This is a genomic window from Streptomyces sp. NPDC058864 (assembly GCF_042742985.1).
Classification (GTDB): domain Bacteria; phylum Actinomycetota; class Actinomycetes; order Streptomycetales; family Streptomycetaceae; genus Actinacidiphila.
The window spans coordinates 1-54,326 of sequence record NZ_JBHYMQ010000035.1 but is presented as its reverse complement, the minus strand read 5'-3'; the positions used below and the strand labels follow the sequence as shown (position 1 = coordinate 54,326).

Sequence of the window (54,326 nt, the reverse complement as noted above, 5' to 3'; positions counted from 1 at the left end):
CTCCGGGCGGCCTGCCACTCCCCGCTGCGCGCCCTGGTGTCCGGGATGGTGCTGGACTCCCCGGTGCTGGACTGGCAGAACACGGTCCGCGCCGCCGCCGCCGCACGGGGCGCGCCCCGCGCACTGCTGCCGCTGGGCGTGCGCGCCACCGAGGGCCGCACCGGGCTGCACGCGGAGCGGATAGCCGAGGCCGCCCACCCGGAACGGCTGGACGTCCCCGCGCTCGTCTTCCACGGGCCCGACGACACGCTCGCCCCCTGGGGGCCGTCCCGCCAACTGGCCCGGCAGCGCCCGGACCTGGTCACGCTGCACGCCGTCAGCGGCGCCGCGCACGCGGCCATGTGGAACGCCAACCCCTCAACATACGAGGAGGCGCTCCGGCGCTTCCTCACACCCCTCCTCTGAGGCCTTCCCTACGTGGTCTTTATGTCCCAACAAAGGCGGATCTCTCCCTTCAATTCGGGCACGGTCCGTCACGGTAAGGGGACGCTCGTTTGGGTTTCCGGGTGCTCACCCGCAAGACTGCTCCCGTGACGTCCCGTATCCCGCGAGACACTCCGCTGCGTCTTGTCCCGCGCAGGCCACTCGCCACCGCGCGCCGTGCCGCCACAACAGCGCGGCGAAGCCGCCCGCCGCGGCCGCCGGAGGGAATCCCGGCGCTGCCCGAGCTCGCCCGCAGGGCGCGCACCGAACTCTCGGACGCCGTACGGCTGGCCCGCTGGGCCGACGCGGAGACCGGCGCCGCCGCCCCCGGGACCGCCGGGATACTGCGGGACCCCGATGTGCTGCGAGCCGTCGCCACCCTGGCACTGACGGAGCGGCAGGTGCGCACCGCCTGGGACCGGGCCCGGCTCACCGGCCTGATCGAGCTGCACAAAGGAGGCGCCGCCCGGCCCGGCTGGCGACTGCGCGCCTGGGACCGCGACGACACGGCCGTACTGCGCGGCTGGGTCGCCCTCTTCGACGCGTGGTCGCTGGCGCATCCCGCGGCGCTCGAGCCGGAGTGCGCCGACGCCGACCCCTCGCTCGTCGCCGAGGTCGTGGAGGCCGCTCCGCAACTGCTCTCCCTGCTCCACCTCTCCTCCGGTCCGGTCGCCGTGGCCGTACTGCTGGACCTGTTGCGGCAGCGTGTGGCCGAGCTACGCGCGGAGCGCCACGAGCCCCCGGCCGGCGCCGCCCGCGACGAACTGCCCGCGCTGCTGGACTGGACGCTCGACGCGCTCGCCCGCGTCGGCGCCCTCAGACCCCGCGACCCGGCCCGCCCCGGCGAGGTCACCATCACCGCGCTCGGCAGCTGGGCGGTGTGGGTGAAGCTCGAGCAGATCTGCGTGGCCGCGCAGGGCTCCGCCGGGCACTTCGAGCACTCCGCCGAGGAGATGCTCAAGGCCTGCATCGGGATGCCGCCCGGTGCCGCCCGCGACGAGTACAAGGCCTGGCTGGCGGCCCGCCCGGTGGCCCAGGCGGTGGGCGAGTTCCTGGACGTGGCGCGCGGCGACGACGCACTGCTGCGCGCCCTGGCCTTCGAGGCGCTGCGCGTCGTCGGCGGCCCCGCGGAGCCGTCCGTCCGCGACGTGGTCGACGAGGCCGGTCTGCGGCCCTACGCGCTGCTGTGGCTCGCCGAGCACGAGGGAGGGGACCCGGAGGACGTCGCCGCGCTGCTCACCCGCGAGGAGTCCACCTGGCTGTGGGTGGACACCGCCGCGGCCGTCGCCGACCACGGGGAGAGCCACCTGCTGGTGAGCCACCTGGAGACGGCCGTCCAGGGCTCGGTCACCCGCCTGCTGGAGGAACTGCGCCACGCCGGTCACCCCCGCACCGTCCAGGTGCTGGTCGCCCTCGCCGCCGCGCACCCGGACCCGGCGCTGTCCAAGATGATCCGCCGGGCCGCCTTCCAGGTGCACACCGGGGGAGAGTGAAGGGCCCTACTCCGGTATCCGCGGCACATAGGTGCCGAAGGACCAGAGGTTGCCCTCGGGGTCGCGGGCCGTGTAGTCCCGCGACCCGTAGTCCTGGTCGGTGAGCGGCAGCACGACCTCGGCCCCGGCGGCGACGGCGCGCTCGTGATGGGCGTCGGTGTCCTCCACGGCCACGTACACCGACGCGGCACCCAGGTTCGCGGCGATCCGGCTGAACGCGGTGCCCGAGCGCTCGCTGCCGAGCATCACCACGCCGTTGCCGTACGCCAGTTCCGCGTGCTCCACCAGGCCGTCCTCGCCCTCGTGCACCGCGACCTCGGTGAAGCCGAAGGCGTTCTTGAGGAACGCGACGGCGGCCTTCGCGTCCTTGTAGCGCAGCGCCGGGCAGACGGTGGGCGGGCTTGCCTCGCGGGCCATGACGATCACTCTCCCCTTCCGGGACCTGACGTCCTGTGCGACGTGGGTCCCAGTCTGGCAGGGGGGTCCGACAATGACCCCGCACACGGACATTCCACCCGGTCAGCGCCCGAAGGTGTCGCAGTGGCCGGGGTCACCGGAGTCCAGTCCGGTGGTGAACCACTGCTGCCGCTGGGCGGACGAGCCGTGCGTCCACGACTCCGGCGTCACCCGGCCCTGCACCCGGGACTGGATCGCGTCGTCGCCGACCGCCGCGGCCGCGTCCAGGCCCCGGCGGATGTCCTCCTCGTCGAGCGCGCTGATCATCGGGCTGCCCGTGTCCTCGTCCAGGGTCCGTGTGGCGTTGTGCGCCCACACGCCCGCGTAGCAGTCGGCCTGCAGCTCCACGCGCACCGAGTTGCTGCTCGGGCCGGTGAGCCGGTCCTGCGCCTTGCCCAGCGTCCCCACCAGGTCCTGCACGTGGTGCCCGTACTCGTGGGCGACGACGTAGCTCTCGGCGAACGCCCCGCCCTGCGCGCCGAAACGGCTGCTCAGGGTCGAGAAGAAGTCCAGGTCCAGGTAGACCTTGCGGTCCACGGGGCAGTAGAAGGGTCCCGAAGCCGGGTCGGCGACCCCGCACCCGGTGCGGATGGGCTGGTCGAAGAAGACGGTCGGCGCGGGTTCGTAGGTCATGCCGCGCTTGCGGAACTCGGACGCCCAGTACGCCTGCACGTTGTTGATCACCGCCACCATGCGGCAGTCCTGGCGGGCGTTGGCGTCCGCGCCGGTACGGCAGCCGGCGGCGAGGTCCGAGCCCGAGGTGGTGCCCGGGGCCTGGACCGGAGGTTCCGAGGAGAGCCCCAGCTGGTCGGGGCTGATGCCGAAGATCAGCCCGATCACCAGGACGATCAGCCCGGCGAGACCGCCGCCCACCACCTTGCCCCGCGGCCTGCCGCCGAACCGTCCGCCGCTTCGCTGGTCCTCCACCTGGGACGTGTCGAGCGATGCGTCGTCGTCGAACTGCATACCTCCGATTATCGGCCGTTCCGTCCCACCCGGCCCGTCGCGCCCGCCGGGGCGCCCGCCGCCCGGGCCCGCCCTCGCCCACCGCCCGAAAACCGCTTGCCGGGCACCCGTGCCGCCCCCGGTAGACTGGAGACATGGCAGTGATCCTCACGCATTAGACGGCGTCCGACCGCGACCACCGCGAACCCACGTCCGACTGCCGTCCGACACGCCCAGGAGCTTCTTCCCGTGATTACTGCCACCGGCATCGAGCTGCGCGCCGGAGCCCGCGTCCTCATCGAGTCCGCCTCCTTCCGCATCGCCCGCGGCGACCGCGTCGGCCTGGTCGGCCGCAACGGCGCCGGCAAGACCACCCTCACGAAGGTGCTCGCGGGCGAGGGCCTGCCCGCCGCCGGCACCGTGACGCGTTCCGGTGAGGTCGGTTATCTGCCCCAGGATCCGCGCACCGGCGACCTCGACGTCCTGGCCCGCGACCGCATCCTGTCCGCCCGCGGCCTGGACACCGTCCTGCGCAAGATGCGCGAGAACGAGGACCGGATGGCCAACGGCAAGGGCGCCACCCGCGACAACGCGATGAAGAAGTACGCCCGCCTGGAGACCGAGTTCCTCACCAAGGGCGGTTACGCCGCCGAGGCCGAGGCCGCCACCATCGCCGCCGCCCTGGGCCTGCCCGACCGGGTCCTCGCCCAGCCGCTGCACACCCTGTCCGGTGGTCAGCGCCGCCGCGTCGAACTGGCCCGCATCCTCTTCTCGGACGCCGACACCCTGCTGCTCGACGAGCCGACCAACCACCTCGACGCCGACTCCGTCCTGTGGCTGCGGGACTTCCTCAAGACCTACCGCGGCGGCTTCATCGTCATCTCGCACGACATCAACCTGGTCGAGACGGTCGTCAACAAGGTCTTCTACCTGGACGCCAACCGCTCCCAGATCGACGTCTACAACATGGGCTGGAAGCAGTACCTCACCCAGCGCGAGGCCGACGAGAAGCGCCGCAAGCGCGAGCGCGCCAACGCCGAGAAGAAGGCCGCGACCCTCAACGCCCAGGCCGACAAGATGCGCGCCAAGGCCACCAAGACCGTCGCCGCCCAGAACATGGCACGCCGCGCCGACAAGCTGCTGTCCGGGCTGGAGGCGGTGCGGCAGTCCGACAAGGTCGCCAAGCTGCGCTTCCCGGACCCCGCGCCCTGCGGCAAGACCCCGCTCACGGCCGAGGGGCTGTCCAAGTCGTACGGCTCGCTGGAGATCTTCACCGACGTCGACCTGGCCATCGACAGGGGCTCCCGGGTCGTCATCCTGGGCCTCAACGGCGCCGGCAAGACCACCCTGCTCCGGCTGCTGGCGGGCGTGGAGCAGCCGGACACCGGCGAGGTCGTCCCCGGCCACGGCCTCAAGCTCGGCTACTACGCCCAGGAGCACGAGACCCTCGACGCCGACCGGACGGTCCTGGAGAACATGCGCTCGGCCGCACCGGACATGGACCTGGTCGCCGTCCGCAAGATCCTCGGCTCGTTCCTCTTCTCCGGCGACGACGTGGACAAGCCCGCCGGCGTACTGTCCGGCGGCGAGAAGACCCGGCTCGCCCTGGCCACCCTCGTCGTCTCCAGCGCCAACGTGCTGCTGCTCGACGAGCCCACCAACAACCTCGACCCGGCCAGCCGCGAGGAGATCCTCGGCGCGCTGCGCACCTTCACGGGCGCGGTCGTCCTCGTCACCCACGACGAGGGCGCGGTGGAGGCCCTGCAGCCCGAGCGGATCATCCTCCTGCCCGACGGCGTCGAGGACCTGTGGGGCCAGGACTACGCGGACCTCGTCGCGCTCGCCTGATCCTTCCGGGGCCCGCGGCGGATCATCCGTGTGGATCACTCCACTGGATCATTCAGCCGACGGGTGATCCTTCATCTGTGTGAGACCGGCTCGTACTCCGGCGCGGGAACGTGCGAAATACCGGACGTACGGATGGATCAGCCGCGTCACAAGGGGAAACTCCTTACCGGCCCGGATGACCTGCCCTTTCTCCGCCGCGCTCCGGAGGGAGCCCGGGGAGGCCGTGCGGAATGCCGGATTCCACCCCTCCGGCGCCGCGTGTCCGCGTCAACACGGCGCCAAATGTTGTCGCACGGACCTTGCCGAATGGGTGGCCAGGAAGTCTCCTAGGGGTGATCATGAGAGTCACAGAGCGCACTTCCCTAGAGGAGGCACGGGTGGCCGAGACTCTGAAGAAGGGCAGCCGGGTGACCGGCCCCGCGCGCGAAAAGCTCGCGGCAGACCTCAAGAAGAAGTACGACGGTGGAGCAAGCATCCGGGCACTGGCCGAGGAGACCGGCCGCTCGTACGGCTTCGTCCACCGGATGCTCAGCGAGTCCGGTGTGACCCTGCGCGGTCGCGGCGGAGCGACGCGGGGCAAGAAGGTTTCCACGGCCTGACACGGCCGGGCGCCTTGCGCAGCGGATCGGAGTCGTGGCAAGGCCACCCGGTCGCGGAAACGGCCGACCGGGTGGTTACTCTTCGGTAATCCAGACTGCGGATCGCCAGGAGGTGCCCGATGTCCGACCCCACTGTGCTGCTTGAACGTGACGGCGTACGACTCGTGACGGAGGAGTCCGTCGCCACCGTCACGCTGTGCAACGCGGCCAAGCGCAACGCCCAGTCGCCCGCCCTGTGGCGGGCGCTGGTCGAGGCCGGCCGGCTGCTCCCGGGCAGCGTACGGGTCGTCGTGCTGCGGGCTGAGGGCGTGTCCTTCTCCGCGGGGCTGGACCGGCAGGCCTTCACTCCCGAGGGCTTCGACGGCGAGCCGTCGTTCATCGACCTCGCACGTGCTCCCGAGGGCGAACTCGACGCCACGATCGCCGAGTACCAGTCGGCCTTCACCTGGTGGCGGCGGAACGACCTCGTCAGCATCGCCGCCGTGCAGGGGCACGCCATCGGCGCGGGCTTCCAGCTGGCCCTCGCCTGCGACCTGCGCGTCGTCGCCGACGACGTGCAGTTCGCCATGCGCGAGACCAGCCTGGGCCTGGTCCCCGACCTCGCCGGCACCAAGCCGCTGACCGAACTGGTCGGCTACGCCCGAGCGCTGGAGATCTGCGCCACGGGCCGCTTCGTCGGCGCCGAGGAGGCCTGCGCCAGCGGCCTGGCCAACGTCGCCGTCCCGGCCGCCGAGCTGGACGCCGCCGTCAAGGACCTGGCGGGCGCCCTGCTGGCCGCGCCGCGCGACGCGGTGATCGAGACGAAGGCCCTGCTGCGCGAGGCCTCCGGCCGTACGTACGAGGAGCAGCGCGTGGCCGAGCGCGCCGCGCAGGGCCGCCGGCTGCGGGACCTGGCGGGCGCGGGGGAGTAGCGGCCCGGCCGGGTCCGTGCATCGCACATCGCCGCAGAACGTCCACGCGCGGGGCCGGCGCACGCAGGGAACCGGGTGCGCGGGCACCGTGCCGTAGGCCCGGGCCCGCACATCGGGCGCTCCGGCGTCGTGGGCCCGCAGGTCGTCGGCGGCGGTGTCGGCACGCCGCCGGCCAAGCACCGCACAGATCCTGACAGCCGGCTGTCGCTCCGGGCTGAAGCGTGCTCAGTCTGCGGCGATCTCGGTGACCACGACGGTCGTGACGTCCTGGGTCACGGCCGTCACCGCCAGGGCCACGGCCCGTGCGACGTCCAGGGCGCGGTGCCCCGCGGCCACCGCGATCTGCACCTGCGACGGATGGTGCCGCCCCCCGAGCCGCGAGGTCAGCCCGGCCATCCCGGGCACCCGGGCCGCCGCGCGGCCCGCGGCGGTGCCGGTCCGCCCGCCCTCCGGCGGGTCGGCGGCCTCCGCGGGGAGCGCCGCCCGGGGGCCGCCCTCCTCCAGCAGCCCGGTGACCGTCAGGTCGATCGCCTCCGGCTCCAGTCCGACGCCCTCGGCCGCCGCCTGCCACAGTGCGTCGCGCAGCCGTGCGGCCGACTCGGGCAGCGGGCGCTCCGGGGTGGCCTCGAAGTAAGCCTCCACGCGCAGCGGCCGCCTCGGCAGGGCCCCGGACGGCGCCGACTCCGGCAGCGCACCGGCCACGTCGTCGAGTCCCCCGCCCGGACCGTCCGGACCGTCCGGACCGCCCGGGCCGAACGCCGTGCCCAGGCGCAGCGTGCCCAGGCGGATCCCGGGCACGGCGTCCGCGGCTGCGCGCAGCACCCCGGCCGCCGCTCGCTCGGTGACCCACACCGTGTCCGCGGGCCCGCCGAGGGGGAGCACCCGGCCGAGCCCGAGTTGCCGGCGCACCGCACGAGCCAGCCGGTCCGCGGTCATCGGCCGTCGCCTCCCTCCGCCGCGCGCGTCCGCGCGGCCCGCCATCCCGTCCCTGATCGCTGCATCCTCACAGCGCGACGGGGCATGCCCACATAGTGTGGTGCACGGAGCAGCCCGTACCGCTCCCGCCGTCGGAAAGCCGAAGGGAAGAGGTGCGATGACCGAGACCGCTCAGCAGGCGGAGGGCGGCCGGACCCTGGAGAAGGGGACCGGCCCGGCCGGAAACGGCACGTCAGGGCGACGGGCGCCGCTGGGCGATCCCGCGACGCGCGGGCGGACGACGATCGCGGACGGCGTGGTCGAGAAGATCGCCGGGCTCGCGGCGCGCGACGTGGAGGGCGTGCACGCCCTCGGCTCCGGGGTCTCCCGCGGCTTCGGCGCCGTCCGCGACAGGGTGCCCGGCGGCAGGTCCGTGACCCGGGGGGTGCGGGCCGAGGTGGGCGAGGTGCAGGCCGCCCTCGACCTGGACATCGTCGTCGACTACGGGGTCTCGATCGTGGCGGTCGCGCACGGGGTGCGCGAGAACGTCATCGCGGCCGTGGAGCGGATGACCGGCCTGGAGGTCATCGAGGTCAACATCGCGGTGGGCGACGTCAAGCTCCCCGAGGACACGGACGACGACGACCAGGAGCAGCGGGTCCAGTGACGGGCCCCGGGAGGGAAACAGGGAGCGGACGATGAGCATGGCCGTGCTCGGCTTGGTCGTCGGGATGGCGCTCGGATTCGCCGGTTACTTCGGCGGGTTCGCGGCCTTCCTGCTGGTGGCGGCGCTCGGCGCCGTCGGGTTCGTCGTCGGCCGGTTCCTCGACGGCGACCTGGAGCCCGGGGAGTTCTTCCGCAGCCGTGACCGGAGGCGGTGAGCCACGCAGATGACGGCCGTGGTGCCGACGCCGACGTCCCCCGCAGCGCCCCTCGTCCCCGCTGAGCGCGGCTCGCTGCGCCTCGCCGACCGCGTGCTGGCCAAGATCGCCTCCCAGGCGGCCCGCGAGGCCCTCGCCGATGCCCCCGGCAGGGAGTATGTGCCACGCGGCGCGCGCCCCCAGGCCGGTGTCTCCGTCCACCGCGAGCAGGTGTACGTACGGCTCTCGGTCGAACTCGGCTACCCCGTGGACATCGCCGCGGTGTGCCGGTCGGTCCGCCGCCGTGTAGCCGCTCGCGTCGAGGAGTTGACCGGCGTGGCGGTCCTCGGGGTGACCGTGGAGGTCGAACGCATGCACTCGCGGGCCGTCCACGCCGCGCAGGAGGCGAGGGTCCGGTGAACGAACCCGACAGGGCCCTCCCCCCGCCCGCACCGCCGCGGCCCCGTCGCGGCCCGCGGCGCTTCTGGTCCCCGCGCCGCATCCCGGCCGCGGTCACCGCCGCCCTCCTGGCCGTCGTGGCCGGGCTGTTGCTCTACGACGTCGCCGCGGTACGCGCCGGACGGCCCGGGATGGCCTGGCGCCGGATCCTCGCCGACGAACTGGCCACCCGCCCGCTGGACGACCCGTGGATCCTCGCCGGGGCGTGCGTGACGGTCCTGCTCGGACTGTGGCTGCTCGTCCTCGCCGCCACCCCGGGGCTCCGCGACGTACTCGCCATGCGCACCGGAACGGCGCCCGTACGGGCCGGACTCGACCGTCACGCCGCCGAACTCACCCTGCGCGACCGTGCGGTGGAGGTCTCCGGGGTGCGCTCGGCGCGCGTCACGGTCACCCGCCGCACCGCGACGGTGCGCGCCGTGATCGCGTTCCGGGAGACGGAGGCGGTCCGCGCAGACCTGGCGGCCGCCCTGGCCGAGGCCACGGAACAGCTGGGCCTTGCCCGGCCGCTGGACCTCTCGCTGCACGTCCGCCGTATGGGAGAGGGGTGAGGCGCGGTGCGCGCCCTCGTCAACCGTTTCGTCCTCGCCCTCACCGGGCTGGTCCTGGTGCTGGTCGGCGCCGTCGTGCTGTGCTCCGCCACGGGTCTGCTGCACCGGCCGTACACCGGGCGGGACGACGTGCTGCTCAGCGAGGGCGACCGGACCCGTTACGAGGACTCCTCCTGGTGGTGGCCCGTGGTGATCGGCGTGCTCGCCCTGCTCGTGCTGTGCGCCCTGTGGTGGCTGCTCGCCCAGGTGCGCGACCGCAGGCTCCGCCGGCTGGCGGTGGACGCCGACGACGACGGCGTGGCCCTGCTGCGCGGCCGCGCCCTGGAGGAGGTCATCGCCGCCGACGCGGAGCAGCTCCACGGAGTCGACCACGCCACGACGGCGCTCACCGGCACGCCCACCGCGCCCCGCGCCCGGCTGCAGCTCGCCCTGTCCCCGGACGCCGTCCCCGGCGACGTCCTGGACGGACTCGACTCCGCCGTCCTGGACCGCGCCCGGGTCAGCGCCGGCCTGCCCCTGCTCCCCGCCGAGGCCCGCCTGCGTGCCGTCAGCCATCGCGCGGCCCGAGTCAGCTGACCCCGCGGCGGCGGGACACGGCCTAGAAGCCGCCGCGGGCGCCGCCGTCCACCGGGAGCATGATCCCCGTCAGGTAGGACGCCGCGGGCGACAGCAGGAACGCGGCCGCACGGCCGAACTCCTCCGGGGCGCCGTAGCGGCGCAGCGGGATGCGCTCGCTGAGGCGGGCGCGGGCGGCTTCCGCGTCGCCGGTGAGGGCGTCGAGCTCGCGGACGCGGTCGGTGTCGATCCGGGCGGGCAGCAGCCCCACCACGCGGATGCCGCGCGGCCCCAGCTCGTTGGCCAGGCTCTTGGCGTAGCCCGCCAGGCCCGGCCGCAGGCCGTTGGAGACGACGAGCCCGGGGATCGGCTCGTGCACCGAACCGGAGAGCACGAAGCCGATGACGCCGCCCTCGCCGAGTTCGTCGGCGGCCGCCCGGGACAGCCGTACGGCACCGAGGAAGACGGACTCGAACGCATCCCGCCACTGGTCGTCCCCGATGACGTCGGAGGCGCCCGCCGGCGGCCCGCCCACGCTGATGAGGAAGCCGTCGAGCCTGCCGAACGCCCGGCGGGCGGCGGCGACCAGGCGTTCCGGCGCCTGCGGTTCGGCGTTGTCCGCGACGACGCCGGTCGCCCGTTCCGCACCGCCCAGCGCCGCGACGGCGGCGGCCACCGACTCCTCACGGCGGCCGCCGACGACCACCCGCGCGCCGTCGGCCACCAGTTCCCGCGCGGCGGCGAAGCCCAGCCCGCGGGTCGCGCCCGTGACGACGTACACCCTGTCCTTCAGCCCGAGGTCCATGGCGTCATCGTGCCCCATCGCCGCCGGAGAGCGTGAGCGCGGTGTTGACCAGGCCGATGTGGCTGAACGCCTGCGGGAAGTTGCCCAGCTGGCGGCGGTCGGCCGGGTCCCACTCCTCCGCCAGCAGGCCGACGTCGTTGCGCAGGCCCAGCAGCCGCTGGAACAGCTCGCGCGCCTCGTCGGTGCGGCCGATGCGGTGCAGGGCGTCGGCGAGCCAGAACGAGCAGGCCAGGAAGGCGCCTTCGCCGCCGGGCAGCCCGTCCACGCTGCTGTCCTCCAGGGTGTAGCGGCGGACGAAGCCGCCGTGGTCCAGTTCGCGGCGCACCGCCTCCACCGTGCCGACCACCCGGCTGTCGGTGACGGGCAGGAAACCCACCTGCGGGATGAGCAGGGTCGCCGCGTCCAGCTCCTTGGAGCCGTAGTACTGCGTGAAGGTGTTGCGCTCCCGGTCGAAGCCCTTGCGGCACACCTCGCGGTGCACCTCGCTGCGCATCGCCCGCCAGGAGTCCGCGTCGCCGGACAGGTGCGGCTGGTTCTCCAGGGTGCGCGCCGCCCGGTCGGCGGCCACCCAGGCCATCACCTTGGAGTGCACGAAGTGCTGCCGGTCGCCGCGGACCTCCCACAGTCCCTCGTCGGGCTCGTGCCACTTGCTCTCCAGGAAGTCCATCAGCGTCCGCTGCACCGCCCAGGCGTGCGGTTCGTCGCGCAGCCCGAAGCTGCGGGCGAGGAAGAGCGAGTCGAGGACTTCGCCGTAGACGTCGAGCTGGAGCTGCTTGGCGGCGGCGTTGCCGGTCCGCACCGGAAGGGACGCCTCGTACCCCGCGAGCCAGTCCAGTTCCTCCTCGGGCAGCCGGCGCTCGCCCGCGAGCCCGTACATGATCTGCAGGTCGGCGGGGTCCCCTGCGACGGCGCGCAGCAGCCAGTCGCGCCAGTGGGAGGCCTCCTTGAGGTAGCCGGTCTCGACCAGCACGTTGAGGGTGAGCGTCGCGTCACGAAGCCAGCAGAAGCGGTAGTCCCAGTTCCGCACCCCGCGGATCTCCTCGGGCAGCGAGGAGGTCGCCGCGGCGACGATGCCGCCGCTGGGCGCGTACGTGAGGGCCTTGAGGGTGATCAGCGAGCGCAGCACCGCGTCCCGCCAGGGACCGTCGTAGCGGCACTTGGCCGACCAGGACTCCCAGTCCGCGCAGCTTTGCTCCAGCGCCCGGAAGGGGTCGACCAGGCGTGGCCGGCTCTCGTGGGAGGGGTGCCAGGTCAGGGCGAAGGCCACCTGCTCGCCCTCGGCGACGGTGAAGTCGGCGCGGGTCGCGAAGCCCCTGCCGTACATCGGCACCTGGGGTTCGGTGCGCAGCCACACCGAGTCCGGCCCGGCGATCGCGACGCGGTGGCCGTCGGTGCGGCGCATCCAGGGGACGACCCGCCCGTAGTCGAAGCGCAGCCGCAGCTCGCTGGTCATCGCGACGCGCCCGCGCACGCCCTCGATGATGCGCATGACGTCCGGCGCGCGATCGCGCTGCGGCATGAAGTCGATCACCTTGGCGGTGCCGTCGCGCGTCTCCCACACGCTCTCCAGCACCAGGGTGCCCTCGCGGTACGAGCGGCGGGTGCAGGGCTCCTCGCCCCAGGCCGAGGCCGGGGCGATCCGCCAGTTGCCGTTGTCCTCGTCGCCCAGCAGCGCGGCGAAGCAGGCGGGGGAGTCGAAGCGCGGCAGGCACAGCCAGTCGACGGAGCCGCTCCTGGAGACCAGCGCGACGGTCTGCAGGTCGCCGATGACCGCGTAGTCCTCGATCAGTGCCGCCACGGTCGGCCTCCGTCTCTCCCTCTCCCGAGGGTCCCCGCTCTACGAGGGTGCCCCCGGCGCTAGGGCGACGCGACCGCAGCGGCGGCCGGCTCGGCCGTACCGCCGTCCTCGGCCGCCGCCGCGTCGCGGGCGGCGAGCCGCTCCCGCCGCTCCCGGCGGACGAGGATGACCCAGCCGACCGGCACCATGGCGGTGAACAGCCACCACTGGATCGCGTACCCCATGTGCATGCCGATGCTGCTGTGGTCGGGGTCGGGGATCAGCTCGGGCTGCCGCCCGGCGGGCTTGGGGGAGGTCGTCACCAGCTCGAGGTAGCCGCCGACCGGCCGCTCCGCCGCGGGCAGGTCCTCCGCCACCAGCGTGCTGTTGATCAGCATGATCATGCGGTCGGGCAGTCCGCCCTTGTTCCGGATGCCGGTGGCCGCCGTGGTCTCGTCCGGGCGCAGCCGGCCGGTGACGGTGACCTCGCCCGACGGGGCCGCGGGGACCTTCGGGAACTTCGTCAGGTCGGTGCCGGCCGGGATCCAGCCCCGGTTGACCAGCACGGACCGGCCGTCGGCCAGGACCAGCGGGGTGATCACGTGGTAGCCGATGCTGTCCCCGTCGGCGGCGGTGCGCTGGCGGGCGACGACCTCGTGGGCGGTGTCGTAGCGCCCGGTCGCGGTGACCGTGCGGTAGATCTCCCGCTTCGGTACGGCCGCGCCGGGGGCGGTCAGCGACTCCACGGGGAGGGGCTTCGCCGCGAGGTTGTCCGCGATCAGGTGGTTGCTGGCCACCCGGCGCTCGTGCCGGTGCAGCTGCCAGTAACCCAGCTTGACCATGACGGGCATGAGGAGCAGTGCGATGAGGGTGAGGATCACCCACTGCCGGGACAACAGGAAGCGGTACACCCCATGACCGTACAACTCGGTCGCGGGGCGCCCTCCGGAGGGGTCGGACGGCGCCGCGGCGCGGCCGCCGGGTCCAGCCGCCGCCCGGTCGGCGGCCGTCGGTGGCCGCCGCGATCAGCCGCCGCCGTTCACCGAGCCGACCCGGTCGACGATGCCGCTGCGGCCCTCCGCCTTCGAGCAGTGACCGCCGCAGTACCAGTGGCCGTCGACCTCGACCCCGTGGCCGACGATCCGCACCCGGCAGTGCTCGCAGATGGGCGCCATACGGTGGATGGCGCACTCGAAGCTGTCGAAGACGTGCACGGCCCCCTGGGCGTGCACTTCGAAGCTCATCACGTAGTCGTTTCCGCATACTTCGCATCGGGCCATGAGGCCCAGGGTGCGGGCCGGGCCCTGGTGCGGCAATCGGTGACCGGGTGCGTCGCGGGCGCACCACTCGAACGGCGGTGTCAGCCGTGCACGTCCGGCGCGGGGGCGACGTCCCCCAGGAGTTCGGCGAAGCGGCGCTCGTCGACGACCGGGGTGCCGAGCTGCCGGGCCCGCACGGCCTTCGTGGTGAGCGAGTCCGGGTCGTTGGTGACCAGGAGGCTGGTCAGCCGGCTCACCGAGGACGACACGTGCAGACCCGCCTCGGTGGCGCGGTCCTCCAGCAGTTCGCGGTCGATTCCCGTGTCCCCCGAAAAGGCGACCCGCATCCCCTGGACCAGCGGTCCCCCGGACTCCAGCCGCCCCGGGTTGGGGTAGGGGCAGGCCGGCCGCTTCCGCGAGGGCCGCCAGCTCATCGGGCGGTACGTGCTGCGGTAGCCCGCGGAGGCGGACTGCGGGGGGACGGCCGTGTCGATCCACTCCGTCAGCGGGCGGCAGGCGTGCAGCGGCAGCGGGAGGCCGCCCGCCGCGGCCTGCCGCAGGCTGGGGCGGAACACCTCCGCCAGCACGCGCGCGTCGTCCAGGGCGTGGTGGGCGCGTTGCTGGACGACACCGAAGTGCGCGGCCAGCGACTCCAGCTTGTGGTTGGCCAGCGGCAGCGCCAGGGCCTTGGAGAGCACGATGGTGCACAGCCGGTGCTGCACGGGCGCCACGGTGCCGGCCCGCGCGAACTCCCGGGCGAGCATGGACCAGTCGAAGACCGCGTTGTGGGCGACGAAGACCCGGCCCGACAGCCGCTGCGCCAGCTCGGCGGCGACCTCGCCGAAGAGCGGGGCGTCGGCCAGCATGTCCGAGGTGAGGCCGTGGATCCACACCGGGCCCGGGTCCCGCTGCGGGTTGACGGGGGTGTACCAGTGGTCCTGCACCTCGCCCTGCGCGTCCAGCCGGTAGACGGCCGCGGACACTATCCGGTCGTCGCGGCCGAGGCCGGTGGTCTCGACGTCCACGACGGCGTATCCGTCGGGGTAGGCCTCTGGCCACGACGGTTGCGGAAGCTGGGGCGCGTGCATGGAGGAACACAATACGGGCGGCCACCGACAGTGCCCGCCGCCACCCGCCCCTGGCGCACCGTCGGATGCCCCCGTGCGCGGGCCGTCCGGGGCCGCGCGCCGCAGGCGTGAGGTCTCCGTCCGACCGGTCAACCACCCGGTCCCGGGCCCCCGTTGGGCGCCCGCCCCGGCAGGGCGGCCGACCACGCGGATCCGCGCCGGTACCCCCGGGTAGAACCGATCGGTAACGACCTCTAGCCGGGGCCGCCACGCGCCCTTAAGGTGCGCGCATGCCGCAACTCCCCGATGCCGTGATGTGGTCCATACCCGCGTTCGTGCTGCTCACCGTCCTGGAGCTGATCAGCTACCGGACCCATCCGGACGAGGACGCCGCCGGGTACGCCGCCAAGGACACCGCGACCAGCCTGTCGATGGGGCTCGGCAGCCTGTTCTTCGACTTCCTGTGGAAGATCCCGATCGTCGCGGTCTACACCGCCGTGTACGAGTTCACCCCGCTCCGGGTGCCCGTGGAGTGGTGGACGATCCCGCTGATGCTGCTGGCGCAGGACTTCTTCTACTACTGGCAGCACCGCGGCCATCACGTGATCCGCATCCTGTGGGCGAGCCACGTGGTGCACCACTCCAGCCGCAAGTTCAACCTCTCCACCGCGCTGCGCCAGCCGTGGACCGGCATGACGTCGTGGGTGTTCTACCTGCCGGTGATCGCCTGCGGGGTGCACCCGGCGGCACTGGCGTTCTGCTCCTCGCTCAACCTCGTGTACCAGTTCTGGATCCACACCGAGCGCGTCGACAGGCTGCCCCGCCCCGCCGAGTTCGTCCTCAACACCCCCTCGCACCACCGCGTCCACCACGCCTCGCAGGGCGGCTACCTGGACCGCAACTTCGGCGGAATCCTGATCGTCTGGGACCGGCTGTTCGGTTCCTTCGCGGCGGAGGGGGAGCGTCCGGTCTTCGGGCTCACCAAGAACATCACCACGTTCAACCCGCTGCGGGTGGCCACCCACGAGTACGCCGCCATCGCCCGTGACGTCGCCGCCGCCGGGTCCTGGCGCGACCGCGCCGGCCACGTCCTGCGCGGTCCCGGCTGGCGTCCACGGGGCGAGGAGCCGGCGGCGTGACGCGGGAGCGCGCCGCCCGCGCGGCACTGGCCGCCTTCGCGGTGGTGGCCGTGGCGCACCTGACCGCGCAGCTCGCGGGGTCCGTGACGGCCGACCACCTCACCAAGCCCGCCCTGGTGCCGCTGCTCGCGGTCTGCGCGGCGCTGCGCGGCGGCCCGCGGCTGCTGGTCGGCGCGCTGCTGTGCGGCTGGGCCGGGGACGTGCTGCTGCAGCTCGACGGTGACACTTCCTTCCTCGCCGGGATGGGCGCGTTCGCCGCCGGGCACGTCTGTTACCTCACACTTTTCACCGCCCGCGGGGCCTTCGCCGACCGGCGGCGCGCGGCCGCGACGGCGGCCGGCTACGCGCTCGTCTGGCTCGCCGCGCTCCTCGTGGTGTGGCCGGGCCTGCCCTCCGGGCTGCGGATCCCGGTCGCCGCGTACAGCCTGCTGCTGACGGCGATGGCGGCCGGCGCGGCCGGGCTCGGCCCGCGGGCGACGGCGGTGGGCGGGGCGCTCTTCCTGCTCTCCGACACCCTGCTCGCGACCCGGCTGGCCGACCTCCCGCAGCTCCCGGCGGCCGATTTCTGGATCATGCTCAGCTACCTCGGCGCGCAGTTCCTGCTCGCCACCGGCCGGTACGGTGGTACGACCCCATTCGTACCACCAGCGAGGACGACCTCCGTATGCGCGCCACCGTGATCCACGCCCCCCACGACATCCGGGTGGAGGAGGTGCCGGACCCGGTGGTCCGGCAGCCCACCGACGCGGTGGTGCGCGTGGTGCTGGCCTGCATCTGCGGCAGCGACCTGTGGGCGTACCGCGGTGAGTCGGCCCGGCAGCCGGGGCAGCGCATCGGGCACGAGTTCCTCGGAGTCGTCGAGGAGACCGGCTCCGAGGTGTCCGGACTGAAGCCCGGCGACCTGGTCGTCTCGCCCTTCGTGTGGTCCGACGGCACGTGCGCCTACTGTGCGGAGGGCCTGACGACCTCCTGCACGGCCGGCGGCTTCTGGGGCCAGGTGGGCTCCGACGGCGGCCAGGGCGAGGCCGTGCGCGTGCCGTTCGCGGACGCCACCCTCGTACGGCTGCCCGCCGGGGCGCTCTCCGACGACCGTCTGCCGGCGGCTCTGCTCACCCTCTCCGACGTGCTGGGCACCGGCCACCACGCCGCTGTCGGCGCCGGCGTGCGGCCCGGCGCCACGGTGGCGGTCGTCGGGGACGGCGCGGTCGGACTGTGCGGTGTGCTGGCCGCCCGGCGGCTCGGCGCGGAGCGGATCATCGCGCTCGGCCGCCACGAGGCCCGCACCGACATCGCCCGCGCCTTCGGAGCCACCGACGTCGTCGCCGAGCGCGGCGAGGCGGCCGTCGAGGCGGTCCGCGAACTGACCGGCGGCCACGGCGCCCACGCGGTCATTGAGGCCGTCGGCACCGAGCAGTCGATGCGCACCGCGGTCGCCGTCACCCGCGACGGCGGCGCCGTCGGCTACGTCGGCGTGCCGCACGGCAGCGGCACCGGCCTCGACCTGAGCGACATGTTCGACCGCAACGTCTCCCTGCGCGGCGGTGTCGCGCCCGTCCGCACCTACATCCCCGAACTGCTCCCCGACATCCTCGACGGGACGATCGACCCGTCCCCGGTCTTCGACCTCACCGTCGGCCTGGACGGAGTCCCGGGCGGCTACAAGGCGATGGACGAGCGCATCGCGCTGAAGGTCCTCGTCAGGCCCTGACCCGGGCCGGGACGGCGGAGCGCCCGGCGGGGATCCCGCCGGGCGCTCCTGGTGTCACGCGGGGCGCGTCACTTGGTGACGGCGTCCAGTGCGTCGACGAGGCCGTGGCCGTAGAAGCTGGTCACGTGCCGGCCGGTGGTGCAGGTGGCGTCCTGCACACCGTTGCCGTCCGGGTCGTACAGACCCGTCGGGCAACCCGGGTCGTCGGCCTGGGCCTTGAGCATCCACTGCAGCTGCTCCGGGGAGGCGTGCGGGTGGCGGCTCTTGATCAGCGCGGCGACGCCGGCCACGTGCGGGCTGGCCATCGACGTGCCCTGCAGGTAGCCGTAGGTGTTGCCGGGCAGCGTGGACAGGATGCGCCCGTTCGCCGAGGGGGTGGCGGGGATCTGGTAGCGGTCGCCGCCCGGGCCCGCGACGTCGACGACGCCCAGCCCGTAGCTGGAGTAGTACGACTTCAGCTTCTGCACGCCGGTCGCGGAGACGGTGACGACGCCCGGCAGCTGGGTCGGGATGTCCCAGCAGACGTGCGGGTCGATGGTCCGGGTGACCGGGGTGGTGTCGTCGGGACTCGTCGAGTCCACGATCGCGTCCGAGTCGAGGTCGTGGTTGGAGTTGCCCGCGGAGGCGACGTTCAGCACGCCCTTCTTGTGGGAGTACTGCGCGGCCCGGTTGACGGCGTCGACGATGGCCCGCTGGTCGGGGTCGCCGAAGCAGTTGTAGAGCCACGGGTCGATGTAGTAGCTGTTGTTGGTGATCTCGACGCCGTGGTCGGCGGCGAAGACGAAGGCGCAGACCACGCTCTCCGGGAAGAAGAGCTGGGTGTCGGGGTCGGCCACCTTGATGGAGGCGACCTTCACGCCCGGGGCGACACCGGCCACGCCGATCCCGTTGCGCGCCGCCGCGATCTCACCGGCGACGTGCGTGCCGTGGTAGGCGTCCGGCGCGTACGGACGCCAGGCGCCGGGGCTCGTGTCCGCCTTGCCGCCAACGCAGTTGGCGGACTGCGAGGCCGAGAAGTTGGCGGTGAGGTCCGGGTGCGTGTCGTCGACGCCGGTGTCGATGACGGCGACGGTGACCTTGCGGCTGCCCGGGTTGATCCGGGCGGCCTTGTCGGCCCGGATGGCCGGCAGGTCCCACTGGTCGGGCTCCATCGGCTCCTGCCCGGCGGTGGCCGCGGCCTTCGCCCGGGCGGCGTCGGCGGCGGTGATCTCCTGCACCGCGCCCAGATCCGTCGTCGACGCCGTGGACAGCGCGGCCGTACGGGTCGCCCCGGCCGTCTGCACACCGCGGACCTTGCGCATCTCGGCGGCGAACGCGGGGTTCGCGGAGTGGACGACGACCACGCCGATCCGGTCGTAGGTGGTGACGACGTCACCGCCGTTGCGGGCCACGGCCCGCTCGACGGACTTGATGGTGCCCCGGTCGGTCCTGGTGTTGACCACGTACGACAGCGTCGGGCCGTCGTACGCGGCACCGCTGCCGCCCGAGGCGGATCCGGTGGTGGCGGCCGAGGCGGCGTTCGGCAGGAAGGCGAGGGCACTCGCCACCGCGAATCCGAGAGGTATCGCGAAGGCGCGGCGCCGTCCGGGCAGTGGAGCCATGGGATCTCCAATCGTCCAAACACCCGTCCGGGCGGGCAGGGTTGCCCTTGGACGGGTACATGACGCTGGAAGCTATCGCCGCCGTCCACGCGCTATCAATGGATTGGTAAAGAAAGCTCAAGTTCCGGTTGCCGAACAAGAATCAGTTTTCAACTACCGCCCCCTGTCGAAGGCCGTGGTCGCGCCTCTACCATGCGCGGGTCCGATCTTTACGTGACGTAGCTCACGTCGGCGCCCCATGCGCCCACGCGGGTCGCGTCGCCTGCTCGTGCCCTCTCAAGCTCCGCCCCACAGGAGGCATCGTGGACCCCGCACGACCTTCGGCAAGCTCCGGTCCGCCGTCTGCCGACTCGTACGCCGAGGTGCAGGCGAGCGCGGAGTTCGCCCAACTGCGCCGCTCATACCGCTCGTTCGCGTTCCCGCTCACGGTCGCGTTCATCACCTGGTACCTGCTGTACGTCCTGCTGTCGAACTACGCAGGCGGCTTCATGGACACCAAGGTCGTGGGCCACATCAACATCGCGCTCGTCTTCGGGCTCGCGCAGTTCGCCACCACCTTCGGCATCGCCGTCTGGTACTCCCGGCACGCGAACGCCAAGCTCGACTCCCGCGCGGACGCCATCAAGGCGCGCCTGGAGGGCTCCGGTCCCCGGGGCGCCGACGACACCGACGACACCCAGAGCACGGAGGCCACCGCATGACCGCGCTGCACACCACGGGAGTCCAGGTGGTCGCGGTCGGCGCGAGCGAACACCGGCCGCTGATCATCACCTTGTTCTCGGTCTTCGTCGTGGCGACCCTCGGCATCACCGTCTGGGCGGGCCGCCAGACCAAGGACGCCACCGACTTCTACGCCGGCGGCCGCTCCTTCAGCGGCTTCCAGAACGGCCTGGCGATCTCCGGCGACTACATGTCGGCCGCTTCCTTCCTGGGCATCGCCGGCTCCATCGCCCTCGTCGGCTACGACGGCTTCCTCTACTCGATCGGCTTCCTCGTCGCCTGGCTGGTGGCGCTGCTGCTGGTCGCCGAACCGCTGCGCAACTCCGGCCGGTTCACCATGGCCGACGCCCTGGCCTTCCGGCTGCGGCAGCGCCCCGTGCGCACGGCCGCGGGCATCTCGACCATCGTTGTCAGCATCTTCTACCTGCTGGCCCAGATGGTCGGCGCGGGCGCCCTGGTCGCGCTGCTGCTCGGCATCACCGGTGAGGGGCCGCGCCGCCTGATCGTCATCCTTGTCGGCGTCGTCATGGTGCTGTACGTGACCATCGGCGGCATGAAGGGCACCACCTGGGTCCAGATGGTCAAGGCGGTGCTGCTGATCGGCGGGACCCTGCTGATCACGTTCCTGGTCTTCGCCAAGTTCAACTGGAACCTGTCCTCGCTGCTGGGCGCGGCCGCGGAGAAGAGCGGCAAGGGAGCGGCGTTCCTGGAGCCGGGTCTGAAGTACGGCGTCACCGCGACCTCGAAGATCGACTTCATCTCGCTGGGCCTGGCCCTCGTCCTCGGCACGGCCGGACTGCCGCACATCCTGATCCGCTTCTACACCGTGCCCACCGCCCGGGCCGCCCGTACCTCGGTGAACTGGGCGATCGGCATCATCGGCTGCTTCTACCTGATGACGATCGCGCTGGGCTTCGGGGCCGCCGCCCTCCTCACCCCGGAGACCATCACCACCTCCAACGCGGCCGGCAACACCGCGGCCCCGCTGCTCGCCCAGGAGATCGGCGGTGGCGCGGACTCCACGGGCGGCGCGATCCTGCTCGCGGTGATCTCCGCGGTCGCCTTCGCCACCATCCTGGCGGTGGTCGCGGGCCTCACCCTGGCCTCCTCGTCGTCGTTCGCGCACGACCTGTACGCCAACGTCATCCGCAAGGGCACGGCGAGCGAGAAGGAGGAGGTCGCGGCGGCGAAGATAGCGGCGGTCGCCATCGGGGCCGTGGCGATCCTGCTCGGCATCTTCGCGGGCAAGCTCAACATCGCCTTCCTGGTCGCCCTGGCCTTCGCCGTCGCGGCCTCCGCGAACCTGCCGACGCTGCTCTACAGCCTGTTCTGGAAGCGCTTCAACACCACCGGGGCGCTGTGGAGCATCTACGGCGGTCTGATCACCTCCGTCTTCCTGGTGGTGTTCTCGCCCGTGGTCTCGGGCAAGGAGACCGCGATGTTCCCCGGTGTGGACTTCCACTGGTTCCCGCTGGAGAACCCCGGGATCGTCTCCATCCCCGTCGGTTTCCTGCTCGGTGTGGTGGGCACGCTCCTGTCCAAGCCGGAAGATGACGCCGACCGCAAGTACGCGGAGCTGGAGGTCCGGTCCCTCACCGGAGCCGGAGCGCATTAAACAGACTGTTGAACGTCAGTGCCGTCCCGTAGGCTGCGAAGTAACGGGACGGCACTGCCGTCCCACCGACCGGACCCTCAAAGGGAGGCGCGCCGTGCTGATCGACACCTACGGCCGGATCGCGACCGACCTGCGGGTCTCGCTGACCGACCGGTGCAATCTGCGGTGCACCTACTGCATGCCCGAGGAGGGCCTGCAGTGGCTCGGCAAGCCCGACCTGCTCACCGACGACGAGATCGTCCGGCTGGTGCGGATCGCCGTCACCCTGCTCGGCGTCAAGGACGTCCGCTTCACCGGCGGCGAGCCCCTGCTCCGGCCCGGCCTCGTCGGCATCGTCGAGCGCTGCGCGGAGCTGGAGCCCCGACCGAAGCTCTCCCTCACCACCAACGGCATAGGCCTCGCCCGGACCGCGGCCGCGCTGCGCGGCGCCGGCCTGGACCGGGTGAACGTCTCCCTGGACACCCTGCGTCCCGACGTCTTCCAGGCCCTCACCCGCCGCAAGCGGCACGAGGACGTCGTCCGCGGCCTGGAGGCCGCCCACGCCGCGGGCCTGACCCCGGTCAAGGTCAACACCGTGCTGATGCGCGGCGTTAACGACGACGAGGCCCCCGAACTGCTGGCCTGGGCCCTGGAGCACGACTACGAGCTGCGCTTCATCGAGCAGATGCCGCTCGACGCCCAGCACGGCTGGCAGCGCAGCGACATGGTCACCGCCCAGGAGATCCTGGAGAGCCTGCGGACCCGCTTCGCCCTGACCCCCGAGCCCGACGAGGCCCGTGGCCACGCCCCGGCCGAACGCTGGCTGGTGGACGGCGGCCCCGCCCGGGTCGGTGTGATCGCCTCCGTCACTCGGCCCTTCTGCCGGGCCTGCGACCGCACCCGGCTCACCGCCGACGGTCAGGTGCGCAACTGCCTCTTCGCCCGCGAGGAGACCGATCTGCGCGCCGCGCTGCGCTCCGACGGCTCCGACGAGGAGGTCGCCGAACTCTGGCGGACCGCGATGTGGGGCAAGAAGGCCGGCTCCGGCCTCGACGACCCCACGTTCCTGCAGCCCGAGCGGCCCATGTCAGCCATCGGCGGCTGAGCTCGTCTCCCACTCCGCGAACGGCACGACGTCCTTCAGGAAGCCGCGGACGCCCAGGAACGAGGACAGGTGCTCGCGGTGTTCCTCGCACGCCAGCCAGGTCTTGCGGCGCTCGGGCGTGTGGATCTTCGGGTTGTTCCAGGCGAGCACCCACACGGCGGGGGCGCGGCAACCCTTGGCGGAGCAGATCGGCGATTCGTCGTTCACGAACCCCATCCAAACATGGCGACGCCGGGCAGCCACGGGGGGAGCCGCCCGGCGTCGGTCCGTCGCTCCGACGGGGGATGCGGAGCGCGTACGCAGTATGTCACGCGGAAAGGCCCGCAGTGCAGTGGATCCCCATGATTGATCTGAGGTTTTCTTGAGCTTCGGAGGGGGGCAGGAAGGGGCGAAAGGTTCAGACCTGACCGGAACGAGGTCGTCCGTCCTCTTCCGGGGTCCGCTCCGCCGGCAGCAGTGGCTCACCGGGGCCGAGCGCCCGCCGCACAGGCGGTGAGATCCGCGCCGACGGCAGCCCGGGGGCGTTCTCCCGGCCGGCGTTGGCGATGACGACCGCGATGTACGGCAGCACCAGACCGAGGACCAGCGCGATCCAGGCCAGGGGCGTCGAGACGTTCCACAGGACGACCGCCAGGATGAACGACAGGGTGCGGACGGACATCGAGATGATGTAGCGCCGCTGCCTTCCGCGGACGTCCTCGGTGAGCCCTGCCGCGGTCCCGGTGATCCGGAAGACCTCGGTACCGCTCCGCTTCCGCATCACGTTCCACCACCTGCTCGAAACGCCGGAAGCCACCCGGTCCCGGCACGGTCCACGTTACGCCGCGGCTCCGTCGCAGTGGAGACCGGGGAGACCGTCGGGGTGTGACAGCACCCGCCGTACGGCGTATGGCCGCCCTCCGCATGCGTCGTACCCGGGCCACGCCGAGACTGGCCGCATGAACTGGTTCTGGGCGATCATCGTCGGCATCGTGCTCGGCTTCCTGGCGAAGCTGCTCCTGCCGGGGAAGCAGGACATCCCGTGGTGGCTCACCATCATCTGCGGCATCCTCGGCGCCTTCCTGGGCAACGCGGTCGCCGGATGGGTCGGCGTACGGCACACCGGCGGCGTCGACTGGATCCGCCACGTGCTGCAGATCCTGGGCGCGATCCTCGTGGTCGCCGTGATCACCCCGCTGTGGGCCTCGGTCCGCGGCCGGCGGCGCCGGACGGCCACCTGAGCGGGCGTCCGGGCCCCGGCAGGGGCGCGCCGCTCTAGCTGACGTGCTGTCGCAGATGCGTCGGCGGAACCAGGTCGGTGAGCCACACGCCGTTGGCGCTCACCCGGAACACATGGCCCGTGGCGGCCAGCCCCGCCGCGTCGACCGCGAGCACCACCGGACGGCCGTGCCGCGCACCGACGCGCACGGCCGTCTCCACGTCCGCGGAGAGGTGCACGTCCTGCCGGGACATCGGCTTGAGCCCCTCGCGCAGCACGATCGGCAGGGTGGTGCTCGCCGTGCCGTGGAAGAGGACGGCCGGCGGCTGCGCCGGGGACAGCCCGAGGTCGACCTCGACCGAGTGCCCCTGGCTGGCCCTGATCCGCCGCCCGTCCTCCGAAAAGGCGTACCGCTTCTTGTTGTTGTTGGCCACGACGTGGTCGAGATCGGCGCGCGAGAAGCGCCGGCCGGCCCGGCGGGACGCGGCGATCAGCTCGTCGACGTCCACCCAGCCGGCCTCGTCGAGGGTGATCCCGATCGAGGCCGGGTCGTGCCGCAGCACCCGAGCCAGGAACTTCGAGACCCTGACCGTCTGCTTCTCGTCCATCGCCCCACCCATCGTCCTGGTCAGACCCCCTGGCTGACCGAGCTCATGTTGAAGTCCGGGACCCGCATCGCCGGGAAGGCGGCCCGGGTGAACCAGTCGCTCCACTCGCGCGGCAGCGTCCGCTCGGTGCGGCCCACCTCGGTGGCCCGGCCCAGCAGGTCCACCGGCGACTCGTTGAACCGGAAGTTGTTCACCACGCCGGTCACCTCGCCGCCCTCCACCAGGTAGACCCCGTCCCGGGTCAGCCCGGTCAGCAGCAGGGTGGCCGGATCCACCTCGCGGATGTACCAGAGGCAGGTCAGCAGCAGGCCGCGCTCGGTGTCCGCCACCATCTCCTCCAGCGACCGCTTGCCGCCGCCGTCCAGGATCAGATTGCCCCCGGACGGTGCGAACGGCAGTCCGGTCAGACCGGCGCTGTGCCGGGTGGTGGACAGCCGGTTGAGCACGCCTTCGCGCACCCAGTCGGTGGCCCCGACGGGCAGCCCGTTGTCGAAGACCGACGCGACGTCACCAGAGGCGTGCGCGATCACGAACGGCGCCGACTCCAGCCCCGGTTCGGCCGGGTCGCTGCGCAGCGTCAGCGGCAGCTCCGAGAGCTTCTCGCCGACCCGGGTGCCCCCGCCCGGCCGGCTGAAGACCGTACGGCCCTCCGCCGCGTCCCGGGCCGCGGCGCTCCACTGCTGGTAGATCACCAGGTCCGCCACGGCGGACGGCGGCAGCAGCGTCTCGTACCGCCCGGCGGGCAGGTCGATCCGGCGTTCGGCCCAGGCCAGGCGCTGTGCCAGGTCGGCGTCCAGGGCGGCCGGGTCGACGTCGGTGAAGTCGCGGGTGGCGGCACCGGCCCACGCCGAGCGGGACATGTCCTCGGACTTGGCGTTGAGTTCCAGGGTGCCGCTGGGCTGGTCGTGGCGGAGCCGCAGCCCCGAGGACGTGCCCAGGTAGGTGGAGGTGACGGAGTGGTACGCGAAGCCGTACAGCCGCCGGCCGCCGGCCCGCGCCGCGGCGAAGGACTCGCCCAGGGCGGGCGCGAAGGCGGCGAACACCTCGGAGGAGGTCTCGGCCGGCGGCTCGGTGAAGGAGGTGCTCGCGGGCACCCCCTCGACCAGCGGCTGGGCGTCCTCGGCGGGACCGGCGGCGCGCGCGGCCGCCTCGGCGGCCCGTACCAGCGGCTCCAGTTCGTCCGCGGTGACCGCGGCGCGGGACACCACGCCCGAGGCGGTGCCCTGGGAACCGTCCACCGTGGCCACCACGGTCAGGGTCCGGCCCCGCGTCACGCCGTTGGTCGTCAGGGCGTTGCCCGCCCAGCGCAGGTTGGCCGAGGAGCCCTCGTCGGCGATGACGACGCAGCCGTCCGCCCGGGACAGCTCCAGGGCGCGCTCGACGATCTCGTGGGGCTTCGAAACGGAGCTCATCGACCGGCCTCCTGCGTGGTGTTGAGGATGTTGACGCCGCGGAAGAGCGCGGAGGGGCAGCCGTGCGAGACGGCGGCGACCTGGCCCGGCTGCGCCTTGCCGCAGTTGAAGGCACCGCCCAGGACGTAGGTCTGCGGTCCGCCGACGGCCTCCATGGAGCCCCAGAAGTCGGTGGTGGTGGCCTGGTAGGCGACGTCGCGCAGCTGCCCGGCCAGCCGGCCGTTCTCGATCCTGAAGAAGCGCTGGCCGGTGAACTGGAAGTTGTAGCGCTGCATGTCGATCGACCACGAGCGGTCGCCCACGACGTAGATGCCGCGCTCCACGCCGCCGATCAGCTCCTGCGTCGACGGCCCGTCGGGCGCGGGCCGCAGCGACACGTTCGCCATGCGCTGCACCGGCACGTGGCCGGGGGAGTCCGCGTAGGCGCAGCCGTTGGAGCGCTCGAACCCGGTCAGCCGGGCGATCCTGCGGTCGAGCTGGTAGCCGACCAGGACGCCGTCCTTGACCAGGTCCCAGGACTGCCCGGCGACGCCCTCGTCGTCGTAGCCGACGGTCGCCAGGCCGTGCTCGGCGGTGCGGTCACCGGTGACGTTCATGTGCGGGGAGCCGTACTGCAGCTTGCCCAGCTGGTCGAAGGTGGCGAACGAGGTGCCCGCGTAGGCGGCCTCGTAACCCAGCGCGCGGTCCAGCTCGGTGGCGTGGCCGATGGACTCGTGGATGGTCAGCCACAGGTTCGACGGGTCGACCACGAGGTCGTACGAGCCCGCCTCCACCGACGGCGCCGCCATCTTCTCGGCGAGCAGCCCGGGGATCTCGGCGAGCTCCGCGTCCCAGTCCCAGCCGGTGCCGGTCAGGTACTCCCAGCCGCGGCCGGCCGGCGGCGCGAGGGTCCGCATCGAGTCGAACTCCCCGGACCGGGGGTCCACCGCGACGGCGGTCAGCTCGGGGTGGACCCGCACCCGCTGCTGGGTCGTGGTCGTCCCCGAGGTGTCCGCGTAGAACTTGTTCTCGTGGACGGTCATCAGGGAGGCGTCGACGTGCGACACGCCGTCGGCGGCCAGCAGCCGCCCGCTCCACTCGGACAGCAGACCCGTCTTGTCGGCATCGGGCACCCCGAAGGGGTCGACCTCGTACGAGGAGACCCACACCCGGTCGGAGTGGACCGGCTCGGCGGCCAGCTCCACCCGCTCGTCGGAGCCCGCGGCCGCGATCACCTTGGCCGACAGCCTCGCCATCGCCACGGCCTGCCCGGCCACGCGCGCCGCGGCGTCCATCGTCAGATCGACCCCGGAGGCGAAGCCCCACGCCCCGCCGTGCACCACGCGCACCGCGTAGCCGACGTCCGTGGTGTCCGACGAGCCGGAGGCCCTGCCGTCACGCAACCGCCACGCGGCGCTGCGCACCCGCTCGAAGCGGAAGTCGGCGTGCTCGGCGCCCAGCGCGCGGGCGCGTGCCAGCGCCGCGTCGGCCAGCGCCCTGAGCGGCAGCGCCAGGAATGACTGATCGACCTCATGGGGCACGACGGCCTCCCCTTCTGTCCAATCGTCAATGTCTCCGCAGTGAATCATGCCGCTCCGACAATCCGTCCGCCTGCGGTTTTCTGTAGGGACTCGACAGCGACTCGCACATGCCCCTGTCGGGGGTCGATTCCTCGTACCGCGACGTAGGCAGATAGTTTTCTGGAGTACCAGACCTCTAGGGAAAGGGTGATCCGTTGAGCCGCTCGGTTCTCGTCACCGGAGGAAACCGGGGCATCGGCCTCGCCATCGCCCGAGCGTTCGCCGACGCGGGCGACAAGGTCGCCGTCACCTACCGCTCGGGCGAGCCCCCGGAGGGGTTCTTCGCCGTCAAGTGCGACATCACCGACGGTGAGCAGGTCGAGCAGGCGTTCAAGGACATCGAGGCCCAGCAGGGCGCGGTCGAGGTGCTGGTGGCCAACGCCGGCGTCACCCGCGACCAGCTGCTGCTCCGGATGTCCGACGACGACTTCACGTCCGTCCTGGACACCAACCTCACCGGCACCTTCCGCGTGGTCAAGGGCGCGGTGAGGAAGATGCTGCGCGCCCGCAAGGGCCGCGTCGTGCTGATCTCCTCCGTGGTGGGCCTGACGGGCCAGGCGGGGCAGGCGAACTACGCCGCGTCCAAGGCCGGCCTGGTCGGCTTCGCACGCTCCCTGGCCCGTGAGCTCGGCTCGCGCAACATCACGGTCAACGTGGTCGCCCCCGGCTTCGTCGACACCGACATGACCCGTGTGCTCACCGACGAGCAGCGGGAGAGCATCGTTGGCCAGGTCCCGCTGGCCCGTTACGCGCAGCCCGAGGAGATCGCCGCCTCGGTCCGCTTCCTCGCCTCCGACGAGGCCGCATACATCACTGGAGCCGTCATTCCCGTAGACGGCGGATTGGGCATGGGTCACTGAGCACCATGAGTGGAATCCTCGCTGGAAAGCGCGTCCTCATCACCGGCGTGCTGATGGAGTCCTCCATCGCCTTCCACACCGCGAAGCTCGCGCAGGAGCAGGGCGCCGAGATCATCCTCACGGCGTTCCCGCGGCCCACGCTGACCGAGCGCATCGCCAAGAAGCTGCCCAAGCCGGTCAAGGTCATCGAGCTCGACGTGACCAACGACGAGCAGCTGGCCACGCTCGCCGACGTGGTCCGCGAGGAGCTGGGCGGCCTCGACGGCGTCGTGCACTCCATCGGCTTCGCGCCGCAGGACGCCCTCGGCGGCAACTTCCTCAACACGCCGTTCGAGTCCGTCGCCACCGCGATGCACGTCTCCGCGTACTCGCTGAAGTCGCTCACCATGGCCTGCCTGCCGCTGATGCAGGACGGCGGCTCGGTGGTCGGCCTCACCTTCGACGCGCAGTTCGCCTGGCCCCAGTACGACTGGATGGGCCCGGCCAAGGCGGCGCTGGAGGCCACCTCCCGCTACATGGCCCGGGACCTGGGCAAGCAGAACATCCGCTGCAACCTGATCTCGGCCGGCCCGATCGGCTCCATGGCCGCCAAGTCCATCCCGGGCTTCAGCGAGCTGGCCGACGTCTGGAACCACCGCTCCCCGCTCGAGTGGAACCTCGCCGACCCCGAGCCGGCCGGCCGCGGTGTCGTCGCGCTGCTGAGCGACTGGTTCCCGAAGACCACGGGCGAGATCATCCACGTCGACGGCGGTCTCCACGCGGTGGGCGCGTAGCGGCTCGGGCCGCTTGGACCGGTGGATGCACCGCCGCTGACGGCGGTGCGCCGCCGCCGGACGGTGTCCGGCGCAGCCGTCCCGAAGCCGGCGAGGCCCTCCGGGGCCGGGTCGTGCGGGGGCGGCGGGGCAGCACCGGGTCCACGGGCGGGATCATCCACGTCGACGGCGGTCTCCACGCGGTGGGCGCCTGATCGTACGGGCCGTTCCGGCCCCTTGGCATACGGCCCCGGTGCCGCCTTCGGGCGGCGCCGGGGCCGTACGCGTGTTCGCCGCCCTGTCCCCCGTTCGGCCCAGCAGACCGGGTGGCCGGACGCCCGGGGCCGCGAGGATGGCTGTGCGGGGGAGAGCCGGGGGCGAGCGGAGGGAGGGTGTGCATCGTGCGTGCCTATGTGTGCGCCGCCGCGGCCGTCGTGGCGCTCGTCGTTGCCGTGGGCCCGGCGGCCGTGACGGCGGCGGCCGTGGAACGGCTGCCCGACGTCGCGGAGTGCCGGACGTCGGTGCAGGGCAGCGAGGGCGTCGCCGTGTGCTTCAACCCCGACCCCGACCTGGACCGCGTCCAGCTGCACATCGAGTGCCTCCAGTGGTGGGACCCGGACGTCGACGGAGTCCTCGTCCCGGTCGGTCCCGCCCAGACCGTCACCCTCAGCGACCGCTGCTGGAGGGAGATCCAGGAGGTCTGGGTCACCGGGACGCTGGGCTGAAGCGGCAGCTGAAGGCGTGTGCCGAGGCCTCGGCTGAGGCCGCCTCGGGATCGCCGGCCCGGATCGCCTCGACCAGCCTGGCGTGGTCCACGTACTGCTCGGGGCGCAGCTCCTCGCCGACGTCCGCGCGCAGGAAGGCGCGCAGCACCTCGCCGAGGTCGGCGTAGAGCTCGACGACGACGTCGTTGTGCGAGGCCGCCACGACGGACAGGTGCAGCGCCGCGTCGGCATCGACGAAGGCCTCGGCGCGACCCGACTCCCAGGCGCGTTCCCGCCGGGCCAGGGCCGCGTCCAGCTGCTTGAGGTCGCGCTCTGTGCGCCGCCGCGCGGCGAGCGCGGCCGCGGACGCCTCCAGTGCGCTGCGCAGCTCGGCCACGTGCTGCGGGTCGGAGTCGGCGAAGCGGCGGTGCATCACCCCGGCCAGCTCGCTGGTGGCCAGCACATAGGTGCCGGAGCCCTGCCGGATGTCGAGCAGTCCGTTGTGCGCGAGTGCCCGGACCGCCTCGCGGACGGTGTTGCGGGCCACCCCGAGCTGCTCGACCAGCTGGGTCTCGGTGGGGATCCGCGACCCCACCGGCCACTCACCGGAGGTGATCTGGGCGCGCAGCTGCGCGATCACCTGGTCGGCCAGGGCGGAGCGCCGGGGGGAGGTCAGGGGCATGGGCTCTCCTCAACATTCATCCCATCATTCTATGATGGTCGGCATGCGTGACGACGAAGCGACGCTCGACCCTGCCACGGAACGGGCCACCATGCCCGCACACCTTCCCCCTGCCGCGCAAGGCGAACGGCGCACCCGGATCCTGGTGGCGGTAGCGCTGGTGCTCGCCGCACTCAATCTGCGGCCCGCCATTACCAGCCTCGGCGCGCTCCTGGAGGAGGTCCGCGACGGCCTCGGCATGAGCGGCACCGTCGCGGGCCTGCTCACCTCCGTCCCCGCGCTGTGCTTCGCCGTGTTCGGGGTGACCGCGCCCCGGCTGGCGCGGCGACGCGGCCCCGGCGCCGTGGTCTGCGCGGGCCTGGTCGCGATCACCCTCGGGCTCTTCCTGCGGCCGTTCGCCGGCGGCACGGCGCTCTTCCTCGCCGCCAGCGCCCTCGCGCTGGGCGGCATAGCCGTCGGCAACGTCCTGATGCCGGTCGTCGTCAAGCGCTGGTTCCCGGACCGCGTGGGCACCATGACGGGGCTCTACTCGATGGCCCTGTCCCTGGGCACCGCCCTCGCCGCCGCGGCGACCGTCCCGGCGACCCGTGCCTTCGGCGGCGACTGGAGGCTCGGCCTCGCCGCCTGGGGCGTGATCGCCGCCGTCGCCGTACTGCCCTGGCTCGCACTCGTCCGCGACCGGGGGCACGCCCCCGCCACTCCCGCCGCGGCGCCCGCCGCCGGGCCGGCGCAGGCCGGCAGCATCGCCCGCAGCCGTACCGCCTGGGCACTCGCCGTCTACTTCGGACTCCAGGCCACGGGCGCGTACATCACCATGGGGTGGCTCCCGCAGATCTTCCGCGACGCCGGGGTCTCCGCCTCCGCCGCGGGCGTGCTGCTCGCCGTCACCATGGTGATGGGCGTACCGCTCTCCTTCGTGCTGCCCGCGCTCGCCGGCCGGATGCGGCACCAGGGCGGACTCGCCGTCGGCCTCGGCCTGTTCGGGATCGTCGGCTACGGCGGCCTGTGGGCGGCCCCGGCCGCCGCGCCCTGGGTGTGGGCCCTGCTGCTGGGCATCTCGAACTGCTCGTTCCCGCTCGCCCTCACCATGATCGGGATGCGCTCGCGCACCGGCGGCGGGGTCGTGCGGCTGTCCGCCTTCGCGCAGTGCACCGGCTACCTGCTCTCCATCCCCGGTCCGATCCTCGTCGGGGCCCTCTACCAGCACACCGGCGGCTGGGACCTGCCGGTGGCCTTCATGCTCGCCCTGCTGGTGCCGCAGATCGCCGCGGGCGTGGTCGCCGGCCGCGACCGCTCGGTGGAGGACGAGCTCTGACCACCGGCGTGCCCACCCGCGTGCACGGGTGCCGCCGGCGGATGCGAGACTGGGCGCCATGCCCGTGCTCGAGCCGAACCCCCCGCAGCCGCAGAAGAAGCTCCTGATCATCTTCGGCCTCATGATGGCCGTGCCCGCCCTCGTCGCGGTGATCGCCGTCATCGGCGCCAAGTTCGGCTGAGCCGCCACCCCGAGACCCGGGGTAGGGACAACCCCACCTCCCCTAGGGGGCCAGGGTCAGGGTCAAGTGGGTGGGCCACCCGATGGGACCGGCGGCCGCCTTTCCGTAGCGTCGTGGTGCAAGGCCGGACAGCGCTCCGGCACCCCGGCGGACCCACGGAGGCGTCCCGTGTCCATGCAGGCTGTTCCCTCGCGTACCCCGCGAGCCCGCGCCGCCCGCCCGGCGGTCGGGGGCGGCACGCAGACGCGCCTGCCGTGGTGGGCGCTCGCCCTGCCCGCGCTCGCCTTCGCGGCGCTGCTCGCCCTGGTCGCGGGCCCGGGGGCCGCGGAGGCATCCGCCGCGGAGCCCGTCGGACAGCTCCTGCACGCGGTCGGCGAAGGGCTCCCGGGGCTCCTGCAGCACCTGCTGTGACCCTCCCGCGGCGAACCGTGATCCGTCCCGCAGCCCGCGCCTGGCGGCCGGATTTCTGGAAAGCTGAGGGTCATGAGCGCAGCTGCATCGCCCCGCCGGATCGTCCTGCTCCGGCATGCCAAAGCCGACTGGCCCGACGTCCCCGACCACGAGCGACCGCTGGCGGAACGGGGACGCAAGGAGGCCCCCGTCGCCGGCCGCAGGCTCGCCGAACTGGGGATCCCGTTCGACCTCACCCTCTGCTCCTCGGCCACGCGCACCCGCGAGACGTGGAAGCTGGCCGCCCACGAACTCCCGCACCGCCCCCGCACCGTCTACGAGGAGCGCGTCTACGACGCCACCCTCGGTGACCTGATCGCCCTGCTCAACGAGACCCCCGAGGACGTCGACGACGTGCTGCTGGTCGGCCACAACCCGGCCGTCCACGCGCTGGCCGACGCCCTCGCGGGGGAGAGCGACGGGGACGCCCGGGCGCGGATGAACCGCACCGGCTTCCCTACGGCCGCGATCGCGGTGATCGCCTTCTCCGGTCCGTGGAAGACGGTCGAGCACGGCGTCGGCCGCCTCGTCGACTTCTGGTCGCCGCACGACTGAGCCGTGCGCGGCCGTGGTCCGGCGAGCCGCGGTGACCGGACGGCGAGGGCCCCGGCGCACGCGCTCGGGGCCCTCGCCGTGTCCGTGGGTCCGCAGCGGTCAGGCCCCGGCGTCCGCGCCGTCCCGGGCGTCGGCCGCCTCGACCTCCTCGCGCGTGATGCCCAGCAGGTAGAGCACGGTGTCCAGGAACGGCACGTTGACGGCGGCGTCCGCGGCCCGCCGCACCACCGGCTTGGCGTTGAAGGCCACCCCGAGGCCCGCCGCGTTGAGCATGTCCAGGTCGTTGGCACCGTCACCGATGGCGACGGTCTGGCTCAGCGGCACCCCGGCCTCCGTCGCGAAGCGCCGCAGCAGCCGGGCCTTGCCCGCCCGGTCCACGATCTCGCCGGTCACCCGGCCGGTGAGCTTGCCGTCCACGATCTCCAGGGTGTTGGCGGCGGCGAAGTCCAGCCCCAGCCGTTCCTTGAGGTCGTCGGTGACCTGCGTGAAGCCCCCGGAGACCACACCCACCTGGTAACCCATGCGCTTGAGCGTGCGGATCAGCGTGCGCGCCCCGGCCGTCAGGCGTACCTCCTGGCGGACCTTGTCCACCACGGACTCGTCCAGCCCCTTGAGCAGCGCGACCCGGGCGTGCAGGGACTGCTCGAAGTCCAGCTCGCCGCGCATCGCCGCGGCCGTGACCTCGGCGACCTGGTCCTCACAGCCCGCGTGGGCCGCGAAGAGCTCGATCACCTCGTCCTGGATGACGGTGGAGTCCACGTCCATGACCACCAGGCGCTGCGCCCTGCGGTGCAGCCCCGCCGAGACCACGGCCACGTCGACCCCGCGCTCGTGGGCCTCCAGGGCCAGCGCCGGGCGCAGCGTGTCGGTGGCGACGCCGGAGACGGCGAACTCCACCGCCGTCACCGGGTACTTCGCGAGCCGGAAGATACGGTCGATGTTGCCGCCCGCGCCGGTGATCCTGGCCGCTATGGCCGCCGTGGACTCCGCCGTCAGCGGGTGTCCCAGCACCGTCACATGGGAGCGGCCCTCGCCGCGCGGCCGGTTGTCGCCGATGCCGGAGATGATCTCGGCCTGCAACCGCATCGACTCCGCCCACGCGTGCACTGTCGCGCGCAGCTCGCCCTCCACCGAACGGCCCGCGGGGGCGGGCACCAGGGCGCAGAGCACGATGCGTCCCCGGGTGACGACCTGCTCGATGTCGATGACGTTCACCTGGAAGCGGGCCAGCGTCTCGAAGAGCCCGGCGGTGATCCCCGGCCGGTCCTTGCCGAAGATCTTGACCAGCAGCGTCGGCACATTGGCGGCGGTGGCAGCGGTCGCCTGCGATGCGTCGTTCATGGTGTCTCCACCGTATCGGGCACCGTGCCCGGGACGGACATGTGTTCCGCCTGGCGGACACCGTCCGTGGTCAGCGGCGGCCCCCGGGCGCGCCGGGCGGTGGCGGGCCCTCGCGCGACGGGCCGGGCGGCCCCGGGGGAGGTCCGGGCGGCGGGGGCAGCGGCGCCCCGGTGACGGTCCGCGCGGAATGCGGCGCCCGGCCCTGCGGCGGTGAGCCCTGCGCCCCTCCCTGCGGCGGCTGGCCCTGCGGGGGTTGCCGGTAGGGGTTGGGCCCGGCGTCCGGCGGTCCGTAGCCGGGGCTCGGGACGTACGGTCCGGGCTGGTACGCGATGCCCGGGTAGGTGCGCGAACTGCTCTCCCCGGCCGCCGCCTCCGCCGCCCGGCGCAGCGCGTACGGCGACACCCGTCGCCCGGCCGTACCCGTCAGCAGGGCCAGCAGCGCCCCCGTGCCGCCCGCGAACGCCCCCCAGGCGGCGCCCAGCAGGAAGGCCAGGGGAAGGCTGCCGTGCAGGTCCACACCGGCGCCCACCGCGTCGAAGCCGAAGACCGAGACGCCCGCGTTCACCGAGACGCCGGTCACCCACACCAGCAGCGGGAAGGCGACCGCCGTGACCAGGCCGAGCCGCACCGCGCAGCGCCCCGCGTACCCGGCCCGTGTCGCCCCCCACAGCGGGGTGCGGGCCGCCGCCAGCGCCCCCGCGGCCAGCATCATCAGCGCCGCGGCCACGGTCAGCAGCCACACCCGCTGGTCGTACTCGGCCAGCCGGGCGGGCGTCACCGGCTCCTGCACGCTGGTCGACAGCAGCCGGTCCAGCGGATCCGGCAGCACCTTCGCCAGCTCCCCGGTCGCCGTGCCGCGCCAGGACACGAACAGCCCGAGCGGCACCGCCAGCCACACCCCGTTGGGCGCCCCCAGCAGGGCCGCCCCGGCGATCCGGCCCGGTTCGTCACCCGTCACCGCCGCGTACCCGGCGGCGGCGACGCCCGCGAGGACGGCCAGCAGCAGCACCCAGCGCAGCGCCGACGCCGCGGGCCGGACGAAGCGGTGCAGCCCCTCCAGGGCGGGCGGCAGGGGCGTACGGCGCGAGGTGAGCAGCGCCAGCAGCAGCACGACCAGCACCCACAGCAGACCGCCCAGCAGGGTGCGGCCGGTGGCGACGTGGAAGCTCACCGAGGCCTTGGCGTCGATCAGGTCCTGCAGCCCGTCCCCGAGGCCGCCGCCGATGTCGCCGATGTCGCCGATGCCCGGCAGCCCGTCCGTCAGCCCGCCGCCCCCGTCCCCGCCCAGCGCGGCGCCGTCGAGGGCGATGGTGTCCTCGCCGGACCACGCCAGCGCGCCCAGCAGCGCCACGAAGAGGACCACCACCGCCCCGGCCCGCGCGGCGAGTTCGCCTCCGGGGACGGTCAGCCCCGCCCCGCGCAGCGACCGCAGGAACACCCAGGCCAGCAGCAGGGCGCCCACCAGACCGACGCCCAGCGGCATGAGGTCCAGCCGGCCCTCGCCGCCCGCACCGCCCAGCCCGAACACCGCGATGTCACCGGAGGGGACGACCTTGCCGCCCACCGCCATGGCGACCACGGCCGCCGTCATCGGCCCCAGCGAGCCCGCGGTGTCGGCGCCGAGGAGGTGCAGGCCCAGCGCGGCGGCCCCCACCATCCCCAGGTACGCCCAGCTCACCGCGGCGACCGCGGAGAGCAGCACGCCGCCCCACGGGACCGGGCGCGCGGGCGCGTTCGTAGGTGTGGAGGTGTACGCGGTCATGCCCGCCCCCGAGGTCTCGCGTCCGAACCGCCTGCGCTGCATGGTGCCCCGATCCGTCATGATCCGCACGGTTCATGGGCGGTTACCACTCTCCGGTGGTGTTTCGGTGCCGTCAACGGCTTCTCGGAAGAGGGTTCACATCACCTCTTCGGCATGACTTCCTGACGAGTGGGCGTGCCTGGAATAGTTCCTCCCGGTGTTCGCAATCCCTAGACTCCCCCCATGGGGAACTCGGGGGACAACTTTGTGGGGCTTGGGGTGCCTGGACTCGTACTCGAACTGAACGGACGGACCTGGGCGCTCGATCCGGCCAGGTCCTACAGCCTCGGCCGGGATCCGCAGTCGGACGTCGTCCTCGACGACGCCCGGGTCTCCTGGCGGCACGCCACCATCCGCCGCGGCGAACGCGGTTGGGTCATCGAGGACCTTGGCAGCACCAACGGGACCTACGTCCAGGGCCAGCGCGTCCACGCCTACGACGTCGCCGCCGGGGCCACCGTGAACCTCGGCAACGCCGCCGACGGCCCGCGTCTGAGCTTCAGCGGCGGCGCCGCGGCCGGCGGCGACCTCTACAGCGCCGAGACCGCGCTGGCGAACCCGCAGCAGGCCCACCGGCCCGGGCCCGCGGCCCAGGGGACGCCGAACAAATCGGTGGCCCCGCCCCGCCAGGGCGGCTGGGGGAACGGGTCGTCCGCCGCCCACGTGCCGCAGCCCTCGCCGTCCCCGCAGCCCGACCGGCGGGGGCCGCAGGCGCACATCCCGTCCCCGCACGGGCCGTCGGGCGGCGCCGGGGCACCGCCCGTCTACGGCGACCGCAGCCCGACCACGTTCCACCACCTGGTGCTCGGCCGGGTCATGAAGATCGGCCGCGCCCTGGAGAACGACCTGGTCGTCTCCGACCTGCAGGTCTCCCGCTTCCACGCGGAGTTCCGGGCGCACCCGGACGGCCGCTACGAGATCGTCGACCTCGGCAGCCACAACGGCACGTACGTCAACGGCCAGCCGATACAGCGTCATCTGCTGGGGCCCAACGACATCGTGGGCGTCGGCCACTCCACCTTCCGGCTCGTCGGCGACCAGCTCGAGGAGTTCGTCGACACCGGCGAGATCTCCTTCTCGGCCCGCCGGCTCACCGTCCGCGTGCCCCAGGGCAGCACCACCAAGACGATCCTCAACGACGTCTCCTTCGGCGTCCCCGAGAAGTCGCTGATCGCCGTCATCGGCCCCTCCGGCTCCGGCAAGTCGACGCTGCTGCGCGCCCTGACCGGCTACCGCCCGGCCGAAGAGGGCGAGGTGCTGTACGACAGCCGCAACCTCTACAAGCAGTTCGCGGAGCTGCGGCAGCGCATCGGCCTCGTCCCGCAGGACGACATCCTGCACAAGGAGCTGACGATCCGCAGAGCCCTGCGCTACGCGGCCAAGCTCCGCTTCCCCGGTGACACCAAGGCCGCCGAGCGCGAGGCCCGCATCGACGAGGTGCTGCGCGAGCTCAAGCTGGACGTCCACGCGGACAAGCGCGTCACCTCGCTCTCCGGCGGCCAGCGCAAGCGCGTCTCCGTCGCCCTGGAACTGCTCACCAAGCCCTCGCTGATCTTCCTGGACGAGCCCACCTCCGGCCTCGACCCGGGCATGGACCGCGACGTCATGAAGCTGCTGCGCGGCCTCGCCGACGACGGCCGCACCGTGCTCGTCGTCACCCACTCGGTGGCCGAACTCGCCCTGTGCGACAAGCTGCTGGTGATGGCGCCGGGCGGCGCCGTGGCCTACTTCGGCCCGCCGGAGGAGGCGCTGAACTTCTTCGGCTACGAAACCTGGGCCGACGTCTTCTCCGCCTTCGAGAACTACCGCGACTACGACTGGTCCGGTCGCTGGCGCGGCTCCCAGCACTACCAGATCTACGCCGCTGACCTGGACGCGGTCGCCCCGCAGTCCGTAGGCGCCGCCCCGCAGCGGGCCAAGCCGCCCAAGCCGCAGAGCTGGCCCGCCCAGTTCGTCACCCTCGTCCGCCGCTACCTGTCGGTGATCGCCTCCGACAAGGGCTTCATGGCGCTGATGGTCATCCTCCCGGCCGTCCTCGGCCTGGTGAGCGTGGTCATCCCGGCGAAGTCCGGCCTGGCGCCGCCCGCCGAGGCGGGCAAGTTCAACCCCGACGCGGGCACCATCATGCTGATCATCGCGGTGGGCGCCTGCTTCTCGGGCGCCGCCAACTCGGTGCGCGAGCTGATCAAGGAACGGGTGATCTACGAACGGGAACGCGCCACCGGCCTGTCCCGCTCCGCGTACCTGCTCTCCAAGGTCTTCGTGCTCGGCCTGATCAGCGCCCTGCAGGGCGTCATCATCTGTGCCATCGGGCTGTCGGTGCGCAAGCTCCCGGAAGAGGGCCTGATCGTCAAGGGCTTCCCGGCAGCGGAGATCACCCTGGTGGTGATCGCGCTGGGCTTCACCTCGATGATGTTCGGCCTGGTGATCTCCTCCCTGGTGAAGACCGCCGAGAAGACCATGCCCCTGCTGGTGATGTTCGCGATCGTCCAGGTCGTCTTCACCGGCGTCCTGTTCCAGATCTTCGGCACCGTCGGCCTGGAGCAGGTCGCCTGGCTGATGCCGTCCCGCTGGGCCGTCGGCGCCGCCGGTGCCACCCTCGACCTCGGCCGTCTCATGCCGCCGTGGGACCAGGCCAAGCCCGACAACCTCGACCCGCTGTGGGAGCACACGGCGGGCCAGTGGGGCTTCGACATGGCCATCCTGCTCGGCATCGCTCTCGTCTGCGGCATCCTCGTGCTGAGGCTGCTGCGCCGCCACGAGCCGGAGGTCATGCGCAAGTAGCGGCCGGCACGTACGCCGACGGAAGGCGGCGGCTCCCCGAGGAGGGGAACCGCCGCCTTCCGCATGTCCGCGAGATCCGCGCGGGCCGGCTCAGTACCAGTGGTTGGCCTGCCAGAACGACCAGGCGCCGCAGGGACTGCCGTAGCGCCCGTTCATGTAGTCCAGCCCCCACCTGATCTGCGTGGCCGGGTTCGTGCGCCAGTCGGCGCCCGCGGAGGCCATCTTGGAGCCGGGCAGCGCCTGGACCAGGCCGTACGCGCCGGAGGAGGGGTTGACCGCGTACGGGTTCCAGGTGCTCTCGTGCATCACGATGTTGGCGAAGCACTGGAACTGGGCCGCGTCGCCGATGATCTGCTGAGCCATCTGCTGAGGGGTGCCGGACGGGGCGGCCGGCGCCTTGGGAGCGGCCGCGCGCGGTGCCGGGGCCGAGGTCTCGTGCCGCTGCCCGGGGACGAGGGCCTTGCGCTCGTGGCTGCGGTTGGCAGCCTGCCGCTCCCGCGCCTCGTGCGCGGCCTTGCGCGCACGCTCCCGCGCCTCGCGCTTGCGCTCCACGGCCAGGTGCGCGACATGGGCCGCGTGCTGCTTGGCGAGCACCTTGCGGTGCGCGACGTGGGCGGCGTGCGCGGCGTGCCGTTCGGCAGCGGCGGCGGACCGCGCCTGTCCGGCGACCGGCTCCGGCGTCTTGCCGGTGGCCTGAGCCGTCCCGCTGGTCCCGGTCAACCCGGTGATGGCCAGGACGCCCACACCGGCCGCGGCGAGGCCGGCGGCGGAGTACTTGTGGGTCTTGGTCAGACGGTCGGACTTCGGGATCGTCGGGAGCTGCATGGGGGAGTGACCTCTTCCATTCGGCTGTGCCCCACTCCGCCCTCGGGCAAGGAGAAGCGCCGCGTGTCGAACGCGGCGCGGAGCGACCCGAGCATTCTTAGCCCCCGGAAATTCCCCGACCAAACCCGCCCATTACTACCCGAAGTCGTAGTGGCCGGACCGGCCCGGTACGGCACACGCCGTACCTCAGGCCGATCCGGCCGCCCCGCCGCCTACTACGCGCCTTCGTACGTGATGTACGTCCTATGTGCCGCCTCACAGGCGCGTCGCGCACCGCGACCGGGCCGCGACGCCATGTGCCCCGGCCGGGCCGGGTCAGGGCAGCAGCAGGTTCACGTCCCCGAACTCGTGCCAGAGGTAACCCGCCCCCACCGCGGCGTCGTAGACCCGTTGCAGCAGCTCCCGCCCGGCCACCGCCTCCAGCATCAGCACATGTGACGCCGCCGGGTCGTGCAGCCCGGTGAGGAGGCCGTCGACCACCCGTACGCCCCGCTCCGGCGTCACCACCAGATCCGTCCACCCGCCGGCCGCCGTGACCCGCCCCCGCCCGTCGGCCGCCGTCTCCAGGGCGCGCACCGCGGTGGTGCCCACCGCCACCACCCGGCCGCCCCCCGCCCGGGCGGCGTTCACCAGCCACGCGGTGCTCTCCGGCACCGAGAAGCGCTCCGGGTAGGGCGGTTCGTGCGCCTCGCCCGAGGACACCCCGGTGTGCAGCACCACCGGAGCGATCTGCACACCCCTGCTCACCAGCGCCGTGACCAGCCCCGTGGTGAAGGGGCGGCCCGCGCTCGGCATCTCCGCCGAGCCGAGGCCGTCGGCCGACGGCACCGAGAACACCGTTTGGTACGCCGCCGCCGGCTGGTCCCGCTCGGTGTACGCGTACCGGATCGGCCGCCCGTGCCGCTCCAGGAACGCCGCCGGGTCCGCCGCCGACGCCCGGGCCACCCACAGGCGCTCACCGCAGGGGCTCAGCGGCTCCTGCAGCACCAGCCGCTCACCACCGGGCAGCGCCACCGCCACCCCCGCCGGACCGCCCCTGCGCTGCCGGGTCGTGCCCCGCCCGTCGGGCGTCCGCAGCTCCACCACCCAGCGCCCGTCGTCCAGCAGCCCGGAGAAGTGCACCACCACCGGGGACTCCCCGAGCGAGGCGTCCACCGCCGCCGGCAGGGTCCGGGAGGTGTTCACCACCAGCACGTCGCCGGCCCGCAGCAGCCCCGGCAGGTCACCGAAGGCGTGGTGCGCGACCTCGCCCCGGGCCCGCCGCCCCACCAGCATCCGCACCCCGTCACGCCCCGACGCCCCGCCCGCACGCTGCTCCACCGGCACCCGCGCCGCCAGCTCCGCCGGCACCCTCAGCGCCCCCAGCGCGGTCACCGACCGGCCTCCGGCGGCGCCGGGGCCACGTGGCGGCCACTCGCGGCGCCGCCGTCGAGCAGCCCCAGCACGGCCGGCACCACGGACTCGGGAGCCGGGCGCCGGTCCGCGTCGGGATCGTCGGGCACCGCCGCCGCGTACAACGCGGTCCTCATGTCGCCCGGGTCCAGCCACCACACGCGCAGCTCCGGCTCCTCCACCGCCAGCACCGCCGACAACCGCTCCAGCGCCGCCTTGCTCGCGCCGTACCCTCCCCACGTGGGGTACGCCTCGACGGCGGCGTCCGAGCTGATGTTGAGCACCGCCCCCCGCCGCCGGCGCAGCAGCGGCAGCGCCTCCTGCACCAGGCCGAGCGCGGCCACCACATTGGTCTCCAGCGCGGTCCGCAGCCCTTCCAGCGGATGCCCGGACAGCCGCCGCAGCGGCTCGGCGCCCAGCGCGCTCGCGTTGTTCACCAGCAGGTCCAGCCCGCCGAAGTCCCAGGCCGCCGAGACCAGTTCCACCCGGTGCCGCGGATCAACGACGTCACCCGGCAGCGCGGCAACCCGCGTGCGGACCGCCAGCTCCCCCTCCGCCCGCTTCAGTTCCTCGGCCGACCGCGCGTCGACCACCAGGTCCCAGCCCCGCTCCGCGAGCGCCCCGGCGAGGGCCCGTCCCAGTCCCCGCGACGCTCCCGTGATGATTGCCACCGGCATGACGTGTCCTCCCGCCGGCCGCCGGGCCCGTCGCCCCGCGGCTGCCCCCCACCGTAGGAACGCACCCGTCCCGGACACCTCGGCCGCCCGCAGCACCGGCGGAAGGAACTTCGCCCTAGGTCCACGGACCGGGGGAGCTCGGCCACCAGGCCGATCCCGCCGGCCCCGGCCCGCCGGTACGGTGAACCCATGTCCAGCCGATCGTCCCGACGCGGCATCGAGGCGGTGAGCGCGGCCGTCCTCGCGATGAGCCGGCACCTGGAAGTGCGCGAGGTCCTGCAGACGATCGTCTCGTCCGCCCGCGAACTGCTCGAGGCCGAGTACGCGGCCCTCGGCGTACCCGACGACCACGGCGGCTTCGCCCAGTTCGTCGTCGACGGCATCAGCGACGAGCAGTGGAAGGCCATCGGCCCGCTGCCCCGGCAGCACGGCATCCTCGCCGCGATGCTCCACGAGGCCACCCCCCAGCGCCTGCCCGACGTGAAGGGCGACCCCCGCTTCGGCGGCTGGCCGTCCGCCCACCCCGACATGGCCGACTTCCTCGGTATGCCGGTGGTCGACGGCGACGAGATCCTGGGCGCCCTCTTCCTCGCCAACAAGCGCTGCGCCACCAGCCCGCCGGAGGACGGCCGCGGCTTCACCGAGGAGGACGAGGAACTGCTGCGCACCCTGGCCGCGCACGCCGCCATCGCCCTCACCAACGCCCGGCTGTACGAGCGGAGCCGCGAGCTGACCCTCGCCGGGGAACGGGCCCGCATCGCCCACGAACTGCACGACGCCGTCTCGCAGAAGCTGTTCTCGCTGCGGCTGACCGCCCAGGCGGCCTCCGCCCTGGTGGCCCGCGATCCGGAACGCGCCCGCCAGGAGTTGCGGCAGGTCGCCGCGCTCGCCGCCGAGGCCGCCGACGAACTGCGCGCGGTCGTGGTGGAGCTGCGGCCCGCCGCGCTCGACGAGGACGGCCTGCTGGCCACCCTGCGCACCCAGGTCGGCGTTCTGGACCGGGCGCACTCGGCGCGGATCTCCTTCGGCCACCGCCACGTCCGCGCCCTGCCCGCCGCCCAGGAGGAGGCGTTGCTGCGGGTCGCCCAGGAAGCCCTGCACAACGCGCTGCGCCATGCGGACGCCACCTCGGTGACGGTGCGCCTGGAGGGCCGGGGTAGGGGAGCGGTGCTCACGGTGCGCGACGACGGGCGGGGCTTCGACCCGTCCGCGGTGCGCCGAGCCGGCCGCCACCTGGGACTGGTCTCCATGCGGGACCGGGCCGACGGGGTGGGCGGCGGACTGACGGTGGATTCGGCGCCCGGCAAGGGCACCGTGATCGAGATGGAGGTGCCCGGTGGCTGACGGCCCCATTCGCGTCCTGCTGGTCGACGACCACCAGGTGGTCCGGCGCGGGCTGCGGACCTTTCTGGAGGTGCAGCCCGACATCGAGGTGGTGGGCGAGGCCGGGGACGGCGAGGAGGGCGTGGAGCGCGCCGGCGAACTCGACCCCGACGTGATCCTCATGGACGTCCGCATGCCCGGCGTCGACGGCATCGAGGCCCTGCGCCGGCTGCGCGACGAGGGCTGCAAGGCCCGCGTGCTGATCGTCACCAGCTTCACCGAGCAGCGCACCGTCGTACCGGCGCTGCGCGCCGGCGCGGCCGGCTACGTCTACAAGGACGTGGACCCGGACGCGCTGGCCGGCGCGATCCGTTCGGTGCACGCCGGTCACGTGCTGCTGCAGCCGGAGGTCGCCGACGCCCTGCTCTCCCAGGAGGACACCACTCCCGGCCAGGGGCGCGGGGGCACCCTCACCGACCGGGAGCGCGAGGTGCTGTCGCTGATCGCCGAGGGCCGTTCGAACCGGGAGATCGCCCGTGCCCTGGTGCTGTCGGAGAAGACGGTGAAGACCCACGTGTCGAACATCCTGATGAAGCTGGACCTCTCCGACCGCACCCAGGCGGCCCTGTGGGCGGTGCGGCACGGCATTGGCGGCTGAGCCGGGACCGGCCGACCCCGCGAAAGCCGGGGCGCTTAGCGGTAGGACAAGCGGATCGTCTCGGTCCGGAGTGAGATTCATACCGTCGGGTGTATGTCGCCCGGATGGCGCAACCTGGGCGGGCGTGGGCCGTTCTCCATGGCGTGCTGCGGCGACTGCCGCGGTACCCATGCAAGGAGGGTCAAGAACGTGAAGAACCTGCACAAGGCCGCCGCCGTCGCCATGGTCGCCGGGAGCCTCGCCATGGTCGGCGCGGGTGCCGCCTCCGCCCACACCGGTGGTGCCCAGGCCCACGGTGGCGCGAAGAACAGCCCCGGTGTGGTCTCGGGCAACGTGATCCAGGTGCCGGTGCACGTCCCGGTGAACGTGTGCGGCAACACCATCAGCGTCATCGGCCTGCTGAACCCGGCCATCGGGAACGTCTGCGTCAACCGCTGACCCAGGACGTCACCCCCACGGCACGGCCGTGACCACCGGCCCCGGAGCGTTCCGCCGCCCCGGGGCCGGTCCGTTCGTGCGGCTCAGGGCGTCCGCGGGCCGGCACGCGGCGCACGCCGGTGCGACACGCGGATTCCGCCGTACGGAGGTTTCCGGCGCCCTCCCCGTGTCAACGCCCCGGGCTCCGCGTTCCTCACAGTGCGGCTCCTCGAACCGGGCCGTGTCATCACAGGAGGAACAGTTTCATGAACAGCGCCAAGAAGGCCGCCCTGATCATCGCCGCCGCCGGTGCGGCCGCCGCCGGTTCGGCCGGTACCGCGCTCGCCGACTCCCACGCGGGTGCCGTGGCCGCCGGCTCGCCCGGTGTGCTCTCCGGCAACGTGATCCAGGTTCCGGTGAACATCCCGATCAACCTGTGCGGCAACACCATCGACGCGATCGGCATCCTGAACCCGGCCATCGGGAACGTCTGCTTCAACCACTGACGTGCGCGGAAGGCCCCGCGGACAGCGTCGTCCGCGGGGCCTTCCCCGTTCCCGGCCGCTCTCAGCCCCGGCGCCGCTCGGCCTCCTCGACGTACGCGTTGTACGCCGCCACCTGCGCCCGCCGTGCGGTGCGCTCCACCGGCCGCAGCAACTCCGTCCGGGCGGCGATCTCCGAGGCGCTGACCGCCGCCCCGTGCCCGGCCCGGGCGCCGGTCGCGATCCCGATCAGCGCGCCCACCCGCTGGGCCAGCTCCAGCACCCGCACCGCCCGCGGCGGATAACCCGGCGCCAGCACCTCACGCCCGCGCGCCGCCCGTGCCCGGTACGCCTCCAGAGCCGCCTGCACGGCCGGCCCCGCGCCGGCCACGTCCAGCCGCGCCAGCGCCTCCGTGGCGTCCCGCAACGCCTCCGCGAGCTCCCGCTCCGCCTCACCCAGCGAGGGCACGTCCGCCGGCGGGGCGTCCCGCACCGCCAGGCACTGCCACTCCACCGACACGTGCACGTCCCCCTGCGGCCCGGCCTCCGTGACCTCCGGCACCAGGCCGAGCGCCGGTCCGCCCACCGCGATGACCGCCTCGCCCGCCGCCAGCGCCCGCGCGTTGAACTCCGGCGGCCCGCTGAGTCCGAGCGGGTGCCCCGGCACCGGGAGCGCGATCCGCAGCCCGGACACACCGAGCGCGCGCAACCGTCCCAGCCCCAGGGTCAGCCCCACCGGGCCGTCCTCCCCGGGGAGTCCGGAGATCCGGTGCACCGAATCGTCGGCGATCACTTCCTGAGCGGCGTCATCCGGCGCGGCAAGTCCGGCAATCAGGGCATTTCCCCAGGCGGCCAGTCGTCCTGAGCGAGGTTCGTCGAGCATCCCCCCAGCCTAAGGACTGGGGCGGCCCGGGCGTGGCGTAGATTTCCTGGGGGCAGCGCCTACAGGTGCTCGCGACGGCAGACGTGCGATCGGGAAGTGGGAGACAACACGCTCATGAGCGATGTTCTGGAGCTGGTGGACGTATCCGTGGTCCGAGACGGCCGGGCTCTGGTGGACCAGGTCTCCTGGTCGGTCGCCGAGGGCGAGCGCTGGGTGATCCTCGGTCCCAACGGCGCCGGCAAGACGACCTTGCTGAACATCGCCTCGAGCTACCTCTTCCCGACCTCCGGCACCGTCCAGATCCTCGGCGAGAAGATGGGCGGCGTCGACGTCTTCGAGCTGCGCCCCCGCATCGGCATCGCGGGCGTCGCGCTGGCCGAGAAGCTGCCGCGCAGCCAGACCGTCCTGGAGACCGTGCTCACCGCCGCGTACGGCATGACCGCGCACTGGCGGGAGAGCTACGAGCAGGTCGACGAGGACCGCGCCCGCGCCTTCCTCGACCGCCTCGGAATGAGCGACTACCTCGACCGCAGGTTCGGCACCCTCTCCGAGGGCGAGCGCAAGCGCACCCTCATCGCGCGCGCCATGATGACCGACCCCGAGCTGCTCCTGCTCGACGAGCCCGCCGCCGGCCTCGACCTGGGCGGCCGCGAGGACCTCGTCCGCCGCCTCGGCCGGCTCGCCCGCGACCCGATCGCCCCCTCCATGGTGATGGTCACCCACCACGTCGAGGAGATCGCCCCCGGGTTCACCCACGTCCTGATGATCCGTCAGGGCAAGGTGGTCGCCGCCGGCCCCATGGAGACCGAGCTCAGCTCCCGCAACCTCTCCCTCTGCTTCGGCCTCCCGCTCGTCGTCGAGCGCCGCGGCGACCGCTGGACCGCCAACGGACTGCCCCTGAAGTGACCCGCTGAAGCGACCCGCTGACGACACCCGCGCACACGGCCCCGGCCGAAAGCGTCGGGCAGAGCCGTCGCACCCTGTCACAGATCGACTGCGGGCCCCTACGATGGGCCTGTGGACGACTGGTTGTGGTGGCTGATCGCCGCCGTGGGGCTGGGTATTCCGCTTGTGGTGACCGCGATGCCCGAATTCGGGATGTTCGCGGTCGGAGCCGTCGCCGCCGCCGTCGCGGCGGGCCTCGGCCTCGGCATCACTCCGCAGGTGCTGATCTTCGTCATCGTCTCGGTCGCGGGCATCGCCGTCGTACGCCCGCTGGCCAATCGGAACCGCGCGCAGCGCCCCGAGCTGCGCAGCGGCATCGACGCGCTCAAGGGCCGCCAGGCCGTCGTCCTCGAACGGGTCGACGGGCACGGCGGACGGATCAAGCTCAACGGCGAGGTCTGGTCGGCCCGCGCCCTCGACTCGGGACGGGCCTTCGAACCCGGCGAGAGCGTCGACGTCGTCGAGATCGAGGGCGCCACGGCCGTCGTGATGTGATCCTGCGCGCCCCCGCATCCGGAGACGGCACGGGAATTCGCCGAACCCGGCCCGTCTCCCCGCGGGGTCTGCCAGACTTGATCATGTCTTCGTACAGGTAGCCACAGGCAATCGGCGTGGGAGTGGACGTGCAGCCGATCATCATCGTCCTGATCATCCTGGTGGTGCTCGTCTTCATCGCGCTCATCAAGACGGTCCAGGTCATCCCGCAGGCCAGCGCGGCGATCGTCGAGCGCTTCGGCCGCTACACCAGGACCCTCAGCGCGGGCCTCAACATCGTGGTGCCGTTCATCGACACCATCCGCAACCGCATCGACCTGCGCGAGCAGGTCGTGCCGTTCCCGCCGCAGCCGGTGATCACCCAGGACAACCTGGTCGTCAACATCGACACGGTCATCTACTACCAGGTCACCGACGCGCGGGCCGCCACCTACGAGGTCGCCAGCTACATCCAGGCGATCGAGCAGCTCACCGTCACCACGCTCCGCAACATCATCGGCGGCATGGACCTGGAGCGGACCCTGACCTCCCGCGAGGAGATCAACGCGGCCCTGCGCGGCGTCCTCGACGAGGCCACCGGCAAGTGGGGCATCCGCGTCAACCGCGTCGAGCTCAAGGCCATCGAGCCGCCCACCTCCATCCAGGACTCGATGGAGAAGCAGATGCGCGCCGACCGCGACAAGCGCGCCGCCATCCTCACCGCGGAGGGCATCCGGCAGTCCCAGATCCTCACCGCGGAGGGCGAGAAGCAGTCCGCGATCCTGCGCGCCGAGGGCGAGGCCAAGGCCGCCGCCCTCAAGGCCGAGGGCGAGGCCCAGGCCATCCGCACCGTCTTCGAGTCCATCCACGCGGGCGACCCCGACCAGAAGCTGCTCGCCTACCAGTACCTGCAGATGCTCCCCAAGATCGCCGAGGGCGACTCCAACAAGCTCTGGATCATCCCCAGCGAACTCAACGACGCCCTCAAGGGCCTCGGCGGCATCGTCAACCTCCCCGGCGCCCCCGGCGCCGGCCCGGGCAACGGCGAGGGCGGCACCCGCCGCGAGACCCCCCGGCTCGACAAGGACTGAGCGGCGCGGCTGCCGCCGCCGACGCGTATGACATGATCCGTGCGCTCCGGCTCCCCCCGGTCCCGTCGGGGGGAGCGAGCCGCACCGACCATGGAGACGCCTATGACCTACTGGGAAGCCCTGGCCGTGTTCGCGGCCGGAATCGGGGCCGGCACCATCAACACCGTGGTCGGCTCCGGCACGCTCATCACCTTTCCGGTCCTGCTCGCCGTGGGGCTGCCGCCCGTCACCGCCAACGTGTCCAACACCCTCGGCCTCGTCCCCGGCTCCGTGAGCGGCGCCATCGGCTACCGGCGCGAACTCGCCGGACAGGGCCCCCGCCTGCTGCGGCTGGGCGGCGCCGCCCTCGTCGGCGGACTCATCGGGGCCGTCCTGCTGCTGACGCTGCCCTCCCAGGCCTTCGACACGATCGTGCCGGTCCTCATCGGACTCGCCCTCGTCCTCGTCGTCGTCCAGCCCCGGCTCTCCCGTGCCCTCCAGGCCCGCCGCTCCGGCAACGGCACCCGCGTCCCCGAGCACGGCGGCCCGTTCCTGTTCGGCGGACTCCTCCTCGCCAGCATGTACGGCGGCTACTTCGGCGCCGCCCAGGGGGTCATCTACCTCTCCCTGATGGGCGTCCTCCTGGACGAGACCTGGCAGCGGATCAACGCCGCCAAGAACGTCCTCGCACTGACGGTGAACGGCGTCGCCGCGGTGTTCTTCCTCTTCGTCGCCCGCTTCGACTGGACCGCCGTCGCGCTCATCGCCGTCGGGGCCGCGCTCGGCGGTGTCCTCGGCGCCCGCATCGGCCGCCGCCTGCCGCCCGTCGCCCTGCGCGGCGTCATCGTCGTCGTGGGCCTCGTGGCGATCACCCAGCTCCTGCTGAAGTAGCCGGGCGACCGCCTCGGGGCTCAGGGCTCAGGCCGGCAGGGCGAGCCAGTCCGGAACGCCCTCACGGTCCTTCAGACCCAGGTGCAGCAGCAGCGCGTCCGCCGGCGTCGGCTCGAACGGCTGCGTCAGCAGCCGCATCCCCGCCTGCTCCGGCGTACGGTCCGCCTTGCGGTGGTTGTCCTCCGCGCACGACGCCACCGTGTTCAGCCACGTGTCCCCGCCACCGCGCGACCGCGGCAGCACGTGGTCCACGGTCGTCGCCCTCCGGCCGCAGTACGCGCACCGGTGCCGGTCGCGCACCAGCACGCCCCGCCGCGACCATGCCGCCCGTTGTCGGAAGGGCACCCTCACGTACCTGCAGAGCCTGATCACCTGCGGCACCGGCACGTCCACTGCCGCCGCGCGGATCCGCAGCCCGGGATGAGCCTGCTCGACCACGGCCTTGTCCTGCATGACCAGCACCACCGCACGCCGCAGCGACACGGTCGACAGCGGCTCGAAGGTCGCGTTCAGCACCAGCGTCTCACGCACGTCGCCCACCCCTCGGGTCCATCCCCGCCCCGGCGGCGAGGTGGCTCCACTCTGACCGGGCGATACCCGTGCGGACAACGCAATTTCCGCACGTGGAAGCGAACAGGAGGAAACAGGGAACGGAACAGCGGACCATGGGGCCGGCCACCCCGGGCGCCCACCCCCGTGGGGTCAGGGGCGCCCGGAGCGCGGCGATCGGCGTGGACGCCCGGGCGCATGACCGGGCTCCGGCGGACGGCAGGCAGATCGCGCGGCGAGAACCGCACAGCGCAACGCCCCGCCGCCCCCGCCACTGCGGTGCCGACCCCCGGTGACGGTCAGGTCACCAGGCAGACACCACAGTGCGATGCGGGAGCGCCGGGGCGCAACGGGATTTCGGGACCCCCGGCCGCGGCCGGGAGCGCCACGGCTACTGCGGGTTCTCGTACTCGCCGATCAGGTTGGCCCGTGCGATCGCGTGGAACCGCAGGTTGAAGCCGACGACGGCGGGCGACACGTCCCCGTCCGGCCCAAGCTTCTCCTGGTCCACCGCGTACACGGTGAACACGTAACGGTGCGGCCCGTCCCCGGGCGGCGGCGCGGCACCGCCGAAGTCCTTGCTGCCGTAGTCGTTGCGCACGTGCACCGCGCCCTCCGGCAGCCCCTTGAACCCCTCGCTGCCGGCGCCCGCGGGCAGCTCCGTCACCGACGCCGGGATGTCGAAGAGCACCCAGTGCCAGAAACCGCTGCCCGTGGGCGCGTCGGGGTCGTAACACGTGACGGCGAAGCTCCCGGTCCCCTCGGGGAAGCCCTCCCACCGCAGGTGCGGCGAGACGTTGCCCTCGGCGTAGACCTGGGCGTCCTTCAGGGTGCCACCCGGCTCGACGTCGTCGCTCACCACCGTGAACGACGCCACCGGCGGATGGAAATCGTGGGGGAGCGGCCGCCGCTTCTGCTCGGTCACCTCGGTACCTCCTGCTGATCGCGAAACGCCCTTCCGCCCGCCGATCCTAGAACCAGTTGCGCTTGCCGCCGACCTCGGCCAGCCACTGGTTGAGGTACCCCGCCCAGTCGGTCGTGTGGAAGTTGTTCAGGTCCACCGTGAACGAGCGGAAGGCGTCGCTGCCCTCGCTGAACAGCCCCGGCTTCTTGTCCATCTCCAGGACGACGTCCATCTCGTGGCCGTCGGAGACGAAGCTCAGCTCCACCTGGTTCAGCCCGCGGTACTGCTGCGGCGCGAAGAACTCGATCTCCTGGTAGAACGGCAGCCGCTGCCGCGTGTTGCGGATGTGGCCGCGCTCCAGGTCCGCGTTCTTGAAGCCGAAGCCCAGCTGGCCGAACGCGTCGAGGATCGCCTGCTGCGCCGGCACCGGGTGCACGTTGATCGGGTCGAGGTCACCGGAGTCCACCGCACGGGCGATCGCCAGCTCCGTGGTGACGCCGACGTTCATCCCGGTCAGGTGACGGCCCAGGAACGTCGTGATCGGGGTCTCCCACGGGATCTCCAGGCCGAACGGCACCACGTGCACCGCACCCGGCTGCACCTCGAACGCCCCGCCCAGCTGCTGCCGGTGGAACTCGATGTCCTGCTTGTACTCCGTGTCCTGGCCCTCGACCTCGACGCGGGCCTGCAGGCCGACCGACAGCCCCTCGATCTGCTGCGGCACCGAGCCGCCCTGGATGCGCACCTCGCCCTGGACGACCCCGCCCGGGACGACGTTCGGCTCGTTGAGCACCGTCTCGACCGACGCGCCACCGGCGCCCAAGCTCGCAAGCAGCTTCTTGAAGCCCACGATGTCCCTCTCCCTTTGCTGGCGGTTGCCTCGGTCATTACGAACGCGGCCCCACCACGAACGGTTCCATTACTCTCGTACCGCATGATCCCCCCTCCTGAAAGCACCCCGCTCCCCAGGTCCTTCTTCGACCGGCCGGTGCTGGAGGTGGCTCCCGACCTCCTGGGGCGAACGCTCGTACGCAGGACGGACGACGGCCCCGTCGCGCTCAGGCTGACCGAGGTCGAGGCCGTCCCCTTCACCCACGGCTTGCCAAGGCGGTCAGCATGAACCTCGTGGATCTTGCTCACCCCGCTGAAGACGTCGCCCCCAGGCTGCTCGGCGCCGTCCTCACCCACGAGTCCCCCGAGGGCACCGTGAGCATCACCATCACGGAGACCGAGGCGTACTCCGGTTCGGCCGACCCCGCCTCACACGCCTACCGGGGCAGGACACCCCGCAACGCCGTCATGTTCGGACCCGCGGGACACCTGTACGTCTACCGGTCTCACGGACTCCACTGGTGCGCCAACGTCGTCACCGGGGCGGACGGCGTCGCTACGGCCGTCCTCATCCGGGCGGGCAGGGTCATCGAAGGCGAGGACCTGGCCCGCGAGCGGCGAGGGGGCAAGGTCGAGGGTCCACGTCTCGCGCGGGGTCCGGGGAACTTCTGCCAAGCCCTCGGCATCACGGCAGAGCACAACGGCACGGACCTGCTGACAGGCGCCGCGGTCGCGCTGTCCGAAGGCGAGCCGGTACCCGCCGCACTCATCCGAGCCGGTCCTCGGGTGGGTGTGAGCAAAGCCCACGACTGGCAGCATCGCTTCTACCTCGCCGGTGACCCGACGGTCTCGGCGTACCGACTGAGCCCGCGAGCCAAACCGTCGGCCGGAACCTGAGCCGCCCTGCGCCTTGCTCGCGCACGCGCCTCCAGCCCTGACCGCGAGTGGACACTTTGCGGCCCTCGACGAGGCGGAACCTCGACGCCGAAGAGTCCTTCTCCGTGATGACCTCGACAACCGCTGCGCCAGGCTCCCTCCCTTGGACTCCTCACCCCTCGGGGTAGGGCTGAGTCCGGCGCAGACGATCGCTCGCGCTGTCCGCTTCTCCTGCCTGCCGCCACCTTGCCGATGCAACGACATGCACGCTCAGTGGGTTACCTACACGTGTGGCACCGCATGAACAACGCCCACGGCCCCGCCCGCCGTGCAACCGCAGCCGCCACTGCGCCCCAGGGGGCGTAAAAGGAGTCGAGCGGAACGCGTAGTCTCGGAAAGACTCCGTACGACGGGTACGAGGCATCGAACGACACCAGGAGGCACGAGAACCGTGACGGACATCGTCGACGAGCTGCGGTGGCGAGGGCTGATCGCCGTTTCCACCGACGAGGACGCACTGCGCAAGGCGTTCGCGGACGGCCCGGTCACGGTCTATTGCGGCTTCGACCCCACCGCCCCCAGCCTCCACCTCGGCAACCTGGTGCAGATCCTCACCATCCGCCGGCTCCAGCTGACCGGCAACCGGCCGCTCGCCCTCGTCGGCGGCGCCACCGGCCTGATCGGCGATCCCAAGCCGACCGCCGAGCGGACGCTGAACGACGCCGACGTCGTCGCCGGCTGGGTGGAGCGGATCCGCGCCCAGATCGAGCCCTTCCTCTCCTTCGAGGGCCCGAACGCCGCGGTGATGGTCAACAACCTCGACTGGACCTCGGGCCTGTCGGCCATCGAGTTCCTGCGCGACGTGGGCAAGTACTTCCGGGTCAACAAGATGATCGCCAAGGAGGCCGTCGCCCGCCGGCTCAACTCCGAGGCCGGCATCAGCTACACGGAGTTCAGCTACCAGATCCTCCAGGGCATGGACTTCCTCGAGCTCCACCGCCGCTACGGCTGCACCATGCAGACAGGTGGCAGCGACCAGTGGGGCAACCTGACCGCCGGCATCGACCTGATCGGTCGCGTCGAGGGCACCTCCGTGCACGCCCTCGCCACCCCGCTCATCACCAAGGCCGACGGGACGAAGTTCGGCAAGACGGAGTCCGGCACGGTCTGGCTCGATCCCGAGATGACCACGCCGTACGCCTTCTACCAGTTCTGGCTGAACGCCGACGACCGCGATGTGTCCAAGTTCCTGCGCATCTTCAGCTTCAAGTCGCAGGAGGAGATCGAGGAACTGGAGCGGCTCACCGAGGAGCGTCCGCAGGCCCGCGCGGCCCAGCGCGCCCTCGCCGAGGAGCTGACCACCCTCGTCCACGGCGCCGGGCAGTGCGCGGCGGTCATCGCCGCGTCCAAGGCACTTTTCGGCCAGGGCGAACTCGCCGAACTCGACGAGCGGACCCTCGCCGCGGCCCTCGGCGAGCTGCCGCACGCCAAGGTCGCCGAGCTGGCCCCGGTCGCCGAGCTCTTCACCGAAGTCGGGCTCGTGGCCAGCAAGTCCGCCGCCCGCCGCACCATCAAGGAGGGCGGCGCGTACGTGAACAACGTCAAGGTCGGCGACGAGGACGCGACCCCCGGGGCGGCCGACCTGCTGCACGGCCGCTGGCTCGTGCTGCGGCGCGGCAAGAAGAGCCTGGCGGCCGTCGAGGTCGTCGGCGGCTGACGTCGGCCGGTTATCCACGTTTGAGCGGCGGCGGAGCTTGACTCCGCCGCCGCTCTTGCGTAACGTAGCCCGAGCCGCTTGAGACGGTGCGCCCGGTTCGTCCGGATCTCCGATCGGCGGTCACTCACCACTACGACACCACCCCGAGATTCGGGCGCACTTCCGTGCCCTCGAATTCCATTGGCGTGGAATCGAACGGCGAGTGGGGGACGAATTCGCAAGACGCGAAGGAATCCGCTAACGTAGTGAATGTCGCCGAGGCGGGAACGCCGAAAGCGAAACCCCCTCCAGAGGGTGGCAGAGAAGGAAATCGGATCTGCTAAGCTGGAGACAACGAAGGGAAAGCCCGGAGGGGCCGGTGAAACGGTCTCGAAGGAAGCTTCCGTTCCTTGAGAACTCAACAGCGTGCCAAAAGTCAAC

Annotated in this window: 59 protein-coding genes and 1 pseudogene (1 of these 60 running past the window's edge); 36 read left to right on the top strand and 24 right to left on the bottom strand. The window is 72.6% G+C overall.

Annotated features, from left to right (window positions below; translation table 11 throughout):
• Positions 1–405 carry the end of an alpha/beta hydrolase family protein gene (locus ACFW3D_RS24840; RefSeq protein WP_500507177.1) on the top strand. The gene continues 708 nt to the left of window position 1, outside the view, so the window shows 405 of its 1,113 coding nt (coding positions 709–1,113); its start codon lies beyond the left edge, outside the window; its stop codon occupies positions 403–405.
• 125 nt (positions 406–530) lie between these two features.
• The gene (locus ACFW3D_RS24835; protein WP_500507175.1) at positions 531–1,916 is read left to right on the top strand and encodes a hypothetical protein; all 1,386 of its coding nucleotides are present in this window, start codon (positions 531–533) and stop codon (positions 1,914–1,916) included.
• A gap of 6 nt (positions 1,917–1,922) precedes the next feature.
• On the opposite strand, the gene ACFW3D_RS24830 is transcribed toward ACFW3D_RS24835, so the two are convergent.
• Positions 1,923–2,333, bottom strand: coding sequence for a VOC family protein (locus ACFW3D_RS24830; protein ID WP_500507173.1), 411 nt, complete (start codon positions 2,331–2,333; stop codon positions 1,923–1,925).
• A gap of 102 nt (positions 2,334–2,435) precedes the next feature.
• A complete protein-coding gene (ypfJ, locus tag ACFW3D_RS24825) occupies positions 2,436–3,338 on the bottom strand; it encodes a KPN_02809 family neutral zinc metallopeptidase (RefSeq protein ID WP_500507171.1) in 903 nt (300 codons plus the stop codon).
• 228 nt (positions 3,339–3,566) lie between these two features.
• Here ypfJ and ACFW3D_RS24820 point away from each other — a divergent pair, with 228 nt between their 5' ends.
• The 3 genes from ACFW3D_RS24820 to ACFW3D_RS24810 all read left to right on the top strand — a co-directional run bounded on the left by ACFW3D_RS24820 (position 3,567) and on the right by ACFW3D_RS24810 (position 6,675).
• Positions 3,567–5,165 (top strand): ABC-F family ATP-binding cassette domain-containing protein, encoded by a 1,599-nt coding sequence (locus ACFW3D_RS24820; protein WP_500507169.1) that lies wholly within the window; start codon positions 3,567–3,569, stop codon positions 5,163–5,165.
• 377 nt (positions 5,166–5,542) lie between these two features.
• The gene (locus ACFW3D_RS24815; RefSeq protein ID WP_499606212.1) at positions 5,543–5,764 is read left to right on the top strand and encodes a helix-turn-helix domain-containing protein; all 222 of its coding nucleotides are present in this window, start codon (positions 5,543–5,545) and stop codon (positions 5,762–5,764) included.
• Positions 5,765–5,883: 119 nt separating this feature from the next.
• Positions 5,884–6,675 carry an enoyl-CoA hydratase/isomerase family protein gene (locus ACFW3D_RS24810; protein WP_500507167.1) on the top strand — a complete coding sequence of 264 codons (792 nt, stop codon included), beginning with the start codon at positions 5,884–5,886 and terminating at the stop codon, positions 6,673–6,675.
• A 225-nt stretch (positions 6,676–6,900) separates the two neighbouring features.
• Here the strand turns inward: ACFW3D_RS24810 and ACFW3D_RS24805 are convergent, their stop codons facing one another.
• On the bottom strand, positions 6,901–7,611 hold the full coding sequence (locus ACFW3D_RS24805) for a hypothetical protein (protein ID WP_500507165.1): 711 nt from the start codon (positions 7,609–7,611) through the stop codon (positions 6,901–6,903).
• Between the two features lie 157 nt (positions 7,612–7,768).
• On the opposite strand from ACFW3D_RS24805, the gene ACFW3D_RS24800 reads away from it, so the two are divergent.
• The 5 genes from ACFW3D_RS24800 to amaP are packed head-to-tail and all read left to right on the top strand — an operon-like array spanning position 7,769 to position 10,036.
• Complete coding sequence (locus ACFW3D_RS24800; RefSeq protein ID WP_500507163.1) at positions 7,769–8,257, top strand: Asp23/Gls24 family envelope stress response protein; 489 nt, start codon at positions 7,769–7,771, stop codon at positions 8,255–8,257.
• Between the two features lie 31 nt (positions 8,258–8,288).
• Positions 8,289–8,471: a hypothetical protein gene (locus tag ACFW3D_RS24795; protein ID WP_500507161.1), complete on the top strand. Its 183-nt coding sequence runs from the start codon at positions 8,289–8,291 to the stop codon at positions 8,469–8,471.
• A gap of 9 nt (positions 8,472–8,480) precedes the next feature.
• A complete protein-coding gene (locus ACFW3D_RS24790; RefSeq protein ID WP_500507159.1) occupies positions 8,481–8,870 on the top strand; it encodes an Asp23/Gls24 family envelope stress response protein in 390 nt (129 codons plus the stop codon).
• On the top strand, positions 8,867–9,460 hold the full coding sequence (locus tag ACFW3D_RS24785; RefSeq protein ID WP_500507157.1) for a DUF6286 domain-containing protein: 594 nt from the start codon (positions 8,867–8,869) through the stop codon (positions 9,458–9,460). The genes ACFW3D_RS24790 and ACFW3D_RS24785 overlap by 4 nt, the downstream gene beginning before the upstream one ends.
• Before the next feature lie 6 nt (positions 9,461–9,466).
• Positions 9,467–10,036 carry an alkaline shock response membrane anchor protein AmaP gene (amaP, locus tag ACFW3D_RS24780; RefSeq protein ID WP_500507155.1) on the top strand — a complete coding sequence of 190 codons (570 nt, stop codon included), beginning with the start codon at positions 9,467–9,469 and terminating at the stop codon, positions 10,034–10,036.
• A 22-nt stretch (positions 10,037–10,058) separates the two neighbouring features.
• Here amaP and ACFW3D_RS24775 read toward each other — a convergent pair whose 3' ends face one another.
• The 5 genes from ACFW3D_RS24775 to ACFW3D_RS24755 form a co-directional block, all read right to left on the bottom strand.
• Positions 10,059–10,820, bottom strand: coding sequence for an SDR family oxidoreductase (locus tag ACFW3D_RS24775; protein ID WP_500507153.1), 762 nt, complete (start codon positions 10,818–10,820; stop codon positions 10,059–10,061).
• 4 nt (positions 10,821–10,824) lie between these two features.
• Positions 10,825–12,618, bottom strand: a complete 1,794-nt coding sequence (locus tag ACFW3D_RS24770) for a glycoside hydrolase family 15 protein (protein WP_500507151.1) — start codon at positions 12,616–12,618, stop codon at positions 10,825–10,827.
• Positions 12,619–12,677: 59 nt separating this feature from the next.
• Entirely contained in the window at positions 12,678–13,508 is an 831-nt protein-coding gene (locus ACFW3D_RS24765; protein ID WP_500507149.1) for an SURF1 family cytochrome oxidase biogenesis protein, read from the bottom strand.
• Positions 13,509–13,622: 114 nt separating this feature from the next.
• Positions 13,623–13,877, bottom strand: a complete 255-nt coding sequence (locus ACFW3D_RS24760) for a metallothionein (protein ID WP_500507147.1) — start codon at positions 13,875–13,877, stop codon at positions 13,623–13,625.
• A gap of 80 nt (positions 13,878–13,957) precedes the next feature.
• On the bottom strand, positions 13,958–14,944 hold the full coding sequence (locus ACFW3D_RS24755; RefSeq protein ID WP_500507145.1) for a DEDDh family exonuclease: 987 nt from the start codon (positions 14,942–14,944) through the stop codon (positions 13,958–13,960).
• Between the two features lie 269 nt (positions 14,945–15,213).
• On the opposite strand from ACFW3D_RS24755, the gene ACFW3D_RS24750 reads away from it, so the two are divergent.
• The 3 genes from ACFW3D_RS24750 to ACFW3D_RS24740 are packed head-to-tail and all read left to right on the top strand — an operon-like array spanning position 15,214 to position 17,770.
• Positions 15,214–16,062 (top strand): sterol desaturase family protein, encoded by an 849-nt coding sequence (locus tag ACFW3D_RS24750; RefSeq protein ID WP_500507143.1) that lies wholly within the window; start codon positions 15,214–15,216, stop codon positions 16,060–16,062.
• Positions 16,059–16,742, top strand: coding sequence for a lysoplasmalogenase (locus ACFW3D_RS24745; RefSeq protein ID WP_500507141.1), 684 nt, complete (start codon positions 16,059–16,061; stop codon positions 16,740–16,742). Before ACFW3D_RS24750 ends, ACFW3D_RS24745 begins: the two co-directional genes overlap by 4 nt.
• The gene (locus ACFW3D_RS24740; RefSeq protein ID WP_500507139.1) at positions 16,727–17,770 is read left to right on the top strand and encodes a zinc-dependent alcohol dehydrogenase family protein; all 1,044 of its coding nucleotides are present in this window, start codon (positions 16,727–16,729) and stop codon (positions 17,768–17,770) included. The genes ACFW3D_RS24745 and ACFW3D_RS24740 overlap by 16 nt, the downstream gene beginning before the upstream one ends.
• Before the next feature lie 68 nt (positions 17,771–17,838).
• Here the strand turns inward: ACFW3D_RS24740 and ACFW3D_RS24735 are convergent, their stop codons facing one another.
• Positions 17,839–19,371: a S8 family peptidase gene (locus ACFW3D_RS24735; protein WP_500507137.1), complete on the bottom strand. Its 1,533-nt coding sequence runs from the start codon at positions 19,369–19,371 to the stop codon at positions 17,839–17,841.
• A 302-nt stretch (positions 19,372–19,673) separates the two neighbouring features.
• On the opposite strand from ACFW3D_RS24735, the gene ACFW3D_RS24730 reads away from it, so the two are divergent.
• From ACFW3D_RS24730 to moaA, 3 genes are all read left to right on the top strand, one after another.
• Positions 19,674–20,072 carry a DUF485 domain-containing protein gene (locus ACFW3D_RS24730; RefSeq protein ID WP_500507135.1) on the top strand — a complete coding sequence of 133 codons (399 nt, stop codon included), beginning with the start codon at positions 19,674–19,676 and terminating at the stop codon, positions 20,070–20,072.
• The gene (locus ACFW3D_RS24725; RefSeq protein ID WP_500507133.1) at positions 20,069–21,706 is read left to right on the top strand and encodes a monocarboxylic acid transporter; all 1,638 of its coding nucleotides are present in this window, start codon (positions 20,069–20,071) and stop codon (positions 21,704–21,706) included. The genes ACFW3D_RS24730 and ACFW3D_RS24725 overlap by 4 nt, the downstream gene beginning before the upstream one ends.
• Positions 21,707–21,800: 94 nt before the next feature.
• Positions 21,801–22,790 carry a GTP 3',8-cyclase MoaA gene (gene moaA / locus ACFW3D_RS24720; RefSeq protein WP_500507131.1) on the top strand — a complete coding sequence of 330 codons (990 nt, stop codon included), beginning with the start codon at positions 21,801–21,803 and terminating at the stop codon, positions 22,788–22,790.
• Here the strand turns inward: moaA and ACFW3D_RS24715 are convergent.
• Together ACFW3D_RS24715 and ACFW3D_RS24710 are read right to left on the bottom strand one after the other, a co-directional pair.
• The gene (locus tag ACFW3D_RS24715) at positions 22,773–23,006 is read right to left on the bottom strand and encodes a hypothetical protein (RefSeq protein WP_500507129.1); all 234 of its coding nucleotides are present in this window, start codon (positions 23,004–23,006) and stop codon (positions 22,773–22,775) included. The two genes, moaA and ACFW3D_RS24715, sit on opposite strands and share 18 nt — an antisense overlap.
• Positions 23,007–23,187: 181 nt before the next feature.
• Positions 23,188–23,550, bottom strand: coding sequence for a DUF3099 domain-containing protein (locus tag ACFW3D_RS24710; RefSeq protein ID WP_500507211.1), 363 nt, complete (start codon positions 23,548–23,550; stop codon positions 23,188–23,190).
• Between the two features lie 178 nt (positions 23,551–23,728).
• Here ACFW3D_RS24710 and ACFW3D_RS24705 point away from each other — a divergent pair, with 178 nt between their 5' ends.
• A complete protein-coding gene (locus tag ACFW3D_RS24705; RefSeq protein WP_354802052.1) occupies positions 23,729–24,010 on the top strand; it encodes a GlsB/YeaQ/YmgE family stress response membrane protein in 282 nt (93 codons plus the stop codon).
• Between the two features lie 34 nt (positions 24,011–24,044).
• On the opposite strand, the gene ACFW3D_RS24700 is transcribed toward ACFW3D_RS24705, so the two are convergent.
• Genes ACFW3D_RS24700 through ACFW3D_RS24690 form a run of 3 tightly spaced genes read right to left on the bottom strand, consistent with a single transcriptional unit; the run spans position 24,045 to position 27,528 of the window.
• Complete coding sequence (locus ACFW3D_RS24700; RefSeq protein ID WP_500507126.1) at positions 24,045–24,596, bottom strand: RNA 2'-phosphotransferase; 552 nt, start codon at positions 24,594–24,596, stop codon at positions 24,045–24,047.
• 20 nt (positions 24,597–24,616) lie between these two features.
• Positions 24,617–26,008 carry a metallopeptidase TldD-related protein gene (locus ACFW3D_RS24695; protein WP_500507124.1) on the bottom strand — a complete coding sequence of 464 codons (1,392 nt, stop codon included), beginning with the start codon at positions 26,006–26,008 and terminating at the stop codon, positions 24,617–24,619.
• Entirely contained in the window at positions 26,005–27,528 is a 1,524-nt protein-coding gene (locus tag ACFW3D_RS24690; RefSeq protein ID WP_500507122.1) for a TldD/PmbA family protein, read from the bottom strand. The genes ACFW3D_RS24695 and ACFW3D_RS24690 overlap by 4 nt, the downstream gene beginning before the upstream one ends.
• 194 nt (positions 27,529–27,722) lie before the next feature.
• On the opposite strand from ACFW3D_RS24690, the gene fabG reads away from it, so the two are divergent.
• The 3 genes from fabG (at position 27,723) to ACFW3D_RS24675 (ending at position 29,904) form a co-directional block, all read left to right on the top strand.
• Complete coding sequence (gene fabG / locus ACFW3D_RS24685) at positions 27,723–28,427, top strand: 3-oxoacyl-[acyl-carrier-protein] reductase (RefSeq protein WP_500507120.1); 705 nt, start codon at positions 27,723–27,725, stop codon at positions 28,425–28,427.
• Positions 28,428–28,432: 5 nt separating this feature from the next.
• The gene (gene fabI / locus ACFW3D_RS24680; RefSeq protein WP_500507118.1) at positions 28,433–29,200 is read left to right on the top strand and encodes an enoyl-ACP reductase FabI; all 768 of its coding nucleotides are present in this window, start codon (positions 28,433–28,435) and stop codon (positions 29,198–29,200) included.
• 380 nt (positions 29,201–29,580) lie between these two features.
• A complete protein-coding gene (locus ACFW3D_RS24675; RefSeq protein ID WP_500507116.1) occupies positions 29,581–29,904 on the top strand; it encodes a hypothetical protein in 324 nt (107 codons plus the stop codon).
• Here ACFW3D_RS24675 and ACFW3D_RS24670 read toward each other — a convergent pair.
• A complete protein-coding gene (locus tag ACFW3D_RS24670; RefSeq protein WP_500507114.1) occupies positions 29,885–30,565 on the bottom strand; it encodes a FadR/GntR family transcriptional regulator in 681 nt (226 codons plus the stop codon). The two genes, ACFW3D_RS24675 and ACFW3D_RS24670, sit on opposite strands and share 20 nt — an antisense overlap.
• Positions 30,566–30,608: 43 nt before the next feature.
• On the opposite strand from ACFW3D_RS24670, the gene ACFW3D_RS24665 reads away from it, so the two are divergent.
• The 4 genes from ACFW3D_RS24665 to ACFW3D_RS24650 all read left to right on the top strand — a co-directional run bounded on the left by ACFW3D_RS24665 (position 30,609) and on the right by ACFW3D_RS24650 (position 33,066).
• Positions 30,609–31,880, top strand: coding sequence for a CynX/NimT family MFS transporter (locus ACFW3D_RS24665; RefSeq protein WP_500507112.1), 1,272 nt, complete (start codon positions 30,609–30,611; stop codon positions 31,878–31,880).
• Positions 31,881–31,938: 58 nt separating this feature from the next.
• Positions 31,939–32,061, top strand: a complete 123-nt coding sequence (locus tag ACFW3D_RS24660) for an SGM_5486 family transporter-associated protein (protein WP_500507110.1) — start codon at positions 31,939–31,941, stop codon at positions 32,059–32,061.
• Positions 32,062–32,235: 174 nt separating this feature from the next.
• Entirely contained in the window at positions 32,236–32,472 is a 237-nt protein-coding gene (locus ACFW3D_RS24655) for a hypothetical protein (protein WP_500507209.1), read from the top strand.
• Between the two features lie 72 nt (positions 32,473–32,544).
• Positions 32,545–33,066, top strand: coding sequence for a SixA phosphatase family protein (locus ACFW3D_RS24650; RefSeq protein ID WP_500507108.1), 522 nt, complete (start codon positions 32,545–32,547; stop codon positions 33,064–33,066).
• A 99-nt stretch (positions 33,067–33,165) separates the two neighbouring features.
• Here ACFW3D_RS24650 and serB read toward each other — a convergent pair whose 3' ends face one another.
• Both serB and ACFW3D_RS24640 read right to left on the bottom strand, forming a co-directional pair.
• On the bottom strand, positions 33,166–34,407 hold the full coding sequence (serB, locus tag ACFW3D_RS24645) for a phosphoserine phosphatase SerB (protein WP_500507106.1): 1,242 nt from the start codon (positions 34,405–34,407) through the stop codon (positions 33,166–33,168).
• Positions 34,408–34,477: 70 nt separating this feature from the next.
• A complete protein-coding gene (locus tag ACFW3D_RS24640; RefSeq protein ID WP_500507207.1) occupies positions 34,478–36,169 on the bottom strand; it encodes a streptophobe family protein in 1,692 nt (563 codons plus the stop codon).
• 222 nt (positions 36,170–36,391) lie between these two features.
• Here ACFW3D_RS24640 and ACFW3D_RS24635 point away from each other — a divergent pair, with 222 nt between their 5' ends.
• Positions 36,392–38,992: an FHA domain-containing protein gene (locus ACFW3D_RS24635; RefSeq protein ID WP_500507105.1), complete on the top strand. Its 2,601-nt coding sequence runs from the start codon at positions 36,392–36,394 to the stop codon at positions 38,990–38,992.
• Between the two features lie 90 nt (positions 38,993–39,082).
• Here the strand turns inward: ACFW3D_RS24635 and ACFW3D_RS24630 are convergent, their stop codons facing one another.
• From ACFW3D_RS24630 to ACFW3D_RS24620, 3 genes are all read right to left on the bottom strand, one after another.
• The gene (locus ACFW3D_RS24630) at positions 39,083–39,817 is read right to left on the bottom strand and encodes an aggregation-promoting factor C-terminal-like domain-containing protein (RefSeq protein ID WP_500507103.1); all 735 of its coding nucleotides are present in this window, start codon (positions 39,815–39,817) and stop codon (positions 39,083–39,085) included.
• A gap of 315 nt (positions 39,818–40,132) precedes the next feature.
• On the bottom strand, positions 40,133–41,191 hold the full coding sequence (locus ACFW3D_RS24625; protein ID WP_500507101.1) for an S-adenosylmethionine:tRNA ribosyltransferase-isomerase: 1,059 nt from the start codon (positions 41,189–41,191) through the stop codon (positions 40,133–40,135).
• Complete coding sequence (locus ACFW3D_RS24620; RefSeq protein ID WP_500507099.1) at positions 41,188–41,886, bottom strand: SDR family oxidoreductase; 699 nt, start codon at positions 41,884–41,886, stop codon at positions 41,188–41,190. Before ACFW3D_RS24620 ends, ACFW3D_RS24625 begins: the two co-directional genes overlap by 4 nt.
• Positions 41,887–42,075: 189 nt before the next feature.
• Between ACFW3D_RS24620 and ACFW3D_RS24615 the strand changes: the two genes are divergently transcribed.
• The 4 genes from ACFW3D_RS24615 to ACFW3D_RS24600 all read left to right on the top strand — a co-directional run bounded on the left by ACFW3D_RS24615 (position 42,076) and on the right by ACFW3D_RS24600 (position 44,790).
• Positions 42,076–43,230 carry a GAF domain-containing sensor histidine kinase gene (locus tag ACFW3D_RS24615; RefSeq protein ID WP_500507097.1) on the top strand — a complete coding sequence of 385 codons (1,155 nt, stop codon included), beginning with the start codon at positions 42,076–42,078 and terminating at the stop codon, positions 43,228–43,230.
• Entirely contained in the window at positions 43,223–43,867 is a 645-nt protein-coding gene (locus tag ACFW3D_RS24610; protein WP_500507095.1) for a response regulator, read from the top strand. The genes ACFW3D_RS24615 and ACFW3D_RS24610 overlap by 8 nt, the downstream gene beginning before the upstream one ends.
• 189 nt (positions 43,868–44,056) lie before the next feature.
• Complete coding sequence (locus ACFW3D_RS24605; RefSeq protein ID WP_361795778.1) at positions 44,057–44,305, top strand: chaplin; 249 nt, start codon at positions 44,057–44,059, stop codon at positions 44,303–44,305.
• A 245-nt stretch (positions 44,306–44,550) separates the two neighbouring features.
• On the top strand, positions 44,551–44,790 hold the full coding sequence (locus tag ACFW3D_RS24600) for a chaplin (RefSeq protein WP_500507093.1): 240 nt from the start codon (positions 44,551–44,553) through the stop codon (positions 44,788–44,790).
• Positions 44,791–44,851: 61 nt separating this feature from the next.
• On the opposite strand, the gene ACFW3D_RS24595 is transcribed toward ACFW3D_RS24600, so the two are convergent.
• The gene (locus ACFW3D_RS24595) at positions 44,852–45,649 is read right to left on the bottom strand and encodes an Rv1486c family protein (RefSeq protein WP_500507091.1); all 798 of its coding nucleotides are present in this window, start codon (positions 45,647–45,649) and stop codon (positions 44,852–44,854) included.
• 114 nt (positions 45,650–45,763) lie between these two features.
• Between ACFW3D_RS24595 and ACFW3D_RS24590 the strand changes: the two genes are divergently transcribed.
• From ACFW3D_RS24590 to ACFW3D_RS24575, 4 genes are all read left to right on the top strand, one after another.
• A complete protein-coding gene (locus tag ACFW3D_RS24590) occupies positions 45,764–46,555 on the top strand; it encodes an ABC transporter ATP-binding protein (protein ID WP_500507089.1) in 792 nt (263 codons plus the stop codon).
• A 123-nt stretch (positions 46,556–46,678) separates the two neighbouring features.
• On the top strand, positions 46,679–47,089 hold the full coding sequence (locus tag ACFW3D_RS24585; RefSeq protein ID WP_500507205.1) for an NfeD family protein: 411 nt from the start codon (positions 46,679–46,681) through the stop codon (positions 47,087–47,089).
• A 128-nt stretch (positions 47,090–47,217) separates the two neighbouring features.
• Positions 47,218–48,159 (top strand): SPFH domain-containing protein, encoded by a 942-nt coding sequence (locus tag ACFW3D_RS24580; protein ID WP_500507087.1) that lies wholly within the window; start codon positions 47,218–47,220, stop codon positions 48,157–48,159.
• Between the two features lie 102 nt (positions 48,160–48,261).
• A complete protein-coding gene (locus tag ACFW3D_RS24575; RefSeq protein ID WP_500507085.1) occupies positions 48,262–49,029 on the top strand; it encodes a sulfite exporter TauE/SafE family protein in 768 nt (255 codons plus the stop codon).
• 27 nt (positions 49,030–49,056) lie between these two features.
• Here the strand turns inward: ACFW3D_RS24575 and ACFW3D_RS24570 are convergent, their stop codons facing one another.
• The 3 genes from ACFW3D_RS24570 to ACFW3D_RS24560 form a co-directional block, all read right to left on the bottom strand.
• Positions 49,057–49,560 carry an HNH endonuclease gene (locus ACFW3D_RS24570; RefSeq protein ID WP_500507083.1) on the bottom strand — a complete coding sequence of 168 codons (504 nt, stop codon included), beginning with the start codon at positions 49,558–49,560 and terminating at the stop codon, positions 49,057–49,059.
• 409 nt (positions 49,561–49,969) lie between these two features.
• Complete coding sequence (locus ACFW3D_RS24565; protein ID WP_500507081.1) at positions 49,970–50,503, bottom strand: YbhB/YbcL family Raf kinase inhibitor-like protein; 534 nt, start codon at positions 50,501–50,503, stop codon at positions 49,970–49,972.
• Positions 50,504–50,549: 46 nt separating this feature from the next.
• Positions 50,550–51,332 (bottom strand): sporulation protein, encoded by a 783-nt coding sequence (locus ACFW3D_RS24560; RefSeq protein WP_499606264.1) that lies wholly within the window; start codon positions 51,330–51,332, stop codon positions 50,550–50,552.
• 84 nt (positions 51,333–51,416) lie between these two features.
• Between ACFW3D_RS24560 and ACFW3D_RS24555 the strand changes: the two are divergent.
• The 3 genes and pseudogenes from ACFW3D_RS24555 to tyrS form a co-directional block, all read left to right on the top strand.
• Positions 51,417–51,557 (top strand): annotated as a pseudogene (locus ACFW3D_RS24555) (DNA-3-methyladenine glycosylase); the annotation flags it as partial.
• Between the two features lie 41 nt (positions 51,558–51,598).
• Positions 51,599–52,210, top strand: coding sequence for a DNA-3-methyladenine glycosylase (locus ACFW3D_RS24550; RefSeq protein WP_500507079.1), 612 nt, complete (start codon positions 51,599–51,601; stop codon positions 52,208–52,210).
• A gap of 430 nt (positions 52,211–52,640) precedes the next feature.
• Positions 52,641–53,906: a tyrosine--tRNA ligase gene (gene tyrS, locus ACFW3D_RS24545; RefSeq protein WP_500507077.1), complete on the top strand. Its 1,266-nt coding sequence runs from the start codon at positions 52,641–52,643 to the stop codon at positions 53,904–53,906.
• Positions 53,907–54,326 lie beyond the last annotated feature (420 nt).

Bases quoted from the DNA above. Each gene is read 5' to 3' on its own strand.
- ACFW3D_RS24795 (WP_500507161.1), top strand. From the start codon at position 8,289: ATGAGCATGGCCGTGCTCGGCTTGGTCGTCGGGATGGCGCTCGGATTC.
- ACFW3D_RS24615 (WP_500507097.1), top strand. From the start codon at position 42,076: ATGTCCAGCCGATCGTCCCGACGCGGCATCGAGGCGGTGAGCGCGGCC.
- ACFW3D_RS24805 (WP_500507165.1), bottom strand. From the start codon at position 7,611: ATGACCGCGGACCGGCTGGCTCGTGCGGTGCGCCGGCAACTCGGGCTC.
- ACFW3D_RS24550 (WP_500507079.1), top strand. From the start codon at position 51,599: ATGAACCTCGTGGATCTTGCTCACCCCGCTGAAGACGTCGCCCCCAGG.
- ACFW3D_RS24630 (WP_500507103.1), bottom strand. From the start codon at position 39,817: ATGCAGCTCCCGACGATCCCGAAGTCCGACCGTCTGACCAAGACCCAC.
- ACFW3D_RS24755 (WP_500507145.1), bottom strand. From the start codon at position 14,944: ATGCACGCGCCCCAGCTTCCGCAACCGTCGTGGCCAGAGGCCTACCCC.
- ACFW3D_RS24600 (WP_500507093.1), top strand. From the start codon at position 44,551: ATGAACAGCGCCAAGAAGGCCGCCCTGATCATCGCCGCCGCCGGTGCG.
- ACFW3D_RS24635 (WP_500507105.1), top strand. From the start codon at position 36,392: ATGGGGAACTCGGGGGACAACTTTGTGGGGCTTGGGGTGCCTGGACTC.
- ACFW3D_RS24735 (WP_500507137.1), bottom strand. From the start codon at position 19,371: ATGGCTCCACTGCCCGGACGGCGCCGCGCCTTCGCGATACCTCTCGGA.
- ACFW3D_RS24760 (WP_500507147.1), bottom strand. From the start codon at position 13,877: ATGGCCCGATGCGAAGTATGCGGAAACGACTACGTGATGAGCTTCGAA.
- ACFW3D_RS24715 (WP_500507129.1), bottom strand. From the start codon at position 23,006: ATGGGGTTCGTGAACGACGAATCGCCGATCTGCTCCGCCAAGGGTTGC.
- ACFW3D_RS24695 (WP_500507124.1), bottom strand. From the start codon at position 26,008: ATGAGCTCCGTTTCGAAGCCCCACGAGATCGTCGAGCGCGCCCTGGAG.
- serB (WP_500507106.1), bottom strand. From the start codon at position 34,407: ATGAACGACGCATCGCAGGCGACCGCTGCCACCGCCGCCAATGTGCCG.
- ACFW3D_RS24650 (WP_500507108.1), top strand. From the start codon at position 32,545: ATGAGCGCAGCTGCATCGCCCCGCCGGATCGTCCTGCTCCGGCATGCC.
- ACFW3D_RS24810 (WP_500507167.1), top strand. From the start codon at position 5,884: ATGTCCGACCCCACTGTGCTGCTTGAACGTGACGGCGTACGACTCGTG.
- fabI (WP_500507118.1), top strand. From the start codon at position 28,433: ATGAGTGGAATCCTCGCTGGAAAGCGCGTCCTCATCACCGGCGTGCTG.
- ACFW3D_RS24775 (WP_500507153.1), bottom strand. From the start codon at position 10,820: ATGGACCTCGGGCTGAAGGACAGGGTGTACGTCGTCACGGGCGCGACC.
- ACFW3D_RS24725 (WP_500507133.1), top strand. From the start codon at position 20,069: ATGACCGCGCTGCACACCACGGGAGTCCAGGTGGTCGCGGTCGGCGCG.
- ACFW3D_RS24655 (WP_500507209.1), top strand. From the start codon at position 32,236: ATGCAGGCTGTTCCCTCGCGTACCCCGCGAGCCCGCGCCGCCCGCCCG.
- ACFW3D_RS24790 (WP_500507159.1), top strand. From the start codon at position 8,481: ATGACGGCCGTGGTGCCGACGCCGACGTCCCCCGCAGCGCCCCTCGTC.
- ACFW3D_RS24590 (WP_500507089.1), top strand. From the start codon at position 45,764: ATGAGCGATGTTCTGGAGCTGGTGGACGTATCCGTGGTCCGAGACGGC.
- ACFW3D_RS24710 (WP_500507211.1), bottom strand. From the start codon at position 23,550: ATGCGGAAGCGGAGCGGTACCGAGGTCTTCCGGATCACCGGGACCGCG.
- ACFW3D_RS24575 (WP_500507085.1), top strand. From the start codon at position 48,262: ATGACCTACTGGGAAGCCCTGGCCGTGTTCGCGGCCGGAATCGGGGCC.
- ACFW3D_RS24800 (WP_500507163.1), top strand. From the start codon at position 7,769: ATGACCGAGACCGCTCAGCAGGCGGAGGGCGGCCGGACCCTGGAGAAG.
- ACFW3D_RS24620 (WP_500507099.1), bottom strand. From the start codon at position 41,886: ATGCCGGTGGCAATCATCACGGGAGCGTCGCGGGGACTGGGACGGGCC.
- ACFW3D_RS24660 (WP_500507110.1), top strand. From the start codon at position 31,939: ATGCCCGTGCTCGAGCCGAACCCCCCGCAGCCGCAGAAGAAGCTCCTG.
- ACFW3D_RS24640 (WP_500507207.1), bottom strand. From the start codon at position 36,169: ATGACCGCGTACACCTCCACACCTACGAACGCGCCCGCGCGCCCGGTC.
- ACFW3D_RS24595 (WP_500507091.1), bottom strand. From the start codon at position 45,649: ATGCTCGACGAACCTCGCTCAGGACGACTGGCCGCCTGGGGAAATGCC.
- ACFW3D_RS24740 (WP_500507139.1), top strand. From the start codon at position 16,727: ATGCGCGCCACCGTGATCCACGCCCCCCACGACATCCGGGTGGAGGAG.
- ypfJ (WP_500507171.1), bottom strand. From the start codon at position 3,338: ATGCAGTTCGACGACGACGCATCGCTCGACACGTCCCAGGTGGAGGAC.
- ACFW3D_RS24665 (WP_500507112.1), top strand. From the start codon at position 30,609: ATGCGTGACGACGAAGCGACGCTCGACCCTGCCACGGAACGGGCCACC.
- ACFW3D_RS24670 (WP_500507114.1), bottom strand. From the start codon at position 30,565: ATGCCCCTGACCTCCCCCCGGCGCTCCGCCCTGGCCGACCAGGTGATC.
- ACFW3D_RS24750 (WP_500507143.1), top strand. From the start codon at position 15,214: ATGCCGCAACTCCCCGATGCCGTGATGTGGTCCATACCCGCGTTCGTG.
- ACFW3D_RS24705 (WP_354802052.1), top strand. From the start codon at position 23,729: ATGAACTGGTTCTGGGCGATCATCGTCGGCATCGTGCTCGGCTTCCTG.
- ACFW3D_RS24830 (WP_500507173.1), bottom strand. From the start codon at position 2,333: ATGGCCCGCGAGGCAAGCCCGCCCACCGTCTGCCCGGCGCTGCGCTAC.
- ACFW3D_RS24700 (WP_500507126.1), bottom strand. From the start codon at position 24,596: ATGGACGAGAAGCAGACGGTCAGGGTCTCGAAGTTCCTGGCTCGGGTG.